The organism is Mesorhizobium sp. B2-1-3 (genome assembly GCF_006442495.1).
GTDB lineage: Bacteria > Pseudomonadota > Alphaproteobacteria > Rhizobiales > Rhizobiaceae > Mesorhizobium.
In genome coordinates this window covers 106,808-150,103 of record NZ_VFWL01000016.1, presented here as the reverse complement: position 1 = coordinate 150,103, position 43,296 = coordinate 106,808, and the positions used below count along the sequence as shown (strand labels likewise).

Genomic DNA, 43,296 nt, shown 5'->3' with positions numbered 1-43,296 from the left:
GTCGCCGGCACCCGCCGGGTGGAACTCGAGATCGGCGGCGAACGCCAGCGCGTCGAGATCGAGCTGCCCGTCGACCACCCCGCGGCACAGAAGAGCCGGGTAGCGTTCCGCCCGGGCCGCTGGAAGCTGTTTCCGGCGGCTTGATATTAGACCGAGCACCACTCCAGCCAGTTCTCGATCTTGAGGTTGCGGATTCGCATGAACTCGCCCGTATTGGCCGTTACCAAAGTGATGCCCACAGCGCAGGCGTGCGCAGCAATAAAAAGGTCGTATGGTCAATGGGTTGGCCGGCGGCCTTCAGTTCTGCACGAAGGGCGCCATACTCTGCATCCGCCGGCACATCGAGCGGCAAGACCGGAATCTCGGCCAGCAATTGCTCGACTTTTTTGAGCAGCTTGGTTGATCCCTTCCTGGCACAGCCATATCGCAATTCCGAGGCAACCACGATACTTGTGCAAATGGCGTCGTCTCCCTCGCGCTCCACTGCATTGGCCGCTTTGCCAGCCGGACTTCGAATCATGTCACTGATGATGTTGGTGTCCAGCATAAACCGCATCAAAAAATGTCCTCGGATTCGACCGGCACATCATTGATTTCGGGAAGATCGCCCTCGGGGCCGAGCGGCGGCTCGTTTGCCCATTGGGCGAGCAACGCGCCGAGCCCAGCTTTGCGGATCGGCTCAATGATAAGGCGGTCGCTTTCACGGCTGATCAGGACCTTCTCGCCGGGGAGCCCGAACTCGACAGGAATGCGCACCGCCTGGCTGCGGTTATTGCGAAACAGCTTCGCCTCCTTCGACGGCCGCGTTGTTGAATGGCGATGTCGGGGCATGGTTGCCTCCCTTTGTATATGCATATTGTACATGCATGCTGGCTCAGCAATGCAAGGGTAAGGAAGCGTTGGGAGGAACAGAATTCTAATGACAGCGCTCTTGACGACATTTTTTCTTACGGCGGCACCCGCGAAACCATTGCTGGTGCCTCGTCGGGCCAGCGGCGCAGGGCTATGGTCGGGTGATTAAGCACTACACGGAGCCTTATTTCATGAAGCGATTTCTCCTCGGCGTCGCCACCGTCGCCGGCCTGTTCCTCGCATCTTCCCAAGCCTGGTCTGCCGACAAGCTGCTCAACGCCTCCTATGACGTCGGCCGCGAACTGTTCGTCCAGGTCAACAAGGCATTCATCGAGAAGCACCCGGGCGTGAGCATCGACCAGTCGCATGCCGGCACCTCGGCTCAGGCACGCGCCATCGCCGAAGGGCTCGGCGCTGATGTCGTCACCTTCAACCAGGTCACCGACATCGACTTCCTGGTCAAGAAGGGCCTCGTCTCGGCCGACTGGCAGAAGGATTTTCCCGACAACGCCTCGCCCTTCTATTCGCTGCCGTCCTTCCTGGTGCGGGCGGGCAACCCCAAGCACATCAAGGATTGGAACGACCTGGTGCGCGACGACGTGCAGGTGATCTTCCCCAACCCGAAAACCTCGGGCAATGCGCGCTACACCTATCTGGCGGCGACCGCCTACGCCAAGGAGGCCTTCAAGGGCGACGACGCCAAGGTGAAGGAATTCATCACCAAGTTGTTCAACAACGTGCCGATCTTCGACACGGGCGGGCGCGCAGCCACCACCACTTTTGTGCAGCGCGAGATCGGTGACGTGCTGATCACGTTCGAATCCGAAACCCGCGGCATCCGCAAGGAGTATGGCGACGACAAATTCGAGCAGGTCACGCCTTCCGTCAGCCTGCTGGCAGAATTCCCGGTGGCGATCGTCGACAAGGTCGCCGACGAACATGGCACGCGTGATCTGGCCAAAAGCTATCTCGATTTCCTCTATACGCCCGAAGGGCAGGACATCGCCGCTGACAATGGCCTGCGCGCCCGCGACACGGCCGTCGCCGCCAAACACAAGGCCGACTTCCCGGACGTGCGCCTGCTGACGGTGGAAAACGTCTTCGGCGGCTGGGACAACATCCAGAAAGAGCATTTCGCCGCCGGCGGCCTGCTCGACCAGGCCTATGGCAGCCGATAAGGTTTTCGCGGCGCGATAGCACGTTACGGTAAGCAAATCAGGAAAGCCGGCGCTTTGCCGGCTTTCGCCGTTTGCGGCAAAATATGGCAAATACGACGCCAGCCGCGCAAAAGGTTACGAAGAATCAACGCGTTTGCGCCTAACGTGCCGACAAATCGGCTTGTTCGCGAAACGGCAGCGCTCCACAAGCCCCGTCATCATTTGCACACAAACAGCCGCCAGATGCGGATTGTTGGGGCTTCATGGGTTGACTCGGGCATGCTGACTAAAAAAGGCAAATACGGCCTCAAGGCCCTCGTGCATCTGTCCGGCTTGCCGGCTGGCCAATTGGCCTTCGTCAACGACATCGCGGTCGCCAACAACATCCCGAAAAAATTCCTCGATGCCATTCTGGGCGAGTTGCGCAATGCCGGCTTCGTCCAGAGCCGCAAAGGCAAGGAAGGCGGCTATCGCCTCGCCCGCCCGGCCTCGGAGATCAAGATCGGCCATGTGGTGCGTGTGCTGGACGGGCCGCTGGCGCCGATCCCATGCGCCAGCCGCACGCAATATCAGCGCTGCGAGGATTGCGACGAAGCGACGTGCCAGGTCCGGCACATGATGCTCGAGGTGCGCCAGGCAATCGCCGAGGTGCTGGACAACCGCAGCCTTGCCGCCATGCGCGATGCCGACAATGATGATTTTCCGGTCGAGTTGACGTCGCAGATCTAGATCCTGCGCATGCGCCGCACTTGCCGGCGTAAGTCGCATGCCGGTATGGCGCCGATCAAGGTTCAGAACCGCCGCGTCATGCGCACCGACTCGGCGACGAGGTCGGCGATCGGGCGCGTCGCATCGAGCGTCAGCGCCCGCTCATCCGCCGCCGGTGGCTCGAGAATGGCGAATTGGCTGTCGACCAGGCTTGCCGGCATGAAATGGCCCTTGCGGCTGGCGACCCGCAGCCTCGCCATGGCCGGATCGATCTCCAGGTAAAGGAAGACGATGTCACGGCGGAAGCCGCGCAGTCGTTCACGATAGCTTCGCTTCAGCGCCGAGCAGGCGGCGACAACGCCCTGCCCTTTGCCGGCCGAGGCCGCGATGCGCTCGCCGATCGCATCGAGCCATCCCTCGCGCAAAGTGTCCGTCAGCGGCTCGCCTCTGGCCATGCGTGCGACGTTTTCCGATGGATGCAGCCGGTCGCCTTCGATGAAGACGGCGCCCAGTCTCTCCGCGAGCGCCATGCCAACGGCCGACTTGCCGCAGCCGGCGACGCCCATTGCCACGATGACCGGCGCCGGCCCGTTGGTGCCTGTCGGCGATTGAACTGTCCTTTCCGCCACGATGGTCTAGCGGCTTGCCGGCGCGCGGCCGTAGAGCAGCAGCATGGCGACGATGACGACGCCGTAGATGATCTGCCTACCCGCCTCCGGCATCTGCATGACCGACAGTATGGATTGCAGGAGCGTGATCAGGATGACGCCGGCGACAGTGCCGAGATAGGAGCCGCGCCCGCCAAGGATCGAGGTGCCGCCCAGCACGACGGCCGCGATCGACGGCAGGAGATAGGCGTCGCCCATCGACTGCGCCGCCTTGGAGGCGTAGCCGGCAAGCAGCACCCCGCCGAAGGCGGAGAGCCCGCCGGAGACGGCAAAGGCGATCATCACCACGCGCCTTGTGTCGATGCCGGAGAGGTAGGCGGCACGCTCGCGGTTGCCGATGCCGTAGACGGTGCGGCCAAAGCCGGTGCGGGTCAGAACGAACACCATCGCGGCGCCGATCAGCGCCCAGATGATGACCGCGTTGGGAACTCCCGGAATGGCAAAGCCGGTAGCCAGGTAGCGCATGGCGCCGGTGGCCGAATCCTGGGGCGAGAAGCCGCCGGTGTAGACCACCATCAGCCCTTGCGCGACGGCGTTGGTGGCGAGCGTGATGATCATGGAGGGAATGCGCAAATAGGCGACGCCGATGCCGTTGACGATGCCGATCAGCACCCCGCACAAGATGCCGAATGGAATGGCCAACGCAACGCCGGCCGGGCCATAGGCGGCCGCAGCGCAAGCCATCATCGCGCCCGCCGCCACCGACCACGGCACCGACAGGTCGATCTGGCCGAGCAGGATGACCAGCATCATGCCGGTGGCGATGACGCCGAGAAACGAGGCCACCTTGAGCTGCTGCAAGAGATATTCAGGCGACAGGAAGCTGCGCGAATAAAGACTGCCCAGCAGGAGCAGGACCACGATGCAGGCAAAGGCCGTCAACACCGCGGGATCGGCGCGGCGAATGAATTTCGGCATGCGGCCGGCGAGGCCACCCAATGTCGTCTCGCTCACAGGAACCACTCCAGCCGGTTGCGGACCCGAAACAGGGCGAAGGCGCCGAGGCTGACGGCGATCAGCAGGATAACGCCCTGGAACAGCGGCTGCCACAGCGGATCGAAATCGAAGACGAACAAGAGATCGCCGATGGTGCGGAAGGCGAGCGCGCCGAAGATCGCGCCGATGGCACTCCCCTTGCCACCGAACAGCGAGACGCCGCCCAGCACCACGGCGGCAATGGAAAACAACGTGTAGGAGTTGCCGCTGGCATAGGCCGCTTCGCCCGTATAGGTGAAGAACGTCAGGAACAGGCCGCCGATCGAGGCCAGCAGCCCCGCCAGCGTATAGGCTGCGAACTTGCCGCGCCGGATGGGCACGCCTGACATGTAGGCCGCCATTTCCGACGACCCTGCCGCATAGGCCGCGCGGCCAAGCACCGAGCGGCTGAACGGCACCCAGATCACCAGCACGACGGCCAGGAGCACAACCATGCTGGCCGGCACCACGTCAAACACACGGCCCGTCAGCGCGTCGGCCAGATCCTCGTTGACCGATCCGCCCGGGAACGGCCGCAGTAGAAGCCCGATGCCATAATAGACCGCGCCGGTGGCGATCGTGGCGACGATCGGCTGCAGCCGCCCGTAGATGACGATGGCGCCGTTGATCGCCCCGCACAGCAGTCCGACGGCCAGTACCGCCAACACGCCAAGCGCCGTCTGCACCGGCGTGCCCACCACCAGCCACGAGGCCAGGCAGTTGGTCAACAGGAAGATCATGCCGACGGAAAGGTCGATGCCCGCGGTGATCACCACCAGCGTCTGCGCCATGGCGACGAAGGCCAGCAGCACGCCCTTGTTGGCCGCCGTCTGCACGACATTGGCGGTGAAGCCGGCCGGATGGTTCGCGGTGTAGATGACGAACATGACGATGAAGATGCCAAGCGCCAGCAGCGTTCCGCGCTGCTCCGCCAACCAGTAGCGCCAATCCTTCACGCCAAAATCCCTTTCACGCGTTCGCTCCCCGGTTCACCGGGCTATCCCCGCCAGGCATGTTGAGCGCGCTTGATATCAGAGCCCGTTCGGTGATTTCGGCGCCCACCAATTCGCGCTTGACCGCCCCGTCATAGAGCACCAGCACACGGTCGCAGCAGCCGATCAGCTCGTCATAGTCGGTCGAATAGAACAGGATTGCCGCCCCCGCGTCCGCCAGCTTGCGCATCAGCTGATACAGCTCCTGCTTGGTGCCGACATCGATGCCGCGCGTCGGATCGTTGAGCAGGATGATGCGCGGCTGGCGCATCAGCCATTTGGCGATGACGACCTTCTGCTGGTTGCCGCCCGACAACGCGCCGACCGGAATGTCGAGGCCGGCCGTCTTGATCGCCAGCAGGCCGACCATGTCGTCGATAAGCCGCTGCTCGGCGGCGCGGTCTATTATGCCGCCTTTCGACAGCCGGTCGAGCGCGGCGAAAGACAGGTTCTCGCGCACCGTCATCGGCAGCATCAGGCCTTCGGTCTTGCGATCCTCGGGAATGAGCGCCATGCCGATGCCGTTCTCGCGTGCGGCGGCGGGGCTGGCGATGCCCACTGGCTTACCGTCGACCAGGATCTGGCCGGAAAGGCCACGCAGGACGCCGAAGAAAGCGAGCAGCAATTCGCGTTGGCCCTGCCCGTCGAGGCCGCCGAGGCCGACCACCTCGCCTGCCCTGACCGACAGCGAGATGTTGTGCAGGCGATCCGTCCAGGAGAGCTTGCGGGCTTCGAGCACCGGCGCGGTGGTGGCCGGCGCGAATGTCGGCTTGGGCGGGAAGATATGGCTGTATTCGCGCCCGATCATCAGTTCGACGACTTCACTGTCGCTCTTCGAGCCGGCGGGATAGCTGGCGACATTGCGGCCGTTGCGGAACACCGTGCACTGGTCCGCCAATTCGGCGATCTCGTTCATGCGGTGCGAGATGTAGAGCAGCGCCAGCCCTTCCGAACGCAGCCGCTTCAGCACGGCGAAGATCTTCGACACATCCGCCGCCGTCAGTGCCGAGGTCGCCTCGTCGAGGATCAGGATGCGTGGCTTCCTGGCCAATGCCTTGGCGATCTCGACCATCTGCCGGCGTGACAGCGGCAGGTCCTTGACCAGCGCCAGCGGATGAATGTCGGATGCTCCCGCACGCGCCAGCGCGTCCTCGGCGATGCGCCGCTGCGCCTTGCGGTCGATCATGCCGAAGCGTTTCGGCGGATCGGATATGACGATGTTGTCGGCGACGCTGAGTTCGGGAATCAGCGACAACTCCTGGAAGATGCAAACTATGCCGGCCTTGTTCGCGGCGCCCGGCGAGGCGAAGGTCGCCTCTCGCCCGTCCAGCACCATGCGGCCCTCGTCGGGCGCAACGACGCCCGCCATGATCTTGATCAGCGTCGACTTGCCGGCGCCGTTTTCGCCGAGGATGGCGTGGATGCTGCCGGCCTCGACCGACAGGTCGGCCTTCTCCAGCGCCCGCACGCCGCCATAGCGCTTCGATATGCCTTCCATGCGCAAGAGCGGAGCCGCACCGTCCATCAACCCTCCCAGGGCGCTCGAACATTCAAGAACCGGCGCCGCGGCTTAGCCGCGGCGCCGAAACGATATCCACTGGAAACTACTGATTTTCCTTGGTCTGACCCATGATTTCCTGGGCGCTGAAGTTGATGCCGCAGGTTGGGAAGGAGTTGCCGACGAAGAAATTGTCCGACTCTTTCGGGAAGTAATCCGTGCCTTCCTTCATGTTCGGATCTTCGGCGATCGCCAGCGGCAGCTTCACCTCTTGCGGCACCACTTCGCCTTCGAGCGCTGCAATCGCGGTCTTGATGGCGACGGCGACCTGGGCCGGGCCCGAGCCCGCGGAAGAGCACTTCAACCCGTCGGCCGAATGCGCCGCGCAGAACTTGCGGAAGCCGTTTTCGGTTTCACCGCCAAAGGGCACGAACGGATGCTTGGCATCGATCATCGCCTGCACGATGCCGGTGTCGCCGCCCTGGCCGGTGATGCCGTCGAATGGCCCGTTGGTGGCGATCGCGTCGGCGGTGACCTTCTGTGCCACGCCGTCGTCCCACTTGCCGGCGACTTCGGTGACGTCCCATTTCTTGCCGGAAGCGTCGAGCACCTCGTGGATGCCGTTGTGGCGATCGGTATCGACGGAGGTGCCGGCAACGCCGCGCACTTCGAGAATCTTGCCGCCATTCGGCACCTTCGCGACCAGCCATTTGGCCCACAATTCGCCGAGGCCCTTCTGGTCCACATTGACGTTGATGGCATCCTTGGTGTCGAGGATGTTGTCGAAGGCGACCAGCACGATGCCAGCCTGCTTGGCGCGCTTGATGACCGGGCCGAAAGCAGTCGGGTTCTGCGCGTCGGTGACGATCGCGTCATAGCCGGAATCGATGAAGTTGTTGATCGCCGAGATCTGCGCCGGCACGTCCTCGCCGGTCGAGACGACCTTGAATTCCTTGATCTTGGCTTTGACGTCCGGCTGGGCGGCATAGGCCTTTGCGGTCTGCACCATCTGGATGCGCCAGGTGTTGGCGATATAGCCATTGGCGAAGGCGATGCGGTATGGGCCTTCCTTTTTGGGATATTTGAAGAATTTCGTGTCCGCGCTCCAAGGCGCGAAGCAGTCGGCTTGGGCGGCCGGGCCCGGCACGATCTCGGGGCCGGCGGCCATGGCGGCCGAGTTGAGCATGACGAATGCGCTGGCGGCAACGATGCCACCTACCAGTGACTTGATCATCGATAATCCTCCCATTTTGTAATTCTGACGTCGTTTCGCGATGTGAATTTCGCACGGTCGGCTCCGGCTCCTCTTGCCTTGCCGTACCTGCCTTTCCGATGGCCAATGGTCTATGCGATGCCTCCTCCCCCGTCGTTCCCAGGCTGCTGGGAAAATAGCATATTATACATAATAAACAAGAATTAGTTGTCGCTTATGTATAATAGACAGGCGCCGTACCGTTGCATTTCTCTTTCCTGTCCGACGACGACGGTAGCGCTACCATGAACGGTGTGTAAAGCGCCCTTTCTCTTGATCGCGAAAGCGTGTTTAGCGCGCCGTGCTCTCGCGGCGCATGAGTTCGAAACCGAGATCCACGACGCGCTGCTGCGGAGGCTCGCCTCCTATCGCCGCCAGCGCCATGGCCACTGCCCGCCGTCCGATCTCGTAGCGGGGCGTGCGGATGCTGGTGACGGAGGGAAACGCCACCTGCATCATGTCGAGATCGTTGAAGCCGACGATGCCGATCCTCTTGGGCACACCGATCGAAGCGCGATGACACTCGAACAGCGCGCCTAGCGCGATGTCGTCATTGTTGCAGAATACGCCGTCGAGCGTCGGCATCTTGGCCAGCGCGTCGCGGAAAAGTTCGCGTCCCAGCGTCACACTGGACGGCACCGGCGTGGTGGTGATCAGTCGTGGATCGAATAGGCCGGCTTTCTCCACTGCCATGCGGTATCCGGCCAAGCGCCGCTGCGAGCGCGGATCCATGCGCGCACCGATGAATCCGATGCGGCGGTAACCCGCTTCGAGCAGATGCTCAGTCGCCGCCCTGCCCCCGTCCAGATGCGAGAAGCCGACCATCATATCGACCGGATCCGGGCCGGTTTCCATGACCTGGACCACCGGGCAGCCTGCATTCTCCAGCAGTTTTCGCGAGGCCGGCGTCTGGTCGATGCCGGCCACGATCAGCGCCGCCGGCCGTTGCGGCCCGAACACCTGCAGCAGCCGTTCTTCCTCGAGGCCGGAATAGTGGGTGTTGCCGAGCTGGATGCGGAAGGCGCTATCCGACAGGCTGTCATAGATGCCACGCACCACCTCGGCAAAGACGTTGTTGGTAAGCGACGGCACCAGCACGCCGAACACCTCGGCGCGGGCCGAGGCCAGCGCCCGCGCGTTGGGATCCGGCACATAACCGAGCTCGTCGACGGCGGCCTGGATCTGGCGGCGCAGGTCCTGCGAGACCCGCTCCGGCTCGCGCAAGGCGCGAGACACGGTGATGGCGCCTACGCCCGCCTTGCGCGCGACGTCTGATATGGTCGGGCGGCCGCCGCCTCGGCGCGAGCGCGGCTTGATCAAGGACAGGCTCCATGCGGTGCGTGGCCGCCAAGGCGCTGCCGCAATACGATCGACGTTGCTGTCGCCATTTCACCAGCCTGTGCCGCACCACTCACCTCTGGCGTCGCGCAGCCCCGGCCCGTTGTCAAGCCGAGGCGCTTGTGGGCGAGTGCTTCCGCTTTGCCTCAGGCCATCGCCGTCGCGCCGCGTCTTGCCTTCCAAAGCACCAGCACCATCACCAGGATGTTCAGCAGGTTCCAGGCGATGCCGTTCAGGAATGCGGCGGCGTAGGAGCCGGTCAGGTCGTAGATCCAGCCCGACATCCAGCCGCCGATCGCCATGCCGAAAATGGTCGCCATGATGACGATGCCGACGCGTTGGCCGGCCTCCCTGGCGGGCATGTATTCCCGCACGATGATCGCATAGCAGGGCACGATGCCACCCTGCGACAGGCCGAAGACCAGCGAAACGACATAGAGCGAGGCAAGCCCGTCGAAGGGAATGTAAAAGAACAGTGACAGGCATTGCAGCACCGAGCCGATAAGCAGGGTCTTCACTCCGCCGATGCGGTCGGCAACGAAGCCCGAAGCCACGCGGCTGACCACGCCGGCCGCCATCATGATCGACAGCATGTCGGCGCCATGCGCGACGCCGTAGCCAAGATCCATGCAATAGGCCACGATATGCACCTGCGGCATCGACATCGCCACGCAGCAACCAAGACCAGCAATGACGAGCAGCACCTGGAGTGCCGTTGGCGACAACGAGATCGGCTGCACCAGCCGGCTGCCCGCGGAACCGGCGGCCGCGATCGGGGCGCCGCGCCGCAGCATCAGCACCAGCGGCACCATGGTCGCCAGGCAGAAGATGCCGATGGCCACATAGGTGAAGCGCCAGCCTTCCGCCTTCATCAGGGGTGGCATGACGGTAGGCCAGATCGTTCCGGCGAGATAGCTGCCGGCCGCGGCCGCCGCCACGGCGACGCCGCGCCGGCGGTTGAACCAGTGCGAGATGTCAGCGATCAGCGGCCCGAAGATCGCCGATGTACCGACCCCGATCAGCAGGCCCTGGGCGAGCGTGAACTGCAGGATCGAGGTCGACAGCGCCGCCAGCAGGAAGCCGGCAACCAGCGCCATCGAGGAAACAAGCGCCGGGATCCAGTAGCCGACACGGTCGATGGCGCGCCCGACCAGAACGTTTCCGGCGGCAAAGCCGACCATGGTCGCGGTGTAGGGCAGAGCGGCGTCGGCCCTGTCGACGCCGAACTCGGCCTGCACGGCCGGCAGCACCACGACCACGGCCCACATGCCGACGCCGCCGACTGTCGACAAAAGCATCGACACCGCCAGCCGTATCCATGCATGCGAGCTGTCGACGACCGCATTGCCGGCTGCTGGTGAGGAGAAGATCGAGGCCAAGCTGTTTCCCATTCCGTCATCGACATTGACCATTGTCGCGGTCATGCGGCCTAGCGGCCGACGGTCCTTCCACCACTATCGGCGCATTCGCGGCGCCGAGCAGCGCCACGTGGGTAATTCCATGGTTCCAGGGTTTGCCGGTTCCGGGCTCACCGGAACGTGCGACGATGAAGGACGTTTTGCAATCGGCTCAACGCGAAGGAGATTGCCATGACCGCGAAACGGAAATGGTCGGCTGAGGTGACCGAGCACAGCAATGCCATGGATCTCGAAGACCATGTCTTCGAATCCCACGACCCGAAGAAGATCGCGGCTTCGCTCAAGCGGTCGGCCGAACACAGCGACCGGCGCAAGGCCGAACCGTTCCAGTCCGCCATGTCGATGCTGAACTTCTACATCAACCGTGCCGGCAAGAACCTGCCGGCGAAGCAGAAGAAGGTGCTCGAGGATGCCAAGGACGCAACTGCGCGCGGCGTTCGGACGTGAGAAGGAAGAGTAGGCAGAAAGCCGCGTGACGGATTCCTGGAACGGCTTATCGTGACCTGATCACGCCGTCTGTGTTGGCGAGCAGCTTGCGCACCGCGGCACGCGCCGCGTCGGGCCGCTGCAGGCGGATGTTCTTCTCGATCGCCTCATGCATCTTCTGTGCGTGCTGCAAATCGTCGAGTTCCCGCGTCGTATAGGTGAAGAGATGGTCGAAGGCGGATTCGATCAGCACCCCGAGCGGCACCAGCAGGTCGTTGCCAGACGCCCGCAGGATCGCGAGATGAAAGCGCGTGTCGGCGCGGGTGCGCTCCTGCAGGCTTGGTGCCTCGCCCATCTCGCGGCAGGCCTGGCTGATTTCGGCCATCTGCTCGTCGGTCCGCCGCATGGCGGCAAAAGCCGATGCCTCCGGCTCGATGATGTGGCGGAATTCCTGCACGGTCTTCAGAAATACCTCGCGGTCCGGCGAGGTCGCGTACCAGGCAAGCACGTCGCGGTCGAGCAGATTCCAACGCTCTTTCGGCTCGACCCAGCTGCCGATCTTCGGGCGCGAGGCGAGCAGGCTTTTGGCCATCAGCATCTTGATCGCCTCGCGTACCGCCGAGCGGCTGACGCTGAAGGTCTCCGACCATTTGGCTTCGTTGGGCAGGATGGTGCCGGGCGGATAGTCGCCGCGCACGATCCTGAGCCCGATTTCGCTGGCCAGCGAGGTGTGCACGCTGGAACCCGGAATGCGCGCCGCATCGGTGCGGCGAACGCCGGCCTGACGCTCGGCCGATGCCGCTTTTGCCGGCGATTTTTCCTTGTTCGGCTTCGCGTCCCGCATAGGCTCCAGAAAGTCCGGATTGAGCAAGCTGTCAAGCACGGCAAGCGGGTTCACCCGCAAAGCCGGCTTCTGTGCACAGCTCAACCCCCGGCGGGGCCTGTTGAGATCCTCACGTATTTGCGCCAGCTGTGTTCCGGCCGAAAGCCCAACATGTCGCGCGCCTTGCGATTGGACAGCAGCGTCTCGAATTCGCCGAGCTCACCCTTGACCGGCACACCGGGATAGAAGCGCTTCAGCAGTTCCGCGGTCGGCAGGTCCGACGACGTGTCGTCATTGGCAGCGTTGAACACCTGGTAGCCGAGCCCATCCTTCTCGATGGCGCGCAGCGTGATCTGGCCGAGGTCGCGCGCATCGACATAGCTCCAGGCGATGCGCTTGCGGAAACCGGGATCGGCGAACCATTTCGGAAACAGGGAGTATTCGTGCGGTTCGATGACGTTGCCGATGCGCAATGCATAGATGTCGGCACCGTCGCGCTGCGCAAAGGCCCGTGCCGTCTTCTCGTTGACCACCTTGGAAAGGGCATAGCTGTCCATCGGATCGACGTCGTATTCTTCGTCGAGCGGGAAATATTTCGGCGTGCGCGGCTCGTTGGCGAAGACCAGCCCGTAGGTGGTCTCGCTGGAGGCGATTATCACCTTGCGGATGCCGAGCTTCACCGCCGCCTCGATGACATTGTAGGTACCGAGCGCGTTGATGCGGAACACTTCGTTGTCGGGCGTGATCATGATGCGCGGGATCGCGGCGAAATGCACCACGGCGTCGACGGGCTGGGGGCGCAGCGACGGGTCGAATTCATGCAAGCCCGCATAGCTCGACAGCGCGTTGAACACCTGCCCGCTGTCGGTGATGTCGGTGATCAGCGTGCGCACCTTGGGATTGTCGAGCGGCTTGGTGTCGATGTTGAGCACCTGGCAGCCCTGCTCCACCAGATATTGCACGACGTGGCGCCCAGCCTTGCCGCTGCCGCCGGTGAACATGATCCGCTTCATTATTCTGGTCTCCACGAAAGCTCAGGAATTATGTGTATTGTCAGACAATATTGCTTTCTGCAACCGCTTGCGGCTAAAAGAGCGGCGACATTATCGATAATCGCAACACAGGACAGACAGCATGAACACGACCGCCGCGAGCGAGAAGATCGGCTTCATCGGCCTTGGCCTGATGGGTCATGGCATCGCCAAGAACATCGTCGATAAAGGCTATCACCTGACCTTCCTCGGCCGCAAGAATCGCAAGCCGGCGGAGGATATGGCTAATCGCGGCGCCCACGAAGCCTCGACCTCCCGCGACGTGGCGGCGGCATCGACGATCGTCTTCATCTGCGTCACCGGTTCGCGTGAGGTCGAAGCCATCATTCGAGGCCCCGGCGGTCTCAAGGAAGGATTGAGAAAAGGCTCGGTAGTCGTCGACTGCTCGACCTCCGACCCGGTCTCGACCGCTGCGCTGGCCGCCGAACTCAAGGCGCTCGGCGTCAACTATGTCGATGCACCGCTCAGCCGCACGCCGAAGGAGGCTTGGGAAGGCACGCTCGACGCCATGGTCGGCGCACCCGACGCCGTCTTTGCCAGGGTCAAACCGGTGATCGAAACCTGGGCCGGCCGTATCGTCCATATCGGCGACACCGGCGACGGCCACCGCATGAAATTGCTCAACAATTTCGTCTCGCTGGGCTATGCGGCGATCTATTCCGAGGCATTGGCCTTGGCCGAGAAGGTCGGCATCTCGCCGCAGCGCTTCGACAGCGTCATCCGCAACGGCCGCATGGATTGCGGCTTCTACCAGACCTTCATGCGCTGGACGTTGGAGGGCGACCGCGACGCCCACAAATTCACTATTGCCAACGCCTTCAAGGACTTGACCTACCTCGAATCGATGGCGGGTTCTGCCGGCATTGCCAACCCCCTCGGCAACGCCACCAAGAACGCTTTCGCCGGAGCACACGCCACCGGACCGGCCGAGCAGTACGTGCCGATGCTGGCCACCCATATCGGCAAGGTCAACGGTGTCGATCTGATGCCGATGAAAGATGGAAAGAAACAGACGATTTAAGGGTGAGAAGCGGTCCGCGCACCGGATGAAAGCCAATAGCTTGGCTTTTCGAGCTTCGAACGCCGGGAGCCTGCGAAAGGCCGCAGAAGGCTACGCATCGTCCATAGAAAGGTGATCACCAAGCGCGAGCGTCGATCACCCTCGCCCTCTTCCGATCCCTTCATCGGTATCGGCGAGTAGCTTGTGCACGGCGTTGCGCGCCGCTGAGGGGCGCTGCAAACGAATATTCTTCTCGATCGCCTCGTGCAGCCTCTGGGCCCGCCGTTGGTCGCCGACCTGCTGAGTCGTGAAGACGAAGAGATGGTCAAGCGCCGACTCGATGAGCACGCCGAGCGGCACCAGCAGGTCGTTGCCGGAGGCCCGCAGGATGGCGAGATGAAAGCGCGTGTCGGCCCGGATGCGCTCCTGAAGGCTTGCCGCCTCGCCCATCTCGCGGCAGGCCTGGCTGATCTCGGCCATCTGCTCGTCGGTCCGCCGCACCGCGGCAAAGGCGCTCGCTTCCGGCTCGATGATATGGCGGAACTCCTGTACCGTCCGCAGGAACACCTCACGGTCCGGCGCGGTCGCGTACCAGGCGAGCACGTCGCGGTCGAGCAGGTTCCAGCGCTCCTTCGGTTCGACCCAGCTGCCGATCTTGGGGCGCGAAGCGAGCAGGCTTTTGGCCATCAGCATCTTGATCGCCTCGCGCACCGCCGAGCGGCTGACGTTGAACGTTTGCGACCATTGGGCTTCGTTGGGCAGGATGGTGCCTGGCGGATAGTCGCCGCGCACGATCCTGAGCCCGATCTCGCTGGCCAGCGAGGCGTGCACGCTGGCACCGGGAAAGTGCGCCGCATCGGGCCGGCGCATGGCGACCGGACGGCGGCCGGCCTGTGCCTTGGTCCGAATGGCTCGCTTGTTTGACTTTTCGTCCGGCATCCACGTTCCAATGCGTCGGCCGTACCTGTTCCGGTCAGGAACTGTCGGTCCGCCGATGCCATTGCCGAAAAATTCGAACCTCGGGCGCGCCAAAGCCGGAGCCGCTGCCCCTGAAATGCGTGTCCCTGTTCGTCAGCAGAGGTGGCGGGGCGCCCGTTGGCGAGCGCCCCGATCGAGACGCCTACTTCTGGATACAGGTGTCGACCGTATCCTTGGTGCATTCGTCGAGGCCGGTGAACACCGGATCGTCGACCTTCTTGCCTTCGACCAGGTCGATCATCACAGACGGCGCCTTGTAGCCCATCTCGAACGGCCGCTGGCCGACCAGCGCCGTGACAAGGCCATCCCGCGCGATCGCCACCTCGTCGCCGATCGTGTCGGCGGCGCCGATGACGAAGTCGTTGCTGGCCAGCTTGTCCTTCAGCGGTCCGACCAGATCGCGATAGGGCTGCGGCGCGCCGAACAGCGGCCAGCCGCCCATGATGCCGAACGCATCGAGCTTGGGGTTGGCGGCAAGGATGTCGGTCATCGCCTGCACGCCCTTGGCGCCGTCGTCATTGGTGAACACCGGACAGCCCGCCACTTCCGTCCAGCCGCCTTCGCCGGCCAGGGCTGCAAGTCCTTCCTTGCCCGACAGCGCATCACGCATGCCTTGCGCGCGGCGAAGGATGTTGTCGGCCGCCGGATTGCCCTCGATGGTGCAGATCGTGCCGCCCTTCGGCTTGGCCTTCTTTATGTATTCGCCGATCTTCTTGCCCATCAGATAGTTGTCGGTGCCGAGATAAGTCTTGCGAAGTGCTGCGTCTTCCTTGGCAAGATCGGCATCGACGGTCATGATCGGGATCGACGGGTTGGCGCTTTTGATCGTTTGCGCGATCAGCGGCGCGTTGGACGGCGAAATCGCCATCGCCACCGTATCCGGCTTGCTCAGCATATCCTGCACGATCTGCGCCTCGCCGGCCTCGTCGGAAGTCGACGCCGGACCGGTGTAGAAGCACTCATATTCCGAGCTGGCGTTTTCCTTGTTCCATTTCTCGCAGCCCTGGTGGATCGCCTCGAAGAACGGATTGTCGAGACCTTTCACCACGATGACGAGCTGCTTCTTGGCCAAAGCCGGCCCGGCGCCCAACGCCATGGCGGCGACGGCGGCGAGCAAAACTGTTTTCCTCATGTCAGTCCTCCCTTGGAAACAGACGGACACGGCGTGCCCGCCACACAGATCGGCCGAATGCGAGATGACAGAAGCAAGCGCTCGTGCCGTCAGGCCAGGCCGATAAGTATTTTCAGATGCGACCAGCCCGGCAACGATGCCGGCACGGTCGATAATCCTCTACCGGTTGCGCCGCCAAACAATGTCGTCAAAGCCGGCATATCTTCCTCCGACGCTCAACTAATAACGGCTTGCCGCCAACGTCAATTGCTATTTGTCCTACAAAACGGATTTTTCCCGAAAAGCGGGGATCTCATTCGTCCGACAATTGCCCAAATCTTATTCGTCAGACAATTGACGCCCGCGCAGGCATTTGCGTAAATGACCGCGTCGCTGCTTCCGGGAGGAGCTGGGCGAGCGAACCGAAGCCGTCGCCCCTTCCGGGACAGACGGCCAGACATGGGAGGCAAAAGGCTGGTGGCGGTTCTCGAACTCACCAACATCTCGAAGCATTTCGGCGCCATCCAGGCGGTGAACGACGTGTCGCTGTCGATCGAGCCCGGCCAGGTCGTCGGCCTGATGGGTGACAACGGCGCCGGCAAGTCGACGCTGGTCAAGATGATCGCCGGCAATTTCCGCCCGAGCCACGGCACCATGCAGATGGACGGCAAGGATCTGATCCTGCACAAGCCGGTCGAGGCCCGCCAGCACGGCATCGAGATCGTCCACCAGGATCTGGCGCTGTGCAATAATTTGACGGCGGCGGCCAATGTCTATCTCGGCCGCGAACTGCGCCGCGGCGTCGGGCCCTTCCGTATCCTCGACTATGCCGCCATGTACAAGCGCGCCGGCCAGATATTCGCCGAGCTCAAATCCGAGACGCGCCCGCGCGACCTCGTCAAACAGATGTCCGGCGGTCAGCGCCAGGCGGTGGCGATCGCCCGCACCATGCTGTCGCAGGCCAAGATAGTGCTGATGGACGAGCCGACGGCGGCGATTTCGGTCCGTCAGGTCGCCGAAGTCCTCAACCTGATCCGCCATTTGCGCGACCAGGGCATCGCCGTGGTGCTGATCAGCCACCGCATGCCCGACGTTTTCGACGTCGCCGACCGCGTCATCGTCATGCGGCGCGGCAGGAAAGTCGCCGACAAGGCGATCGCCTCGAGTTCGCCCGAGGAAGTGACAGGGCTGATCACCGGCGCCATCGAGCAGGTGGTGTGAGAGCGGCAAAACCGGATTTCATTGCGCTGGCGCGTTTCGCTGCCGGCAGGAAAGGTCGATAATGGCAGTCACCCTTGATCAGACGATCGCGCAGAAACAGCACAGTTTTCTGTCGCGGCTGCTCTCCAGCCAGACGTTCTGGGTGGTGATCGCCGTCATCCTCGCCTGTATCTTCCTGTCCTTTGCCACCGATGCCTTCGCCACCCCGAAGAACCTCTTCAACATCACCCGCAACGTCACCTTCGTCGCCATTGTCGCGCTGGGCATGACCTTCGTCATCATCACCGGCGGCATCGACCTCTCGGTCGGTTCGGTGCTGTGCCTCTGCTCGATGGTGCTGGCCGTTACCATGCATGCAGGGTTTTCGATCGAAGTCGGCATCCTGGCCTCGATCGCCACCGCACTCGTCATCGGCGGCTTCAACGGCATTCTGATCGCCTATCTCGGTTTTCCGCCCTTCGTGGTGACGCTCGGCATGCTGTCGATCGCCCGCAGCCTCGCCATGGTCGCCTCCAACAACACCGTCGTCTTCCAGTTCGGGCCCGATCACGACAAGCTGCTGGCGCTGGGCGGCGGCGCCTGGCTGTTTGGGATCGCCAATCCGGTGCTCTACATGATCCTTTTGGCGCTGATCACCGGCTTCGTCCTGCGCTGGACCAAGTTCGGCCGGCACATCTTCGCCATTGGCGGCAACGAGCATGCTGCGACGTTGACCGGCGTTCCGGTGCGCCAGATCAAGGTCGCCGTCTACATGATCTCGGCGTTGTCGGCGGGAATAGCCGGCATCATCCAGACCGGCTGGCTGGGCGCCGTCACCACCAATCTCGGCAACGGCATGGAGCTGCAGGTCATCGCCGCCACCGTCATCGGCGGCGCCAATCTCGCCGGCGGCGTCGGCACCGCCTTTGGCGCCATCGTGGGTGCCGCCCTCATCGAGGTGATCCGCAACAGCCTCGGCCTGCTCGGTATTAACGCCTTTTGGCAGGGCACCTTCATCGGCGGCGCCATCCTGCTGGCGGTGCTGTTCGACCGCATCCGCAACTTCAGGCGAAGCGACTAAAAGCCTGTCTTCGCCGAAGCGCCGTTCATTTCGGTCCTATCGCTCAGTCTGAAAATCGGCTGAAGCGGCCTGCCGCGAATACCGGGCGTGCGGCTATGCCTTGACGGATACGGAAAACCGGCCGCACAATCCCCAAGCAGGCGAAGGGAGGCCAGTCGCCTGCGGGAGGATATACCCATGACGGAAGCGATCAGGCTCTACTGGGGCCGGTTCGGACATGTTTCTGTCCTGAATGTCGCGAGCGACTTCGTCACCCATGCCCATGTCGAGGCACATCTCATCATCTGGCTGGAAGGCACCGCCGGCGAGATGACCATCGGCCGTGAGACGGTCCTGCTTGGACCTGGCACGGCTGCCGGCATCAACTCGCTGCAGCCGCATAGCCATGTGCTGTCGCACGACGGCACCCCAGGCCTGTTCCTCGCCTTTTACATCGACCCGGACTGGGCACGGCGGCGCCGTGACCTGCCCTCGTCCGCGCCGCTTTTCGCGCAGGCGGCAATCACGCTCGAACCCTGGCTGCACCAGGCTGCTGCCGGCCTGCTCGATCATCTGACCGACAATGAGAGCATCGACGATGTCGCCAGTTACGAGATCGAGCGCTTCATCGACTCGGTGCTCGATGCCGCCGACGCTTCAGCTCCGCAGGAGCCGCGCGGCCGCGTGAACACCATGCAGGATTTCCGCGTCCGCAAGGCGATCCAGCTGATGAAAGCCAATGTCTGCGAGCGTATCTCCTTCGATGACGTGGCGCGCAGCGTCGGCCTGTCGCGGCCGCATTTCTTCGCCCTGTTCAAAGAACAGACCAGTTTGACGCCCAACGTCTACTGGAACACGCTGCGCATGGAGGAAGCGGTGCGCCAGCTCCAGTGGTCGCATGAGCCGCTGATATCGGTCGCCTGCAATCTCGGCTTCACCACCCAGGGCAATTTCTCGCGTTTCTTCCGCGACCATGTCGGCGTGCCGCCGACGCTCTATCGCGAAGCGGCGCGAGCAGTGTCCTGACGGGCCGGAAAGCGGCTATTTTCAGACTGATTGATACGTGCCCAAGACGCATTGATAAGCACCGCGACCACGATCGGCCTACCGTCCCAAGCAGAACGTTTGCAGGGGAAAGAGCATATGGCTGATGTCACCATCTCCACCGTCATCGACGCGCCGGTCGAAAAGGTCTGGGCGCGCATCCGCGACTTCAACGGACTGCCGAATTGGCATCCGCGCATGGTCGAAAGCCATATCGAGGACGGCAAGGACGCCACCACGATCGGCTGCGTGCGCAACTTCCAGCTGGCCAGCGGCGCGCGGCTGCGCGAAAAGCTGCTCGATTTCTCCGATGAGAATTTCCTCGTCAGCTATTCGATCCTGGAAACGCCGCAGCCGCTCACCAACCACAGGGCTACGCTGCAATTGCGGCGCGTCACCGACGGCGACCGCACCTATGCCGAATGGACCGCCAGCTTCGACGCAGCACCCGAAGAAGCCGACAAGCTGGCCGAGGGCATGGGCGCCAATGTCTTCCAGGGCGGCTTCAACGCCCTGAAGAGCCATTTCGCCGGCCAGGGTTGAGGAGCGGGCCATGGCGCTGGCATTGCAGAGTTTTGCAACGGTGAAAGACGCCAGCGCGGCGCTGAAAGCCGCCGGCACGCGCTATCTCGGCGGTGGCACGCTCGTCTTGCGCGCCGCCAATGAGGGCGACGTTTCGGTCTCCGGCCTTGTCAGGTCGACCGACCCGTCCTTGTCGGTCATCACGGTCTCCGGCGGCACGATCCGCATCGGCGCTTCGGTGACCATGGCGGCGATCGCCCGCCATCCCGAGCTCGGCCAGCTTGCCAAGGCCGCGCGTGCCGTTGGCGGTCCGGCGATCCGCAACATGGCGACCGTCGGCGGCAATCTGTTTGCGCCAAGCCCCTATGGCGATTTCGCAGTCGCCCTGCTGGCGCTGGACGCCATGGTGAGCACCAATGACGGCGAAATGCCGATGGAAGCGTTTCTGGCCAAGCGGGGCGGGAGCCGCGCGATCGTCACCTCGGTCAGCTTCACGCGGCCGGCGCAGGGAAGCTTTCGATTCGTGAAGGTCTCGCGGGTAAAGCCCAAGGGCGTCTCGGTGCTCAGTATCGCCGCTATCCTGGAACAAGCCGGCGACGGCACGATATCCTCGGCGCGCATCGCGCTCGGTTGTATGGCCGACCGGCCGATGCGAGCCAAGACAGCCGAAAAAGCGCTGCTCGGCAGGACACTGGACGCGGACGGCATCGCTTCGGCACTGGCCGCCGCGGGCGACGGCACTGCACCAATCACCGACCCGATCGCCAGCGCCTGGTATCGCGCGCAAGTGCTGCCGGTTCATCTCGGTCGGCTGCTGCTCAGCTAGTCACATTCGGGGCGCGCGCTTGCCCTGCGGGGCAGGCGCGCAAGGAGGAAGAATGGCAAAGGTTCCCGTCCAGTTCACGCTCAACGGTTCTGAGAAGGCCGAATTCGTCGAAAGCGGCACCACGCTGCTCAACGCCTTGCGCGACAAGATCGGCGACACTTCGCCGAAGGGCGGCTGCCATCAAGGCACCTGTGGCGCCTGCTCGGTGATCGTCGACGGTGAGCTCCGGCTGTCCTGTCTGACGCTCGCCGAAACCTGCAACGGCGCTGCCATCACCACCACATCGGGTCTTGCCGAAGGCGGCGTCCTGCATCCGCTGCAGCGCGCCTTTCTCGACGCCTTCGCCACCCAATGCGGCTTCTGCACGCCGGGCATGCTCATGGCGGCCAAGGTGTTGCTCGACCACACGCCCGATCCCAGCCGCGACGATGTCGTCGAAGCGCTGTCGGGCAACATATGCCGCTGTACAGGCTACGAGCCTATCATCCAGGCGGTGCTCACCGCCGCTCGCGCCAACTCGCAGAACGCGGCCTGAGGGAAGCAAGATGGAACTGCGCAAAAGCTATTTTTCGGACGTCCGCAAGGATGACCTCAACGAGATCGGCCAGCCGAGGCCCCGCTCGGATTCGCCCGGCCATGTCACCGGCAAAACCGCCTATTTCGCCGACCGCAACTTTCCCGGCATGCTGCATCTGAAGATGGTGCGCAGCCCGCACCATCATGCCCGCATCCGATCGATCGATACGTCCGAAGCGGAAAAACATCCGGGCGTGGTGAAAATTCTCACCGCCAGGGACGTCCCGCACAATGTCTACACCATCCTGATCCTGATCCAGATCGGGCCGGAGGACGAGGCGGTTCTGGCCGACGGCAAGGTGCGCTGGAAGGGCGAGGCCGTGGTGGCGGTGCTGGCCGAGACGGAGCGCGCCGCCCAGGAAGCCGCGGCCAAGGTCAAGGTCGACTACGAGGTGCTGCCGGCCGTCTTCGACATGGAGGAAGCGCTGAAGCCCGGCGCGCCCCTCGTCAACGAGTATCACGGCCAGAACTACTATCTCTATGACAGCGGCGAGTGCCGCAAGGTGCGCTTCGGCGATGTCGAGGCGGGGTTTGCCGAGGCCGACTACGTCCTCGAACAAAGCTACCAGTCCTCGCCGATAGAGCATGCGCCGACCGAGACCACCGGCTGTATCGTGGCACCGGAGGGCAATGACCGCTTCACCTGCTATACCAACACGCAGGCGATGTTCTTCACCCTCGACAACACGTCGATCATTTTGCAGATGCCGGGCAGCAAGCTGCATTTCGTCGGCGGCACGGTCGGCGGCGGCTTTGGCGGCAAGGTCGATGTCATCGTCGAACCGATCGCGATCCTCGGCGCCAAGCTAACAGGGCGACCGGTCTGTTTTACCTACAGCCGCGAGGAGGAGATGCAGATCTCGTCACCTCGCGCGGCCGAAAAGGTCGTCATCAAGGACGGCGTGATGAAGGACGGCCGCATCGTCGCGCGCAAAGTCACCGGCTACACCGACGCCGGCGCCTACTCCCGCCATTCGCCCTATGGCGCCCAGAAGGGCGCGGGGCACTATCCCGGCCCCTACACCATCCCCAATGTCTGGATCGACACGTACTGCGTCTACACCAACCGCACCCCCTCCTCCGCCATGCGCGGCTTCGGCGTCACCATCGGTGACTTCGCGCTGGAGGTGCAGATGGACAAGCTGGCGCGGCTGATCGGCATGGATCCGCTCGAATTCCGCTTCATCAACGCCTATCGCGACGGCGATATGAAGGCGCATCGCCAGCCGACCGAAGGGGCGGCCCTCATAGAGTGCATGCAGGAGGCCTCGCGCGCGGCCAACTGGCCCGTGGCTGAGAAATACATGGCAATGTCCTCCTACGTGAAGGGAGCTTGAGATGGCGATCAGGCGTGGACGCGGCGTCGCCGCGATTAACTATCCCACGGGCATGAACCTTGGCGGCGATCCCACCCAGGCGCTGGTGCATTCGACCCCAACCGGCAATTTCATGGTGACCCTATCATCGGTCGATCTCGGCCAGGGCATGAAGCAGATCATGGCGCAGATCTGCGCCGAGACAATCGGCGTGCCGACCGACCGCGTCGTCGTCGACACCGCCGATACCGACACCGGCCCGCACTGCATGGGCACTTTCGCCTCGCGCGGCACGCACCGCGCCGGCAACGCCGTCATCCAGGCGGCGAGGGAAGCCCGCCAGGTGATGCTGGAAGTGGCGGCGGAGGAATTGGAGGTGAACGCCTCCGACCTCGAGACCGACGGCCAGGGCAACATCCTGGTGAAAGGGGCGCCGCAGAAATCGATCTCGATCTTCGACGTCGCGCTTTCGGCGCATTTCAAGCGCGGCCGCTCGATCTCGGGACGCGGCATGTTTCTCATCCCGCGCTCCTATCCGGAGAAGGAGACCGGCGCGATGAAGCCGTCGACCTGCTACGCGCATGCCTGCACCGTGGCGGAGGTCGAGGTCGACGACGAGACCGGCGAGGTGACGGTGCTGGCGGTGAAGAACGTCTTCGAGATCGGCCGTGCGCTGAACCCCAAGATGGTCGAGCAGCAGCTGGTCGGCGGCTCCTGGATGGGCATCAGCCACGCGCTCTACGAAACGACCGAGCCCTATTATCCCAGCCGTGACCACGGCGGCACCGACTTCAATCAGTATCTGATGCCAGGTCCCGGCGATCTGGCCGAAACCGAGGTCATCGTGCTGGAGCGGCCCTCGGCAGATGGTCCTTACGGCGCCAAGGGGCCCGGCGAAATGTGCGCCAATCCACAGATTCCGGCGGTCGCCAATGCCGTTTTCGACGCTGTCGGCGTGCGCATCGACACGCTACCGATCACGCCGGAACGCATTTTGCGTGCGCTCAAGGCGCAAGCGACGACCTGAGGACCGACATGCCCGAGGTAAACGCCGAAACGGTCGCGACTTCGCCAGAAGCGGTCGCCGAGCGCCTCGCTGCCTCGCATTATCTGGCTGATGAAAGCCTGGCGACGGCTATCTTCCTGGCGATCCGGCTGGGCAAGCCGCTGCTGCTCGAAGGCGCTCCGGGCGTCGGCAAGACGGAAGCGGCCAAGGCAATCGCCGGGCTGCTCGGCCGCGATCTGGTGCGGTTGCAATGCTATGAAGGCATAGACGCCGCGCATGCACTCTATGAGTGGAACTACCAGCGCCAGCTGCTCGCCATCCGCCATGCCGGCGAGCAAGAAGTCGATATCTACGACGACCGCTTTCTGATCGCCCGCCCGCTGCTGCAGGTCCTGAAGGCGCCGGAGCAGCGCATCCTGCTGGTCGACGAGATCGACCGTTCCGACCACGAATTCGAGGCGCTGCTGTTGGAGTTTCTTTCCGACTTCCAGATCAGCATTCCCGAGCGCGGCACCATCCGCGCCACCGCACAGCCGATCGTCATCCTGACCTCCAACCGCACCCGCGAACTCGCCGAAGCGCTCCGGCGGCGTTGCGTCTATCACTGGATTGGCTATCCCGATGCCGAGCGTGAGGCGGCCATCATCATGCTGCGCGCCGGCGATGTCGCAGAGGCAACGGCACGCGCCGTGGCCACAGCCGTGCAGACCATCCGCGCGCGTCCACTCGCCAAGCCGCCCGGCATCGCCGAGGCGGTCGAATGGGCCAATGCCGCGACCATTCTCGAAAAAGACGGCAGTCCATGGCCGGAAGCCTTCCGCCGCGCCATCGGCGTGCTGATCAAGGACGAGGAGGATCTGTCCTACATCGCGCCCGAGCTCGGCCGGATCGTCGACGAGGTGCTGGCGTGAGCCGCGACGTCATTCAGCAACGCGGGCGGGGCAGCGCCCCCCTCTGTCCTGCCGGACATCTCCCCCGCGCCGCAACGCCCTTGCTCAGCTTCGCTCGCCTGCTGCGCCGCTACGGCTTCGCTATTGCCCCGGAACAAGTCTCCCGCTTCATGCAGGCCGTGACCCTGCTGGGGCCGCGCTCGATGGCGGACATCCGTGAGGCGGCCCTGGCCACACTAGCGCCGCCGCCTGACCGCCGCGACGAATTCGAAGCGCATTTCCAGAGCCATTTCTATGGCAACGCGTCAGCTGTGATCGAAGGCGATGCAGACGAGGAAACGCGCATCAAGGATGATGGCGGTGCCGACGACGAACGGATCGAGGCCGAGCAGAAACAGGAAGGCGGCGAGTTGTCTTCCGCCCTGGAGCAGTTGAGCTCGCGCGACTTCCAGCGCGACGACGACAGTCTGACCGCGTTTCGCCGAAAGCTGTCATCGGCCCTGCCCGCCCGACGTTCCTTCCGCACCGTGCGTACCCATTCGCGCGGCAAGCTCGACCTGCGCCGCTCGCTCAGGGAAATCGTCGGCGCAGATGGCGATGTCCCCTCGCCGCTGCTGCGCCGCCGCCAGACCGTGCCGCGCAAACTGCTGCTCTTGATCGATGTCTCCGGCTCGATGAAGCTGCACACCGCCGACTATCTCAAGCTGGCGCATGCCGCCGTGCAGGGCGCGGACCGCGCCGAGATCTTTACCTTCGGCACGCGGCTCACCCGCATCACCTCGGCATTGCGCATCCGCGACCGCGATCAGGCGCTGGCGCGCGCGGCGGCCCAGGTCGACGATTGGGATGGCGGCACCCGCATGGGACCGACCCTGCTGGCATTCCTCTCGGTGCCGCGCTTTTCGTCGTTCACGCGCGGCGCCGCGGTCGTCATTCTCTCCGACGCGCTGGAGCGCGGCGACCATGCCGAACTGGAGATTGCCATGCGCAGGCTTAGCGCCCGCGCCTTCCGGCTGTCGCTGGCGACCCCGCTGGCCGGCGATCCGCGCTTCCAGCCGGCGACAGCGGCGCTGCGCGCCATCCTGCCCGACCTCGACGATCTGGTCGACGGCTCGTCGCTGGCCGGCCTCACCGATTTCATCCTGTCGCTCGCACGCCCCGCCCCGGCGGCCGCGACCATCTGGAAAAGGGTATCGTGATGCAGAAAGCCATCGACGCGCATTTCCACATCTGGCGCCAGAAGGACCAACCATGGCTGGTCGGCCCGATGGTGCCGCGCATCTTCGGCCCTTACGAACCGATCCGCCGCGACTATCCGATCGATGAATTTTTGGCCGACCAAAAAGGTTCGGGCGTCGAAAAAGCCGTTTATGTCCAGACCAACTGGGCCAAGGAGGATTTCGAGAAGGAGGTCGCCTTCCTGCAGAAGACCGCTGACGAGACCGGCTGGCCGCACGCCATCGTCGGCTATGCCGACATGACGGTGGACGATGTCAGGCCGCAGATCGACCGGTTGATGAAATACAGGCTGCTGCGCGGCGTGCGCATGCAACTGCACTGGCACGAGACCCCGGCCTTCCGCTTCGCCGCCTCGGCCGACCAGGTGATCGACCCCAAGGTCCGCGCCAACGTCGCGCGGCTGAAGGATTACGGCCTGTCCTTCGACCTGCAGCTCTTCCCCGCCCAGATGAAGGACGGGCTGACGCTGGTCGGCGAAAACCCGGAGACGAATTTCATCCTGACCCACGCCGGCATGCTGACCGGCATGGAACCGGAAACCACCGAAGCCTGGAAGGCCGGCCTGCGCGCACTGTCGGCGGCGCCCAATCTCTACGCCAAGCTGTCTGGCCTCGGCACCTTCGTTCACCGCAACGACCCGGCGCTGATCGCCTACATCATCGACAATGCGATCGATATTCTTGGCAGCGACCATCTGATGTTCGGCTCGAACTTCCCGATCGAGAAGCTCTGGACTGGCCACGCCGAACTGATCAAGGCGCACCGCGATGCGGTGGAGAAGCATGGCACGGCGGCGGAAGCCGACATTTTCTGGAACGCGGCGGAGAAGGTTTACAGGCCGGTGTAGCGCGTCTTTCCTCACTTCACCTCGAACTGTGGATCGACCGGGATCTGCATTGCCGTCACCAGATGGTTGGTCTGTCCCGCCAACCCGATGATCGACACCAGTTCGCCATGCTGTGCGTCTGTCATGCCCTTGGCGCGCGCCGCCGCGGTGTGCGAATGGACGCAATAGGAGCAGCCATTGGCGGTCGACACCGCGATGTAGATCATCTCCTTGGTCAACGGATCGATGGCACTGTCTGCAACCATCACCGCCTTGAGCTGTTCCCAGATACGCTTCAGCGCCACAGGATCATTGGCCAGCCCGCGCCAGAAATTATTGACGAAATCGGATTTGCGCGTCGCGCGGATGTCGTCGAACACCGCCTTTAAGGCCGGGATTTTCTCCACCTCGGCATCGCTCAGGAGTCTGGTGGTGGCCATGGTGTTTCCTTTCGTTTTTCAATGCCGGACGTTTGAATCGGACGCTGAACAGCCGCCGCCAATCCATTCACTTCATTCGCCTATTCGCCTTTTGCGACGCAAACGGCACCGCGAGGGTATGTCGAGATTCAAGTCAAGCTGGCGTTTGCAGGCCGGCCTCACCTGAATACCGACACACTCTCTAATGCACCGCCGCATACATAATCTTCTCCTCCGTCGCCTCGGCCGGCGAAAACTCCTCGACGATACGGCCCTGGCGGCAGACCAGGATCCGGTCGGACAGGTTCATGATCTCCGGCAGGTAGGACGAGATGACGACGACGGCCAGACCCTCGTCGGCCAGCCGGTTGATGATCTGGTGGATCTCGGCGATGGCGCCGACATCGACGCCGCGCGTCGGCTCGTCGAAGATGACCACGCGCGGCTTCTGCACCAGCCCCTTGCCGATCACCACCTTCTGCTGGTTGCCGCCGGAAAGCTCGACCACGCGCGCATTGTCGTTGATCGCCCTGATGTTCAGCGTCTTGGTCCATTCGGCGGAGAGCGCGCGCATCTCCTGCTGATTGATCACCCAGCCTTTTTCGCGGCCGGCCGCCAGCAGCCCGCCGAACAGGTTCTCGGCAATGCCCATCGTCTCGAAAATGCCTTCGCTCTTGCGATCCTCCGTGACGTAGACGATGCCGTCGGCCACCGCTTCGCTCGGCACGAGATAGCGCACCGGCCTGTCGTCCAGCTCGATCGCCCCGCCGCGCAGGAAATCGCGTTTGTAGATGCCGGACACGATTTTGAACGTCTCGGTACGGCCGGAGCCGATCAGCCCGAAGACGCCGGTGATCTGGCCTTCGAAGATCGAGAACGAATTGTTGCGCACGACATTGCTCATTGAGATGTCCTGCACCGACAGAACTTTCTTGCCCGCCTTGCGCAGCCTGGCCTCGTCTCGCTGGCGATAGATCTGCCCGGACAGCATGCGCCCGACCATGGCGGCAACGATCCGGTCGCGATCGAAGGCCGACGTGTCGTCGGTGATGACCAACTCGCCGTCGCGCAGGATGGTGATGCGGTCGGCAATCAGCAGCGCCTCTTCCAGCGCATGGCTGATGAAGACGATGGAGACGCCGCGCGCCTTGAGCCGCCGGATCAGCGCGAAGAAGTGCCGCTTTTCCTCCGGCGTCAACGTCGCGGTCGGCTCGTCGAAGATGATGATCTCGGCATTGTGGTGCACGGCGCGCGCGATCTCGACCATCTGGCGCTTGGCCGCGCCAAGCGTCGCCACCATGGCGTTCGGGTCGACCGGAAAATTCAGCGACTGCAGGAACTGCTGCGCGGAAATGTAGGTGCCGCGCAGCCGGTTGAGGAATTTCTCGGTGCCGAGATAAAGATTCTGCGCCACCGTCATCGACGGCACCAGGCTGGTCTCCTGGAACACCATTGCGATGCCCGCCTCGAGCGCCGCATGCGGCGAGGCGTAAGCGATCTCGCGTCCCTTGTGGAACATCTTGCCCGAACTGGCGTCGACCACTCCGGCGATGATCTTGGTCAGCGTCGACTTGCCGGCGCCGTTTTCGCCGAGCAGCGCGTGGATCTCGCCCTTGCGCAATTCGAAGCTGACATTCTTGACCGCGGGCACGCCGCGATAATTTTTGGTGACATTCTCCAAGCGCACGATTGGTTCCATCAAAACCCCCCGGCATCGACAGCCAACACGCAGTCGCCGCCCTTCGAGGCGACGAACAGTTCGCCATCTTTTTCAACCACGCTGCAAATGCCGTGACGTATGCCGTTGGCGCGGCTGTGCAGGCTGAACCGAGGCTGCATGTTCTGGTCGAGCCTGACCACCAGACCGTAGGAGCGGCTCGGCGACCAGGGCTTGTGGATGCCCATCGTGCGGATGCCGCCGCATTGCAGCGGTTCGAGGAAGCTGCGGCTTGAGGCCAGAGCCGGTGCGATCCAATAGGCCGGCGGCACCTGCTCGATCATGTCCTGACGGTAATGCGTCTCCTGCAGCACGAATTCGATCAGCCGGTTGCGCGGCGCAAACAGGGTCAGCCAGGCGCCGCCATCGGCTGCCGGCGACAGCCGCGCGGGATAGCCGGGCAGATGGGTCAACACCGTCGAGCGGCTGCCGCTTGCCGCCTCGAAGCGGATGAGCTGATGGCGCCAGCTCTCGCTCACCAGCACATCCCTGCCGATGGGATGGAGCCCATAGGGAAAGGCGATGGCGCCGGCCACCTTGCGGAAGGTCCCGCCTGCCGCATCCTGCTTCCAAAGCGATCCGGACGCGCCTTTCTTCATCAGGTCGGCCGCCCATTGTGATGGTGCGAATTCGGCCGAGCCATTGGCCAGCCACAGCGCACCATCATCGGCATAGGCGAGCGCGGTCATGCAGCTGACACCAGCCGGTAGCGAAACATCCCTACCGCCGACCAGGAGCTTGCCGCTTTCCAATCCGACCGTCAGCTCACCCGATGGCGAGAACGCCAGCGCGGTAACGGTGGACGCAAAGGTCTCGACCAACTTGGGCGCGGTACCGGCGGCAATCGAATAGACGGCGTTGCCGCTGGAAGCGAGCAGCTTGTCGCCAGAGATCAGCAGATTGTCCGGCTCGGTCAGTTCGGCAAAAGCCGGCGCATCGTCAAGCTGCGTGTTGGGTCGGAAAGCGCCATCCAGCGGCGGGATCGTCACCGCCTTGCCGCGAAATAAATCCAGGATGGGATCGAGGATCATCGCTTTGCTCCCCAATAGGAAGCCGGGCTGGTCCAATTCGGGTCGGCGCTAGCAATCTTGTAGCGGCCGATGCGGTTGTTGAGGATGCCGCCGACGAAGAGATATCCCTTGTGCTCGCGCATCGAGGTGACCATCGGATGCGCGCCGCCCGAGAGGTCGCCCATCGCTTCGACGATGTCGCCCTCCTCCGTGAATTTCACCACGCCCCCGGTGTTGATGTTGGGGAACAGCCATTCGTCCTGCGGCAGCCGGCGTGTCATGCGCTTGCGCATGTCGGGATGGCGCAGCGACAGGTCGAAGCTCGGGGTGCGCATGCCGAGCCACGCCATCCAGTAATTGCCGTCGGAAGCGCGGTTGATGTTGTCGGGGTAGCCCGGCATGTCCCGGATGACGCATTCGGCGATGCCGGCCTTCGGCCCTTCCAGCCAGTAGCGATGCACACGGCAGGCCCAGCTCTCGGCGAAGAACAGCGACTTGCCATCATGCGCCATGCAGACGCCGTTGGTGTAGCGGTAGCCGTCGAGCAGCGTCCTGGTCGATCCGTCCTTCGGATCATAGACCAGCAGGCGGCCGGTGGCGCGGTTCTCGATCGAATCCAGCGCCCAGTCATGCGCGTCGTAGCGCTTGGTCGAGTCGGTGAAATAGATGCGGCCGTCCGGTGCTATGTCGCAGTCGTTGGGATCGCGCAGCCGTGCGTCGTCGACGACCGATGTCCAGGAGCGCGACGTTTCGGCCGACAGGCGTTTGACCTCACGATCGGGCGAGACGGAATAGAGCCCCATGGCGCCGACACAACTGATCAGATTGCCTGATTTGTCGAAGGCAAGGCCGAGCGGAAAGCCGCCGATATGAGCGAACACTTCCGACTTCACATAGCCCGGCGCGAAGAAGCGGACGATCTCGCCATGGCGCGTGCCGCAATAGAGGTGGTCGTCACGGTCGAGAATGACATCTTCCGGTCCTTCCAGTTCGCCGAGCCCGATATGGTCGGCGCCCGACAGCCTGTCGTCGAGTTCGTAGGATGTGCCGGAGCCGGGCGCCGCCGACTGCGTCTCGCCCATCCTGAGATAGACCGGCGCGACATAGACCTCGTTCAGCACCTTGTGGCGGTTCTTCAGCCAGCGGATGTCGATCGTCACCGCCACTGCCAGCATGATGCCCAGCACCATCTGGTTGGTGCCGGTGCCGTAGCCCAGCCTGATCAGGCCGTTGGTCATGGTCAAAACGATGATGGCGCCCATCAGCCCCTTGATCACCGAGCCGCGCCCGCCTCCGAGGCTGACACCGCCGACCACCGCCGCGGTCAGCGCCATGATCTCGAGGTTGAGGCCGGTGCCCGGCCCTGCTCCGCTCAGCCGGCAAGCTATGAGGAAGCCGCCGATCGAGGCGCAGAAGCCTGAGAAGACATAAGTCATGAACACGGTGCGGCGCACACGGATGCCGGCATTGTGGGCAGAGCGCCGGGAGCCGCCAACCGCCAGCACATGCCAGCCGGGCCGCGAGCGCGTCAGCGCGATATGAGTGACGATGGCGAGGATAATGGCCAACCACACCGAGACCGACAGGCCCCAGAAGGTGCCGTCGCCGATGAAGTCGAGCACAGCGGAGGTGGCTTGGGACAGCTGCACATCGGCGGCATAGGTGGTGACCAGGATGTCGAACAGCGCCCGCCCGAAAATGAAGGTCACCAGCGTGGTGAGGAAGGCGCGCAGCCTGAGGTATCCGACGAGATAGCCGTTGACGGCGCCGAAGACGAGGCCGGCGGCAAGCGAAGCGGCCAGCGCCAGCCAGATCGACTGTTCGAGGATGAAGAAGACATAGACGGCCGAAAAGCAGGACAGCGCAAAGATCGAGCCGACCGACAGGTCGATGCCGCCGCCAAGCATCACCACCGTCATGCCGGTGACGACCATCGAGAATTCACCGAGCTGGCGGGTCGATTCCTGCAGCGAGGTAAGTTTGAAGAAGCCCGGAATGATCGAACCGAACACGCCGAGTGTTGCCACCAGTGCCAGGAAGGGAATGGCATTGTCGGTCCAGCGCTTGGTCAGTATCTCGCCGACCAGATGGTCGGGCACGAGATTGTAGCGCCAGGCCTGGAGGCGTTCGCGAAAGGACATCAGGTCACTGCTATTGCGAGAGAAGAGAAAAAGGTGGCCGGGTAATCGCTCCGGAGCAATTCTCAACTTCGCCGCTGCCCCTCATCCGCCTGCCGGCACCTTCTCCCCGTGAAGAACGGGGAGAAGGGATAAGCTCCAGCGTCGACACCCCCTCTCCCCGTTTTCACGAAGAGAGGGTAAGGTGAGGGGCAGCGCCGAGGTTGGAGATTGTCCACGTACAACCCGGCCGCCATGTTGATATCAGGCGTAAACTCGCGACCTACTTCGCCGCAGCTTCCGCTTGCAGCGCCTTCAGGTCCCAGCAGCTGTCGGGCTTGAGGTCGGCCTTGGTCGTCGCCTTCTCCAGCGTGTAGATGTAGGTGTGCGACGTGCCGGCCGGCTGGCCGCTCTGCAGCAGGAACTTTATGATGGCGTTCATGTCCCCCGACTGCCGGGCAAGGTCGGTCATGACAACCGCGCCATAAGTGCCGTCCTGCAGCTTGTCGCAGTCGGCCGCCTTTTCGCCGCCTCCGGTGGTGACCAGGAAAACCTTGCCCTCGAGCTTGGCATCACGGATCGCGGCCGACGCGCCAGTAGCATCACCATCCCAGAAGTCGATGATCGAGCAGATGTCGGGGTTCTGCTGCAGCATCGTCGTCGTGACATTGCGCGAGGTGGTCGCATCCCAGTTGGAGTCGGGCTTGGCCACGACCTGAAACTCGGGATGCTTTTCCAGTACCTTCATGATGCCGGCGTACTGATAAAGGCTGGAGGAGTTCGCTTGATCGCCCTGCACAAGGCCGATCTTTTTGGACGAGTTCTCGCCGCAGCCCTTGATCGCGGCTTCCGCCTCGAGTTGGCCGAGCCGGTCCCAATCGCTGCCGACAAAGGCATCGGCCGGGAAATTGGCGGGATTGTCGACCAGGATCACGTAGGTGCCGGCTGCCTGCGCCTTCTTCATCAGCTTGGAGTAGGAATTGAGGTCGGGCGCGTGGATGATCAGCACGTCAGGCCTGGTGTCGGAGGAGATGGCATCGGTGATCGCCTGCGCGCCGGCATCGACGACCCAGTTCGGATCGCGCGTCTCGAACGTGCCGCCCCAGGCCTCGACTTCGGTCTTCAGATAGTGCGCCCAGCCCTGCGCCAGGTCGAAGCCCATCGCCAGCGGCACCAGCATGACGCGTTTGCTCTTGAGTGCCTGCGCATAGGCAGCGGGGCCCGGATCGTCGGCAGCGAAGCTCGGCGCCACGAACGCGGTGACCGCAAGCGCCGTCGCGGCGGCCATCAATGTTTTGATCAGTTTCATGTCACATCCTCTGGTTGGTCGTTGTTATTTACGGCCGGCCCCAACCGTCCGCTTTGGTTTAGTCTTCCTGTTTGAGCATGATCTTTTCCGAAAAGTTCCCACTTTTCGGGATCATGCTCTAGATGTCGCCCTGCTGCGCCGTCTGTTCGTCACGCGGATTGATGATGCCGTCGACGATGATGGCACCGAGCAGGATCGCCGCCTTGATCAGGTTTTGGTAGAGCAGCGGAATGTCGATGATGGTCATCGCATTGAGCAGGATGCCGATCAGCGCCGCTCCGACCAGCACGTTTCGCACCCCGCCTCGTCCGCCCGAAAGCCCGATGCCCCCGATCACCGCCACCAGCACGATGTCGTAGAGCAGCGTCGAGTTGACGACGCGGGTGTTGATCGAATGCAGGCTGGCCGCTGTCAGCAGGCCGGCGATCAGCGCCACGAAGGCGGAAAGCACATAGCGCAGCACCAGCATCGGCCGCACTGGAATACCGATGTTGCGCGCGGCGACCGGATTATCGCCGGCGAAATAGATGTAGCGGCCCCATTTGGTGTAGCGCAGGAACAGGAAGAACAGGAAAGCCAGTGCAGCGAAGACGAACACCTCGATGGGAATGTCGAGGAAGCGCAGGCCGCCAAGCAGTTCCACCCAATGGCCCTGCGGCACCGGAACCGCATCCTGCGTGATCAGTTGCGAGCGCACATAGCCGAAGACGAAGGAGCCGGTGGCAAGCGTCACGAAGATCGCCGGCACGTCGGCGTAAGCGACGAGAAAGCCGTTGAGCAGGCCGATGGCGAGCACGCCGGCCAGCACATAGGCGAAGGCGAGCCCGTCAGGCGTTCCTGAATTCATCAACTGCAGATACCAGGCGACCGACATCGCCATGATCGCCACCGCCGAGAGGTCGATGCCACGGCCAATGATGACGACCGCCATGCCCAATGCCAATATGCCCAGTACCGAGACCGAACGAACGATGGCAACGAGATTGTTCGGAGCGATGAAGCCCGGCAGGCCTATGGCCGCGGCAATGAACAGCATCACCGCTATGGCAAAGACAATACCTTCCTGGTTCAGGCTCTTGAAACTCGGCCGACCGATCGCGTTCATTGTCTGTCTTCACCCCGGCGGCAGCGCTGCCGCCCCTGGGAAGAAAGCTAATCGGCTCAACGTCGGTTCGTCAAATGAATCCGCGTTCAAAACACGGACTGCCGACGAGACTCGCGATGTGGACGCATTGATTGCTGATGCTGGCGCAATGCCCGGAAACTTCGGCACTTTTGGCAATTGTTTGCGCCATCCCTGCGTCTTGCGCAAGCACGACACCAAGGCGCAAGGCGAAGATGGAATTTAACCCTGCGGTGGATGGGAAAATTCGATTTCAGTTCCCGGCCATGTGGCCGGAAACCTCGGCGCCGGCGGTCCTCGGCAACACCAGGAAACGGAACGACGCCACCAGCCCGATGACGCCGATCACCAGGAAGGTGACTCGAAAATCGACGAGGTCCAGCGCCGGCTGGGCCCTGGCGATCTGCGACAGGTTGAGGATCGCCGCAGCTATCGCCACACCGAACAGCATTGCCACCTGCTGCAGCATCGAGGACAGGGTCGCCGCCGAGCTGCGCTGCGCCGCGGCGATATCGGCGAAGGCCAGCGTGTTCAGCGCCGTGAACTGCATGGAACGCGACAGGCCGGCGATCAGCATCAGCCCCACCACGAGCGCCTGCGGCGTCTGCGGCGAGATCGCCGCGCAGGCCATGATCGATGCGGACGCAATGACGCCGTTGACGACCATCACCGAACGAAAGCCGAAGTGGCGCAGCATCGGCGTCGTCACCGTCTTCATCCCGAGATTGCCGAGGAAATAGGCCAGGATCATCATGCCGGCATCGACCGGGCTCATGCCAAAGCCGACCTGGAACAAAAGCGGCAGCAGGAACGGCGTGGCGTTGATCGCGACGCGGAATATGGTGCCGGCCGCAAGCGTCGAGATGGCGAAGGTCAGCACCTTGAACGAGGACAGGTCGAGCAGCGGATGGGGCGCGCGCCGGAGATGCCGCACCGCCAACCAGCCGATGACGATCCCTGCCGCGACCAGCAGCACCGTCGGCAGCACGCCGTCGTCGGGATGCGCGATACGCTCGAGGCCGCAGAGAAGGCAAGCAAGTCCCGCCGATGTCAGGAAGAAACCCGGCCAGTCGAGTGGCTTGGGATCGGCTTCACGGTCACCGGGGATGAAGCGGGCGACCAGCGCCAGCCCGATCAGCCCAAGCGGGATGTTGATGAAGAAATTCCAGTGCCAGGAGAGATATGTGGTGATGAAACCGCCAAGCACCGGACCAACGACAGGCGCGAACAGCGCCGGCCAGGTGATGAGCGCGGTTGCGTTGAGCAGTTCCGATTTTGACGCGTTGCGCAGCACTAGGATGCGGCCGACCGGCGTCATCAATGCGCTGCCCAGCCCTTGCGCGGCGCGCGCCGCGACGAACTCGGTGAGATTCTCGGAGAAGCCGCAGGCGAGCGAAGCCAGCGTGAACAGTGCGATCGCCATCAGGAAGATGTTGCGCGCGCCGAACCGGTCGGCGAGCCAGCCCGACAGCGGCACGAACACCGCCATGGTCAGCATATAGATGGTGATGCCGATGCTCATCGCCACCGCCGGCACGCCGAAGGAGGCGCCCATCTGCGGCAGCGACGTCGAGATGATCGTCGAATCCAAGAGCTGCATGAAGAAGGCAATGGCGACAATCAGCGCCACACGCCGCGAATTGCTGGCTGGGTCGGCTGAAGCTTCAATCTCGGGAATGGCAGTCATGACGGACCGCTTTGAACAGCATTTGACCGACGGCGTCCAGATCCGTGTCCATTCGCGCCGGCCGGAAAAGCCGCGACGGCTTTGCCGCCAGGCTCTCCACCGATCTCGGCAAGCCGGTCAAGGCTGTGGCCGACTGGCAAAGTTGCGTCGAGGGCGCCGACATCGTCGTCGAGGCCTCGCGGCTGCCGAAGCCGCAGCCGCTGCTGAAGACCGATTGGATCAAGCGTGGTGCGCTGGTCGTGCCCTATGGCACGATGAGCGCGGTCCGAAATACCTGTCGCCGGTCGGCGGCGCATCGGCCGGCTTCGTGCCGCTGCAGAAGACGGTAACATCGATCCTGGCCGCCATCCGCCACAAGGCCAATCCGGTGATGCTCGATTTCCTGCCCGTCTCCGAGGGCGTCGAGGACCATGCCACGCAGACGCCGCTGGCCGTTTCGAAATGCGCCGCCATGATTGCACTGTGGCGCCGGTTGATCGCCTTCGAACTGATGGCGGCCGCCCAGGTCGTCGATCTGCGCGACGGGCTGACGCTGGCGCCGCGCACAGCCGCTATCCATACGGTGATACGCGCGCTGGTGCCGGCGCTGAAGGAGGATCGGCCGCTCGGCATCGAAGCCGAAGCGCTGCATACAGCGCTTGCCAGCGACAGATGGCAGCCGACCTTAGCCCCGACCGACCTTGTCCAGGAACAGGCGTAGCTCGGCCGGGTCCATGTGCACCACATGCCTGTCCTCGGGATAGACGCCGCTGTTGACGTCGGCGACATATTCGGAGAATGCAGCCACCCGCTCCGCCTGCAACCGATCATATTCAGCGGCGAAGTTGCGATAGACCTTGGAGTGTCGTGGCATGTGGCCCCGATTCTGCCCGAGGATATCTTCGGCGAACAGATATTGCGCGTCGCAACCGGTGCCCGCGCCCATCGACAGCATGATCAGCGAGGTACGCTCGGAGATCGCCTTGGCGACCTCGACCGGCACCACTTCGATTTCGGCGCCGATGGCGCCGGCGGCCTCGAGCTGTTTCACCGCTTCGAACACCTGCATGGCGGCGCCGGCGGTCTTGCCTACCGCCTTGAAGCCGCCGGTCCACGTCGCGCGGGATGGAATGAGGCCGACATGGCCGATGACGGGGATGGCATCGTCCGCCATGCGCTTGATGGTGGCGTAGCCCGCGCTGCAATAGACCGCGTCGGCGCCGGCCTTGTAGAGCCGGAAAGCCCAACGCAGGAAATCATCCGATGTGCCGATTTCGTAGAAATTGTCTCCCGGCATGGTGAACAGGCTCGGTGCCGCATCGCGGTATTGCGGGTTGAGCACGAGTTCCGGCGGCACGGAGACGATATCGACCCCTGCCCGCTCGGCAGCTTCCGCTTCGTCCAGGGTCAGCACGCGCAGCATCGTCAGCTGACGCTTGCCCTTCATGGCGCGCAGGTCGGCAACGGTCGGTCTCTTTCGGCTCATAAACGTCCCTCTTTTGCTTGCCGCGGTGCCGGATCGGTTTGCCGCGCTTCAGATCTCGATCATCACCTTGCCAGCTTCGATCTTCACCGGATAGGTCGCAAGATTGACGCAGACCGGCGCGCCCTTGGCCTGGCCGGTCTTATAGTTGAAGCGGCCATTGTGCTTTGGACATTCGATGATGTCGTCCATCACCAGCCCGTCGGCGAGATGTGCCTTCTCATGCGTGCAGAAACCGTCGGTGGCGAAGAATTCATTGTCCGGGGAGCGATAGATCGCGAAGGTTCGGCCACCGTGGTCGAATCGGATGACATCCTCTTCCTCGACATCGTCCACCGCACACGCTTCAATCCAATCGGCCATCTCTGTCTCCCGCAAGCATTCGCGCCCCTTATTCAGCCGCCGCCGACATGTCGAACTCATGGAATTCGCCGCGATAGGGCCTGGCCGTCGGCGGCAGCTCGCGCTTGAGGTAGTAGTCCTCGTATTTCAGCTGCCTGAGCAGGACCGGCCAGACCTCGCGATAGGCATGCCACATCGACGGGTTCGGCACGGGCAGGTCGTGCTTGATCAGCTCATGCAGCCTGGGCAGCGCATGATAGGGCACCATCGGGAACATGTGGTGCTCCACATGATAGTTCATGTTCCAGTAGATGAACCGGCTGATCGGGTTCATGTAGACGGTGCGCGTGTTGAGCCGGTGGTCGACGACATTGTCGGCCAGCCCGATATGCTGCAGCAGGCCGGTCGTCACCATGTGCCAGGTGCCGTAGAGGCGCGGCAAACCAATCAGCACCACCGGTATCCATGACCTGAGGACGACCGCGACAGCGATCGTCGCAATGTACACGGCAACATGCCACCGCGCGGCCGTCACGGCCTTTGCCCATTCCATTTCCGGAACATAGCTCTTTTCCTCGTCGGACAGCTTGCCGAAAGCCTGGCGCACGAGCGTCGGCAGCGAATAGCGGAAATCGAGAATGCCGGTGAAGGCCAGCGCCGCCTTCAACAGGTCCGGCGGCCGCATGACGGCGATCTCGGCATCGCGGCCGACGATGATGGTGTCGGTGTGGTGGCGGGCATGGCTCCAGCGCCACTGCACTGGATTGCGCATCAGCATGAAGGAGGCGATGTGGTACACGACATCGTTCATCCAGCGCGTGCGGAAGGCCGTGCCATGGCCGCATTCGTGCCAGCGCGAGTCGCTAGACGAGCCGTAGAGCACGCCGTAGATGAATAGGAACGGCACCACCCACCATGAGCCCCAGAACCATATGATGCCGGCGGCCGAGGCCAGGATCGCAACAATCCAGATGATGGTGTCGCGGATCGCCGGCCCGTCGGAACGCTGCATCAGCTCCTTCATCACCTTGCGGGGGACATCGGTGTGGTACCATTCGGCGGAGGCCAGGCCGGTCTCAATCGCGGCCCTGGTGCTTTCACCGACCAGGCTGTAATCCCGCTTTTTTGCCATCGTCTTCACACGGGCCTCCAAACTTCTCGCACCGCTCGCAATCCGGCCCGCCGGCCGGAGGGCTTGCTTTGAATACATGTCGCGCTCATGCCGGGCCCGCCAGTCTCCGGAAATTGCCGGAGGGCCGAGGATAATCCTGTTCGGGCTGGCGGGCGATTGCCGCAATCCTGGCTTCGGCGCCGGCGATAGCTTCCCTGCCGTCCAGGACCCGGAACACGGCATCGTAGGCGCGGCCTTCGTCATGCTCCAGCCAGATCATCTCGCCGCGTTCGCGCGCGGCGAGATCGCCGAGCACATGATGCGTCGATGGCTCGATGCCCAGCGCATAGTGTCCGGCCTGGAAATTCTGCCATTGATAGGCGCAAGGCAGCTGGTCTTTCCGCGTCACCATTTCGAAGCCGAGGCCGAGCCGGTCGTTGACCACCGCCACTGGTACCTCGCCCTTTCCATCGGCGTCCATTTCATGCTGCCAGACCTGTTCGCTGAACCCCATTCGCGGTTCCGGCACGGTGCGGTAGCCGACCTTCTGCGCCTCATAGCGCTCGCCGGCATGGCCGGCCCACACCACGTCGCGGATTGGCGCAAGGTAGCGTGAGCCCTCGTCAAGCAGGGGATGACTGACATTCACATGGTAGAAATACATATGCGGCGTGCGATTGAAGCCATGGTTCACGACGCGGTCGGACAGCCGGATCTCGTTGCCGCCGACATCCGCCTCGATCCGCCGGATCAGATGCAGATCCTCGCCGAATACCGCCGATTGCTGGACGATGCCTTCGGCCCACAGCACGCAGCGGTCGCCGTCCCACGCCTCACCGTAGCCGGTCAGCCGCGCCGGGATGGTGCCGACACGGCCATGCAGCGAATGGATCACGGTCTTCTTGCCGGGATAGTTGTAGTTCTCGGCCGGCACCTCTTCCCGACCCAGTATATGGTCGAGGCCGCAGGTGACCAGCAAACCGGAAAAGGAGCGCGCCCAGGCCAGCCCCCCTTCCCCCTCATAGTCGTGAAGACCGGGGTTGCGAAAACCGCCCGGCGAGTGCCAGCCGATCGCCTGGCCCTTGAAGTCGCAATCGGCGATGTCGAGCGCGCGGTCGACGAGTGCGGTGAAGCGCAGGCCGGAGCCGGTGCGGAACTCCAGCATGCGGACACCGCGCTCCACCCCGTCGCCGAGCGTCATCAGCCGCACGCCGGCGAACTGCGACAGCATGCCGGAGCGTTCCGAGACCTGCCGGCGCGAGAGCGTCTTGCCGTAAAGCTCTACCATGCCGTCACTGCGCCCTCTTCATCAGAGCCGACAGGTCGGCGCCGGTGATGATGCTTTCCACGGTCAGCAGATCGGTATCGGCGACCGTCTGCTCGGCAACGATCTCGCCGCGGCGCATGACGATGATGCGGTCGGCAACCTCGAACACGTGATGGATGTTGTGGGTGATGAGCAGCACCGAATGGCCGGCCTGACGCATCTCCTTGACGAAGCGCAGCACGCCATGGGTTTCCTCGACGCCGAGATTGTTGGTCGGCTCGTCGAGGATGATCACCTTGGCGGCGAACTGCATGGCCCGCGAAATGGCGATCGACTGGCGCTCGCCGCCCGACAGCGTTGAGACCAGCGCGTCGGCGTCGAGTTTCTTCGAGATGCCGACGCGCTTCAGCAGGGAGGAGGCAGCATCGCGCAGCTTGGCGAGATCGAGCGGCGCAAACACGCCCAACCATTTGAAATTGACCGGTTCGCGGCCGAGGAAGAGGTTGCGCGCGATACTGAGATCCGGCGCCAGCGACGTATCCTGGTGGATGGTCTCGATGCCGAGATCCATCGCGTCGCGCGTCGAGCGGATCGAAACCTTCTGCCCGCGCACATAGATGTCACCGCGATCGACCGGGAAGACGCCGGAGATCGCCTTGATCAGCGTCGATTTGCCGGCGCCATTGTCGCCGAGCAGGGCCACTATCTCGCCTTCTCTCAGCGTCAGCGAGGCATTCTTCAGCGCGCGCACGCTGCCGAAGGATTTTTGCAGGTTCTGCAGCCGAAGCACTTCTTGCATCATAGTCAGCTCCTTGCCGCGTTTTTCTGCAGCAAAGCATGGAGGATGAGCATGGCGAGGATGATCACGCCGACGAAGATGTTGTAGGCGAGGCCGGGCACGCCGACGAGCACGATGCCGTTACGGATGGCGCGCAGCATCAGCGCGCCGACGATGGTGCCCAGGATGGTGCCGCGTCCGCCGGTCAGCGCCGTGCCGCCAACCACCACCATGGCGATCACTTCGAGCTCATAGCCTGTGCCGGCCACCGGCGAAGCGGCCGAAATACGAAAGGCGCTGATCATGCCGGCAAGCCCGGCCAGCACCGAGGTGGCGATGAACAGCCATATCTTGACGGCGTCCGCCGGCACGCCGCGGGCCACTGCCGCGTTGCGGTTGGAACCGATGGCGCTGATCCAGTTGCCGAGCTTGGCATAGCGCAGGACGTAGATTGCCAGCAACGACAGGCCGATGAACCACCACAGCGAGGTGTAGAAGCGGAACGAGCCGATATTGAAGCTGCCGGCAAGCAGCGTCACGAAGAAGCCAGGCTGGTCCCACGACTTCAGCGGGAAACCCTGGGTGATGTAGAGGGCCGCGCCGCGCACGATCAGCAGCATGGACAGGGTCACCAGGAATGACGAGATGCCGATCTTGGTGACGATCACCCCATTGATCGCCCCAATCGCGATGCACAGTAAAAGTCCAGCCAGAAGGGCGACGCCGATATCCACCCCGCCGTTCTGCACCAGAAGCATCACGACCACTGGCGCCAGGCCGAATACGGCACCGACCGACAGGTCGAACTCGCCGGCCGTCAGAAGCAGCGTCATGCCGAGCGCGATGATGCCGAGCTCGGGCAGGAACGCCATCATGTTGGAGATGTTGAGCGGCGACAGGAAATTGCCGTCCGCGATCGCGAATACCACGAGAAGGACGACGAGGATGATGAACGAGGAAAATTGCGGCGAGCGCATCAGCCTCGACCTGCTCCTGGCGCTTGCTGCGCCCTCTTCCGCGGTGACTGCCATGACGTTCTGAACCATGCTGTTTGCAGGCGCCCGCCGCCGGCGCGGCGGGCGTCCATTTTCACTTCTTGTCGTAGAGTTTGAGGATCGGCTCGACGCTCGACGCGTCGTAGAGACCGAAAGTGTGGATGTCGTAGCCGATTGGCTCGCCCGAGGCGGCAAGCCCGAGCAGTGCTACCGGCATGAAGCCCTGCGCCGATGGGTACTGCCAGGCCGCAGCGTTGACGAAACCGTCCTGGACGGCTTGCGCCGTCTCCTTCGAATTGCCCCAGCCGACGACCGGGATTTTGCCTGCCGGCACGCCGGCGCCGTCGAAGACCCGCTTGACGCTGGCCGCCACGGAATCGCCGAGCGCGATGATCGCCGGCGGATTGTTGGCAACCATATAGTCGGTCATCTTGGCGATGATGCCGGCCGGATCGGTGCCGCAATCAACCACGTCGTACTTGATGCCGAGCGGATCAAAGACGCTGGCGATGCCTTCGGTCTCGAGCTGCTGATAGCTGGCGCCGGGGACTTCGACCGGCAGGAAGACCTTATCCCCCTGCTTCACCATCTTGTGGTCGACAAGATACTTTGCCCAGATCGCCCCTGCCTCCTTCAGGTCGGCGCCGACATAGGCCTGCCGCCCCGTCGCCGGGTCGTCGGTGTTGAAGAACACGATCGGGATGCCGGCGGCCTTCGCGGCCTTGACCTCCTCGGTCCACAGGCCGGGCTGCGCCGAGGTGGTGGCAATGCCGTCGGGCTTGGCGGCAAGCGCGGAATTGAAGGCTTCCTTCTGCGCCGCCATGTCGCCGCCGCTGAAGGAGATCTTGCAGGTCACCTTGAGCTGGTCGCAGGCCTTGGTAGCGCCGGCGTTCCAGTCGATCCAGAACGCATCCGACGGGCCGCCATGCGACAGTAGATAAAAGGTCTTCTGGCCGTCCTGTGCCTGCGCGGCCGACCCGAACGCGATGCCGGCAAGCACAGTCGCGGCGGCCGCCAATTTCAATGCAAATTTCAACATTGCTTTCCTCCTTGTTTGGAGCCGTGCCGCCATGCACAGGCGGCGCGGCCGGCCGTCACAGGCCGTTGGCGCGGAACTTCCCGTCGAGGAATGTCTTGGCGCGCGGCACGTCGTCTTCCGACAGGTGCTCGATGATGACCGGAATGTTCGGGTGCTTCTCGGCAAGC

43 protein-coding genes and 3 pseudogenes (1 of these 46 running past the window's edge) are annotated in these 43,296 nt (G+C 63.4%); 18 read left to right on the top strand and 28 right to left on the bottom strand.

All coding sequences use genetic code 11. The annotated features are described in order from the left end of the window. A partial coding sequence (locus FJ973_RS23695; protein WP_181170064.1) for a TOBE-like domain-containing protein occupies positions 1-144 on the top strand: 144 nt, incomplete at its 5' end. A gap of 2 nt (positions 145-146) precedes the next feature. Here FJ973_RS23695 and FJ973_RS23690 read toward each other — a convergent pair. Then, positions 147-556 (bottom strand): annotated as a pseudogene (locus FJ973_RS23690) (type II toxin-antitoxin system VapC family toxin). Then, positions 556-831 carry an antitoxin gene (locus FJ973_RS23685; RefSeq protein ID WP_140557960.1) on the bottom strand — a complete coding sequence of 92 codons (276 nt, stop codon included), beginning with the start codon at positions 829-831 and terminating at the stop codon, positions 556-558. The pseudogene FJ973_RS23690 and the gene FJ973_RS23685 overlap by 1 nt, the downstream one beginning before the upstream one ends. 212 nt (positions 832-1,043) lie before the next feature. Between FJ973_RS23685 and FJ973_RS23680 the strand changes: the two genes are divergently transcribed. Beyond that, the gene (locus FJ973_RS23680; RefSeq protein WP_140499837.1) at positions 1,044-2,030 is read left to right on the top strand and encodes a sulfate ABC transporter substrate-binding protein; all 987 of its coding nucleotides are present in this window, start codon (positions 1,044-1,046) and stop codon (positions 2,028-2,030) included. Positions 2,031-2,288: 258 nt separating this feature from the next. Next, positions 2,289-2,738 carry an Rrf2 family transcriptional regulator gene (locus FJ973_RS23675; protein ID WP_013530871.1) on the top strand — a complete coding sequence of 150 codons (450 nt, stop codon included), beginning with the start codon at positions 2,289-2,291 and terminating at the stop codon, positions 2,736-2,738. Between the two features lie 62 nt (positions 2,739-2,800). Here FJ973_RS23675 and FJ973_RS23670 read toward each other — a convergent pair whose 3' ends face one another. The 7 genes from FJ973_RS23670 to FJ973_RS23640 form a co-directional block, all read right to left on the bottom strand. Next, positions 2,801-3,283, bottom strand: a complete 483-nt coding sequence (locus FJ973_RS23670) for a gluconokinase (protein WP_140557982.1) — start codon at positions 3,281-3,283, stop codon at positions 2,801-2,803. A gap of 69 nt (positions 3,284-3,352) precedes the next feature. Beyond that, positions 3,353-4,339: an ABC transporter permease gene (locus FJ973_RS23665; RefSeq protein WP_140499839.1), complete on the bottom strand. Its 987-nt coding sequence runs from the start codon at positions 4,337-4,339 to the stop codon at positions 3,353-3,355. Then, positions 4,336-5,316, bottom strand: coding sequence for an ABC transporter permease (locus FJ973_RS23660; protein ID WP_140499841.1), 981 nt, complete (start codon positions 5,314-5,316; stop codon positions 4,336-4,338). The genes FJ973_RS23665 and FJ973_RS23660 overlap by 4 nt, the downstream gene beginning before the upstream one ends. A gap of 13 nt (positions 5,317-5,329) precedes the next feature. Further along, positions 5,330-6,877 (bottom strand): sugar ABC transporter ATP-binding protein, encoded by a 1,548-nt coding sequence (locus tag FJ973_RS23655; RefSeq protein ID WP_140515833.1) that lies wholly within the window; start codon positions 6,875-6,877, stop codon positions 5,330-5,332. Between the two features lie 79 nt (positions 6,878-6,956). Continuing rightward, positions 6,957-8,084 (bottom strand): sugar ABC transporter substrate-binding protein, encoded by a 1,128-nt coding sequence (locus FJ973_RS23650; RefSeq protein ID WP_140515835.1) that lies wholly within the window; start codon positions 8,082-8,084, stop codon positions 6,957-6,959. A gap of 309 nt (positions 8,085-8,393) precedes the next feature. After that, positions 8,394-9,422: a LacI family DNA-binding transcriptional regulator gene (locus FJ973_RS23645; protein WP_140499846.1), complete on the bottom strand. Its 1,029-nt coding sequence runs from the start codon at positions 9,420-9,422 to the stop codon at positions 8,394-8,396. A 164-nt stretch (positions 9,423-9,586) separates the two neighbouring features. Beyond that, positions 9,587-10,831 (bottom strand): MFS transporter, encoded by a 1,245-nt coding sequence (locus FJ973_RS23640; RefSeq protein ID WP_140500151.1) that lies wholly within the window; start codon positions 10,829-10,831, stop codon positions 9,587-9,589. A gap of 198 nt (positions 10,832-11,029) precedes the next feature. Here FJ973_RS23640 and FJ973_RS23635 point away from each other — a divergent pair. Further along, positions 11,030-11,318, top strand: a pseudogene (locus FJ973_RS23635) (DUF3175 domain-containing protein). Positions 11,319-11,351: 33 nt separating this feature from the next. Here FJ973_RS23635 and FJ973_RS23630 read toward each other — a convergent pair. After that, positions 11,352-12,128: a FadR/GntR family transcriptional regulator gene (locus tag FJ973_RS23630; protein WP_140500153.1), complete on the bottom strand. Its 777-nt coding sequence runs from the start codon at positions 12,126-12,128 to the stop codon at positions 11,352-11,354. An 80-nt stretch (positions 12,129-12,208) separates the two neighbouring features. After that, positions 12,209-13,123, bottom strand: coding sequence for an NAD(P)-dependent oxidoreductase (locus tag FJ973_RS23625; protein ID WP_140557980.1), 915 nt, complete (start codon positions 13,121-13,123; stop codon positions 12,209-12,211). A gap of 118 nt (positions 13,124-13,241) precedes the next feature. Here FJ973_RS23625 and FJ973_RS23620 point away from each other — a divergent pair, with 118 nt between their 5' ends. Then, on the top strand, positions 13,242-14,180 hold the full coding sequence (locus tag FJ973_RS23620) for an NAD(P)-dependent oxidoreductase (protein WP_140557958.1): 939 nt from the start codon (positions 13,242-13,244) through the stop codon (positions 14,178-14,180). A gap of 135 nt (positions 14,181-14,315) precedes the next feature. Here FJ973_RS23620 and FJ973_RS23615 read toward each other — a convergent pair whose 3' ends face one another. Together FJ973_RS23615 and FJ973_RS23610 are read right to left on the bottom strand one after the other, a co-directional pair. Then, entirely contained in the window at positions 14,316-15,098 is a 783-nt protein-coding gene (locus FJ973_RS23615; protein WP_140557956.1) for a FadR/GntR family transcriptional regulator, read from the bottom strand. 181 nt (positions 15,099-15,279) lie between these two features. Beyond that, positions 15,280-16,269: a sugar-binding protein gene (locus FJ973_RS23610; protein ID WP_140499854.1), complete on the bottom strand. Its 990-nt coding sequence runs from the start codon at positions 16,267-16,269 to the stop codon at positions 15,280-15,282. 456 nt (positions 16,270-16,725) lie between these two features. Between FJ973_RS23610 and FJ973_RS23605 the strand changes: the two genes are divergently transcribed. The 11 genes from FJ973_RS23605 (at position 16,726) to FJ973_RS23555 (ending at position 26,774) form a co-directional block, all read left to right on the top strand. Next, positions 16,726-17,469: an ATP-binding cassette domain-containing protein gene (locus FJ973_RS23605; protein ID WP_140500157.1), complete on the top strand. Its 744-nt coding sequence runs from the start codon at positions 16,726-16,728 to the stop codon at positions 17,467-17,469. Between the two features lie 61 nt (positions 17,470-17,530). Then, positions 17,531-18,529, top strand: coding sequence for an ABC transporter permease (locus FJ973_RS23600; protein ID WP_140557954.1), 999 nt, complete (start codon positions 17,531-17,533; stop codon positions 18,527-18,529). A gap of 177 nt (positions 18,530-18,706) precedes the next feature. After that, positions 18,707-19,534: an AraC family transcriptional regulator gene (locus FJ973_RS23595; protein ID WP_140557952.1), complete on the top strand. Its 828-nt coding sequence runs from the start codon at positions 18,707-18,709 to the stop codon at positions 19,532-19,534. 117 nt (positions 19,535-19,651) lie between these two features. Then, positions 19,652-20,095, top strand: coding sequence for an SRPBCC family protein (locus tag FJ973_RS23590; RefSeq protein WP_140515847.1), 444 nt, complete (start codon positions 19,652-19,654; stop codon positions 20,093-20,095). A 10-nt stretch (positions 20,096-20,105) separates the two neighbouring features. Further along, positions 20,106-20,900: an FAD binding domain-containing protein gene (locus tag FJ973_RS23585; protein WP_140557951.1), complete on the top strand. Its 795-nt coding sequence runs from the start codon at positions 20,106-20,108 to the stop codon at positions 20,898-20,900. A 52-nt stretch (positions 20,901-20,952) separates the two neighbouring features. Further along, complete coding sequence (locus FJ973_RS23580; RefSeq protein ID WP_140499861.1) at positions 20,953-21,435, top strand: (2Fe-2S)-binding protein; 483 nt, start codon at positions 20,953-20,955, stop codon at positions 21,433-21,435. 10 nt (positions 21,436-21,445) lie between these two features. Further along, complete coding sequence (locus tag FJ973_RS31640) at positions 21,446-22,813, top strand: xanthine dehydrogenase family protein molybdopterin-binding subunit (protein ID WP_140557949.1); 1,368 nt, start codon at positions 21,446-21,448, stop codon at positions 22,811-22,813. Between the two features lies 1 nt (position 22,814). Further along, positions 22,815-23,819, top strand: a complete 1,005-nt coding sequence (locus FJ973_RS31635; RefSeq protein ID WP_140499865.1) for a molybdopterin cofactor-binding domain-containing protein — start codon at positions 22,815-22,817, stop codon at positions 23,817-23,819. A gap of 8 nt (positions 23,820-23,827) precedes the next feature. Next, a complete protein-coding gene (locus FJ973_RS23565; RefSeq protein ID WP_140557947.1) occupies positions 23,828-24,709 on the top strand; it encodes a MoxR family ATPase in 882 nt (293 codons plus the stop codon). Between the two features lie 101 nt (positions 24,710-24,810). Beyond that, on the top strand, positions 24,811-25,887 hold the full coding sequence (locus FJ973_RS23560; RefSeq protein ID WP_181165282.1) for a VWA domain-containing protein: 1,077 nt from the start codon (positions 24,811-24,813) through the stop codon (positions 25,885-25,887). Next, complete coding sequence (locus FJ973_RS23555) at positions 25,887-26,774, top strand: amidohydrolase (protein ID WP_181170942.1); 888 nt, start codon at positions 25,887-25,889, stop codon at positions 26,772-26,774. Before FJ973_RS23560 ends, FJ973_RS23555 begins: the two co-directional genes overlap by 1 nt. Positions 26,775-26,785: 11 nt before the next feature. On the opposite strand, the gene FJ973_RS23550 is transcribed toward FJ973_RS23555, so the two are convergent. The 7 genes from FJ973_RS23550 to FJ973_RS23520 all read right to left on the bottom strand — a co-directional run bounded on the left by FJ973_RS23550 (position 26,786) and on the right by FJ973_RS23520 (position 36,135). After that, a complete protein-coding gene (locus tag FJ973_RS23550) occupies positions 26,786-27,193 on the bottom strand; it encodes a carboxymuconolactone decarboxylase family protein (protein ID WP_140557944.1) in 408 nt (135 codons plus the stop codon). A 181-nt stretch (positions 27,194-27,374) separates the two neighbouring features. Beyond that, positions 27,375-28,871, bottom strand: a complete 1,497-nt coding sequence (locus tag FJ973_RS23545) for a sugar ABC transporter ATP-binding protein (RefSeq protein ID WP_140515857.1) — start codon at positions 28,869-28,871, stop codon at positions 27,375-27,377. Further along, complete coding sequence (locus tag FJ973_RS23540) at positions 28,871-29,920, bottom strand: hypothetical protein (RefSeq protein WP_140557942.1); 1,050 nt, start codon at positions 29,918-29,920, stop codon at positions 28,871-28,873. The genes FJ973_RS23545 and FJ973_RS23540 overlap by 1 nt, the downstream gene beginning before the upstream one ends. Further along, positions 29,917-32,040 (bottom strand): SMP-30/gluconolactonase/LRE family protein, encoded by a 2,124-nt coding sequence (locus tag FJ973_RS23535; protein ID WP_140557941.1) that lies wholly within the window; start codon positions 32,038-32,040, stop codon positions 29,917-29,919. Before FJ973_RS23535 ends, FJ973_RS23540 begins: the two co-directional genes overlap by 4 nt. Before the next feature lie 259 nt (positions 32,041-32,299). Further along, on the bottom strand, positions 32,300-33,325 hold the full coding sequence (locus tag FJ973_RS23530; protein WP_140557939.1) for a sugar ABC transporter substrate-binding protein: 1,026 nt from the start codon (positions 33,323-33,325) through the stop codon (positions 32,300-32,302). Positions 33,326-33,443: 118 nt separating this feature from the next. After that, positions 33,444-34,430, bottom strand: coding sequence for an ABC transporter permease (locus FJ973_RS23525; protein WP_140499878.1), 987 nt, complete (start codon positions 34,428-34,430; stop codon positions 33,444-33,446). A 271-nt stretch (positions 34,431-34,701) separates the two neighbouring features. Then, entirely contained in the window at positions 34,702-36,135 is a 1,434-nt protein-coding gene (locus FJ973_RS23520; protein ID WP_140557938.1) for a DHA2 family efflux MFS transporter permease subunit, read from the bottom strand. A 19-nt stretch (positions 36,136-36,154) separates the two neighbouring features. Here FJ973_RS23520 and FJ973_RS23515 point away from each other — a divergent pair. After that, positions 36,155-36,401: pseudogene (locus FJ973_RS23515) on the top strand (ornithine cyclodeaminase family protein); the annotation flags it as partial. Beyond that, positions 36,350-36,835, top strand: a complete 486-nt coding sequence (locus FJ973_RS23510) for an aromatic amino acid lyase (protein WP_246675935.1) — start codon at positions 36,350-36,352, stop codon at positions 36,833-36,835. The pseudogene FJ973_RS23515 and the gene FJ973_RS23510, both read left to right, overlap by 52 nt. On the opposite strand, the gene FJ973_RS23505 is transcribed toward FJ973_RS23510, so the two are convergent. The 8 genes from FJ973_RS23505 to FJ973_RS23470 all read right to left on the bottom strand — a co-directional run. Beyond that, a complete protein-coding gene (locus FJ973_RS23505) occupies positions 36,800-37,600 on the bottom strand; it encodes a 3-methyl-2-oxobutanoate hydroxymethyltransferase (RefSeq protein WP_140557936.1) in 801 nt (266 codons plus the stop codon). The two genes, FJ973_RS23510 and FJ973_RS23505, sit on opposite strands and share 36 nt — an antisense overlap. Before the next feature lie 48 nt (positions 37,601-37,648). Further along, positions 37,649-37,960 carry a MocE family 2Fe-2S type ferredoxin gene (locus FJ973_RS23500; protein ID WP_140557934.1) on the bottom strand — a complete coding sequence of 104 codons (312 nt, stop codon included), beginning with the start codon at positions 37,958-37,960 and terminating at the stop codon, positions 37,649-37,651. 28 nt (positions 37,961-37,988) lie between these two features. After that, positions 37,989-39,071: a fatty acid desaturase family protein gene (locus FJ973_RS23495; protein ID WP_140500160.1), complete on the bottom strand. Its 1,083-nt coding sequence runs from the start codon at positions 39,069-39,071 to the stop codon at positions 37,989-37,991. 85 nt (positions 39,072-39,156) lie between these two features. After that, positions 39,157-40,338, bottom strand: coding sequence for an aldose 1-epimerase family protein (locus FJ973_RS23490; RefSeq protein ID WP_140499885.1), 1,182 nt, complete (start codon positions 40,336-40,338; stop codon positions 39,157-39,159). Between the two features lie 4 nt (positions 40,339-40,342). Further along, positions 40,343-41,119 carry an ATP-binding cassette domain-containing protein gene (locus FJ973_RS23485; protein ID WP_140499887.1) on the bottom strand — a complete coding sequence of 259 codons (777 nt, stop codon included), beginning with the start codon at positions 41,117-41,119 and terminating at the stop codon, positions 40,343-40,345. Between the two features lie 2 nt (positions 41,120-41,121). After that, positions 41,122-42,141 carry an ABC transporter permease gene (locus tag FJ973_RS23480; RefSeq protein WP_181170941.1) on the bottom strand — a complete coding sequence of 340 codons (1,020 nt, stop codon included), beginning with the start codon at positions 42,139-42,141 and terminating at the stop codon, positions 41,122-41,124. A 43-nt stretch (positions 42,142-42,184) separates the two neighbouring features. Beyond that, positions 42,185-43,129, bottom strand: a complete 945-nt coding sequence (locus FJ973_RS23475; RefSeq protein ID WP_140557933.1) for a substrate-binding domain-containing protein — start codon at positions 43,127-43,129, stop codon at positions 42,185-42,187. Positions 43,130-43,184: 55 nt separating this feature from the next. Continuing rightward, positions 43,185-43,296, bottom strand: partial view of a sugar phosphate isomerase/epimerase gene (locus FJ973_RS23470; RefSeq protein ID WP_140499891.1) — the final stretch only. It continues 803 nt past the right edge of the window; 112 of the gene's 915 nt are visible here — the last part of the coding sequence; its start codon lies off the right edge, out of view; it ends in the stop codon at positions 43,185-43,187.

Coding starts and splice junctions, on each gene's coding strand:
- FJ973_RS23600 (WP_140557954.1), top strand. CDS start 17,531: ATGGCAGTCACCCTTGATCAGACGATCGCGCAGAAACAGCACAGTTTT.
- FJ973_RS23485 (WP_140499887.1), bottom strand. CDS start 41,119: ATGATGCAAGAAGTGCTTCGGCTGCAGAACCTGCAAAAATCCTTCGGC.
- FJ973_RS23500 (WP_140557934.1), bottom strand. CDS start 37,960: ATGGCCGATTGGATTGAAGCGTGTGCGGTGGACGATGTCGAGGAAGAG.
- FJ973_RS23680 (WP_140499837.1), top strand. CDS start 1,044: ATGAAGCGATTTCTCCTCGGCGTCGCCACCGTCGCCGGCCTGTTCCTC.
- FJ973_RS23580 (WP_140499861.1), top strand. CDS start 20,953: ATGGCAAAGGTTCCCGTCCAGTTCACGCTCAACGGTTCTGAGAAGGCC.
- FJ973_RS23475 (WP_140557933.1), bottom strand. CDS start 43,129: ATGTTGAAATTTGCATTGAAATTGGCGGCCGCCGCGACTGTGCTTGCC.
- FJ973_RS23520 (WP_140557938.1), bottom strand. CDS start 36,135: ATGACTGCCATTCCCGAGATTGAAGCTTCAGCCGACCCAGCCAGCAAT.
- FJ973_RS23650 (WP_140515835.1), bottom strand. CDS start 8,084: ATGATCAAGTCACTGGTAGGTGGCATCGTTGCCGCCAGCGCATTCGTC.
- FJ973_RS23535 (WP_140557941.1), bottom strand. CDS start 32,040: ATGTCCTTTCGCGAACGCCTCCAGGCCTGGCGCTACAATCTCGTGCCC.
- FJ973_RS23505 (WP_140557936.1), bottom strand. CDS start 37,600: ATGAGCCGAAAGAGACCGACCGTTGCCGACCTGCGCGCCATGAAGGGC.
- FJ973_RS23490 (WP_140499885.1), bottom strand. CDS start 40,338: ATGGTAGAGCTTTACGGCAAGACGCTCTCGCGCCGGCAGGTCTCGGAA.
- FJ973_RS23670 (WP_140557982.1), bottom strand. CDS start 3,283: ATGGGCGTCGCCGGCTGCGGCAAGTCGGCCGTTGGCATGGCGCTCGCG.
- FJ973_RS23545 (WP_140515857.1), bottom strand. CDS start 28,871: ATGGAACCAATCGTGCGCTTGGAGAATGTCACCAAAAATTATCGCGGC.
- FJ973_RS31640 (WP_140557949.1), top strand. CDS start 21,446: ATGGAACTGCGCAAAAGCTATTTTTCGGACGTCCGCAAGGATGACCTC.
- FJ973_RS23610 (WP_140499854.1), bottom strand. CDS start 16,269: ATGAGGAAAACAGTTTTGCTCGCCGCCGTCGCCGCCATGGCGTTGGGC.
- FJ973_RS23615 (WP_140557956.1), bottom strand. CDS start 15,098: ATGCCGGACGAAAAGTCAAACAAGCGAGCCATTCGGACCAAGGCACAG.
- FJ973_RS23655 (WP_140515833.1), bottom strand. CDS start 6,877: ATGGACGGTGCGGCTCCGCTCTTGCGCATGGAAGGCATATCGAAGCGC.
- FJ973_RS23685 (WP_140557960.1), bottom strand. CDS start 831: ATGCCCCGACATCGCCATTCAACAACGCGGCCGTCGAAGGAGGCGAAG.
- FJ973_RS23555 (WP_181170942.1), top strand. CDS start 25,887: ATGCAGAAAGCCATCGACGCGCATTTCCACATCTGGCGCCAGAAGGAC.
- FJ973_RS23565 (WP_140557947.1), top strand. CDS start 23,828: ATGCCCGAGGTAAACGCCGAAACGGTCGCGACTTCGCCAGAAGCGGTC.
- FJ973_RS23630 (WP_140500153.1), bottom strand. CDS start 12,128: ATGCGGGACGCGAAGCCGAACAAGGAAAAATCGCCGGCAAAAGCGGCA.
- FJ973_RS23620 (WP_140557958.1), top strand. CDS start 13,242: ATGAACACGACCGCCGCGAGCGAGAAGATCGGCTTCATCGGCCTTGGC.
- FJ973_RS23590 (WP_140515847.1), top strand. CDS start 19,652: ATGGCTGATGTCACCATCTCCACCGTCATCGACGCGCCGGTCGAAAAG.
- FJ973_RS23480 (WP_181170941.1), bottom strand. CDS start 42,141: ATGGTTCAGAACGTCATGGCAGTCACCGCGGAAGAGGGCGCAGCAAGC.
- FJ973_RS23640 (WP_140500151.1), bottom strand. CDS start 10,831: ATGGGAAACAGCTTGGCCTCGATCTTCTCCTCACCAGCAGCCGGCAAT.
- FJ973_RS31635 (WP_140499865.1), top strand. CDS start 22,815: ATGGCGATCAGGCGTGGACGCGGCGTCGCCGCGATTAACTATCCCACG.
- FJ973_RS23675 (WP_013530871.1), top strand. CDS start 2,289: ATGCTGACTAAAAAAGGCAAATACGGCCTCAAGGCCCTCGTGCATCTG.
- FJ973_RS23550 (WP_140557944.1), bottom strand. CDS start 27,193: ATGGCCACCACCAGACTCCTGAGCGATGCCGAGGTGGAGAAAATCCCG.
- FJ973_RS23585 (WP_140557951.1), top strand. CDS start 20,106: ATGGCGCTGGCATTGCAGAGTTTTGCAACGGTGAAAGACGCCAGCGCG.
- FJ973_RS23530 (WP_140557939.1), bottom strand. CDS start 33,325: ATGAAACTGATCAAAACATTGATGGCCGCCGCGACGGCGCTTGCGGTC.
- FJ973_RS23540 (WP_140557942.1), bottom strand. CDS start 29,920: ATGATCCTCGATCCCATCCTGGATTTATTTCGCGGCAAGGCGGTGACG.
- FJ973_RS23525 (WP_140499878.1), bottom strand. CDS start 34,430: ATGAACGCGATCGGTCGGCCGAGTTTCAAGAGCCTGAACCAGGAAGGT.
- FJ973_RS23495 (WP_140500160.1), bottom strand. CDS start 39,071: ATGGCAAAAAAGCGGGATTACAGCCTGGTCGGTGAAAGCACCAGGGCC.
- FJ973_RS23595 (WP_140557952.1), top strand. CDS start 18,707: ATGACGGAAGCGATCAGGCTCTACTGGGGCCGGTTCGGACATGTTTCT.